A 57,671-nucleotide genomic window follows, 5' to 3' on the forward strand; every position below is an offset into this window, starting at 1 on the left:
CGATAGCCCCCCCCCCTATCACTGCATTTTCTCCTATAATTACACCTGGTAAAATTGTCGCATTAGCACCAATACTCGCGCCTTTTTTAATTATAGTTTTTAAAAATTCTTTTGGATATTGTTTTGATTTTGGATATTTATCATTGCAAAATGTTACATTTGGCCCTATAAAAACATTATCTTCTATTGTTATACCATCCCATATTTGAACCCCGCACTTAATCGTAACATCATCTCCAATCACAACATCATTTTCTATAAAGCAATGAGAACATATATTGCAATTATCTCCTATTTTAGCATTAGGTAAAACTACGCAAAATTGCCATATATTTGTATTTTTACCTATATTACTACTTTGTACATCTGACATTTTATGTATCATTAATATTCCTTAAAAATTCATCATAATTTCTTATATACTCTTTTTCATCATAAAAATCACTTGCCAAAACTAGCAATTTTGCTCCATAAGAAAAATTTTTCATTTCTCTCCACATATTTTTACCTATATAAAGACCCATATCAGGACGATTTAAACAAATTTTTTCACAATTTTTTCCATCATTTAGTATTATATCACAAGAACCACTCATCATTATAAGCACTTGCTCTAAATTTTTATGTGCATGTGCTCCTCTTGGAAAATTTGGATCTGTATCAAATATATAATACACCCTTTTTATCTCAAATGGAATTTCTTTATTGCTTTCTAAAGCTACTAATTTACCTCTATCATCTTTTATGGCATCTAACTTTAAAATTTTATAATTTTTCATGCCACTTTTAAGGCATGATTTTTATAGCATACCCCCCCCCGCCGCCCTATATTATTTTTTAATTCACAAAAATACTTATAATCATAAATATACTCTTTTTCATCATAATAAGTATTTGTTAATACCAATAAAATACAATCTTTAGAAAAATTATACATTTGTTTCCATATCATTTTATCTATATATAAGCCTTTGGTTTTATCATTTAATATTATTTTTTGTTTTGTTTGTCCATCGTCTATTAAAATTTCGCAACTTCCATTTAAAGCTATAAAAATAAATTCTGAATTTAAATTAGCATGATCACCTCTTATTGAATCATTTAAAAAATCATATATATAAAAAATTCTTTTAATTTCAAATGGACAATTTACATCTTTTTGATGGACATTTAATATTGAATTTTTACTATTTATGGTTTTGAATTTTAATATTGTATAGTTCAAATTTAACCCTTGTATTTTTTAATATACCATTGTATAGTTTTATCTAAACCGCTATTAAAATTTTCTTGTGCTTTCCAACCTATAACCCTCTGTAATTTTGTCGGATCTATGGCATATCTTCTATCATGACCTGCTCTATCCTTTACAAAAGTAATTTGCTCTTTATAAGAAGTATTTTTTGGCAATACATTATCTAAATAAGAACAAATTTTATTAGCTATGTCTATATTTTGCCATTCTTCATTTGTTCCTATATTAAATACATCAAAAAAGCTATTATTTTCTTTTATCTTTTCAAAAGCATATTTATAAATACTTTCTATAGCCACGCAATGATCTTTTACATATAGCCAATCTCTTATATTCTTACCATCTCCATATATTGGAATTTGAGCGTTATTTAATGCATTTCTTATTATGGTAGGTATAAGTTTTTCATCATGCTGAAAAGGTCCGTAATTGTTAGAACAATTAGAAATAACAGCATTTAATCCATAAGTATGATGATAACTTCTAACAAGCATATCAGCACTTGCTTTTGAAGCTGAATAAGGGGAATTTGGAGCATAAGCGTTATCTTCTGTAAATTTTCCATTTTCTCCCAAAGATCCATAAACTTCATCTGTACTTATTTGATAAAAGAAACTTTGTTTAAATTCGTCTTTTTTAAGAAAAGGTTCGAGAAACCAAGTTTTATAAGCTGAGTTTAATAAATTCCAAGTTCCGTATATATTTGTTTTTATAAAAATATCTGGATTTTTTATAGAATTATCTACATGTGATTCTGCTGCAAAATTTATAACCGCATTTATTTTATATTTGCTGAAAATTTCATTAACCAAAAAAACATCACTTATATCTCCTTGAATAAATACATAATTAGGATTATTTTTTAATTTATTTAAATTTGATATATTGCTAGCATATGTTAAAAAATCTAAATTTATAATTTTAGCATCTGGATTTTTCTCAAAAAAATATAATAAAAAATTACTACCTATAAAACCAGCTCCGCCAGTAACTAAAATATACATTATTTTCCTTGACTAAGTATTTTATATAAATATTGACCATAATTACTTTTTGAAAGTAACAATGCTCTTTTTTCTAGGGTTTCATTATCTATCCAGTTGTTATTGTAGGCTATTTCTTCTAAGCAGGCAATCTTATAACCCTGCCTTAATTCTATGGTTTGCACAAACGAACTAGCTTCTATAAGACTATCGTGAGTTCCTGTGTCAATCCAAGCAAAACCTCTTCCTAAATGTTGTGATTTTAGCTTATTTAACCTTAAATATTCTATATTTACATCTGTTATTTCAAGTTCTCCTCTTGCACTTGGTTTTATATTTTTTGCAATATCTATAGCGTCATTATTATAAAAATATAAACCAGTTGCCACATAGTTGCTTTTTGGATTTTTGGGTTTTTCTTCTAGGCTTAAAACATTTCCATTTTGATCCATTTCTACCACTCCAAATCTTTCTGGATCTTTTACATGATAAGAAAAAATACTAGCAAACCCTTTTTTTAAGTCATCTTTTGCATTTTCCAAAATATCACTAAAGCCTTGTCCGTAAAAAATATTATCTCCTAAAATTAATGCAATATCATCATTTTGAATAAAATCTTGCGCCAAAATAAGTCCTTGCGCTAAACCTTCTGGACGCTCTTGAATTTTATACTGAATTTGCATTCCAAGAAAAGAACCATCTTTGAATAGCTCTTTAAATCTATCAATATCTTTTGGAGTAGAAATAATCAAAACTTCTTTAATTTTTGCAAGCATTAAAACAGACATAGGATAATAAATCATTGGTTTATCGTATATAGGTAAAAGTTGCTTGCATAAAGTTAATGTGCTAGGATAAAGCCTAGTTCCACTACCTCCAGCTAAAATAATGCCTTTCATTGTTGCACTCCTATTTAATATATTTCCAAAAAGTATATTGTGCATAAAGCTTTGCTATGATAAAACCTCTTTTGCCTTCTAAAAAACCTAATTTTACAAAATAAAGTTTAAAAAAAGTCCAATAAGGATTTATTAAAGCTTTAAGAAGGTTATTTTTTTTAGGATTTAGACTTGAGTATTTGTTTTGTTTATCTATAAATTGCTCGATATTTTCATAAGCATAATGTAAAAAATGATGTTTTAATTTCCCTATTTTTTCTTGACAGATTATGCTTTCGTGAACTTCTCTTTCATTAAATTTGGCATATTTTTTATGAAATAGTCTTATGTTATAATCAGGATATAGCCCCATTTTTGTTATTGCTTCTCCAAAGAAAAAATTTAATCTTGCTACTTTGTATGCTTTAAATGATGGATTTTTAATTATTTGTAATACTTCCTCTTTTAATTCTTCAGTAAAAACTTCATCACTATCTAAAACAAATATCCAATCATTAGTTGCTTTTTCAACTCCAAATTGTTTTTGCTTTCCAAAACCAAGCCAATCTTGATGAAAAATTTTGATGTTTTTAAAAGCTTTTGCTATTATTAGACTATCATCTGTGCTTCCGCTATCTATTAAAATAATTTCATTGGCAAAATTAACACTTTGTAATACTTCTTGAAGATATTTTTGACTATTAAAAGTTAGTATTACTATTGAAATATTCATGAGTATATTCCTTGATTATAACTTGCAAAGCGTCTATGAAAAAAAAAGTATTCCCAAGGTCTTTTTTTAATCATTTCTTCGCAACTTTGCGCTTGATAAAGTGTCAGTTCTTCTAAGCTTGCATTTTGAGAATCTTTTGCTTTAAAAAACTCTATGCAAAATTTACCATCTTCTTTATAGGCATAAACAGGGATGATCAAAGCATTGCTTCTTTGTGCGATAAGGCTTGCTCCCATTTGATAATTCACTTCTTTGTTAAAAAATTTTAATCTTACGCTTTCGTTTTCTACGCAGTCTTGATCAGTTAAAATTCCCAAAGTTCTCCCTTTTTTTAGAGCGCTTAGCATTTGTCTTATGCCGCCTTTTTTGTCGATAAGTTCTATGTCAAATTGGGTGCGACTTTGGCTTAAAATTTCATACATAATTTCACTTTTTAACTTTTTCCCTACTATAGAAATTGCACCATATTTAGCTGCATAAGCAAGGCTTAAAATTTCCCAGTTTCCATAGTGTGCAGTTGTGAAGATAATAGGACGCTTTAAAGCTAGAGCATCTATAAGAAAATTTTCATTGATGAAATTTACTTTATTGAGAATTTTTTCTTTAGTGGTGTTTTGATTTTGCAAACAATCAATTCCAAATTGAGCAAAATTTTCATAAATTTTTAAAGACAATTTATCGCGTTCTTTTTGAGTGTATTGAGGAAAACAGATTTGCAAATTTGTATCGATGATTTTGCGGTGTTTTTTGTTAAGATGAAAAGCGATTCTTGCTACAATCAAAGCTAAAAAATGCAAGATACACTCAGGCATAAAAGTAACAAAAAATTTCAAAATATAATAAAGACTAAGATATATTTTATCACTATTTTTCATTAAGTAAGCCTTTGGCAAGTTTGAAGATATCTTCTTCTTCTATACGCGTGATACAAAAATCACTTTTATCGATATGCTTGGCATTTTGAATTTTTTTACCTGTATTAATGATTTTATTGATATGAGTTTGAAAAGCATTGCGGTAGCTTGGTGTTGCACCAAAAATCGTAATAGATGCTTTATTTAAAGCAAAAGCTAAATGTGTTGGACCGCTATCATTTCCTATGATAAGATCCATTATTTTTGTAAAAGCCATTAGCTCTTCAAGATTAAATTTTGGCGCTAATTCTATATGTGTTTCATCAATACCACTAAGATTTAAAACCTCTTTAGCAAATTCGTATTCTTTTACATTTCCCCAAGCGAGCCAAATTTTTGTTTGTTGAAATTCATTGATTAAAAGTTTGCAAAGTATAGCAAGTTTGGTTTTAGGATAGATTTTATTTTCTACACTTGAACCCACATGTATGAGTATGTTTTTTTCGTTTTTGTCGAGCTTGAGTTTATTGTTTAAGAGTTGTTTTAAATTTTCATCTACGCTAAAAATATCTTGTTTAAAGGCTAAATTTTTGACATTAAAATCAGTATTTAACATAAAGGAGGTAAGACTTAAGTATCTTACAAATACATTTTCATTGTAATCTAACTCAAGTTTTTGGTTGTAGAAATTATGAGCAAAACTTTCTTTAAGACTATTTTTATCAAAACCAAAATTATTTCTACTTAAAATTCGACTTACAATAGCAGATTTTATAAGCCCTTGTAGATCTATTACTACATTATAGTTGTTTTTTCTTGCTTTAAGAAGAATTTTTAGGCTTTTTAAAATTTTTTTGTCTTTTAAGGGCAGGGCATAGAGTTTGTCTATTAAAGGATGGTTTTTAAGTATGCCTTCAAATTTTTCATCTACAAACCAATGAATTTCTATATCTTTTTTAAAATTTTTGATAAATTGCAAAACCACGGCACTTTGGATAATATCACCAAGTGCTGACAAACGAACAATTGCTATTTTCATTAAAAGCCTAATATTTTAAAATTTTTGCTATGATTTTAGCGAAATTATTTAAAAAAAGGTTAAAAAATGGCAAAAAATGAAGGTTATATTTGTGTTTTTGATTGTGAGAGTGTGCCAGATGTTGAGCTTATCCGCAAAACTTTAGGTTTTGAAGGAAGTGATTTGGAGGTAAGTTTAAAAGCACTTCAGTGGCAAAAAGAACAAAGCGGGAGTGAGTTTTTGCCTTTGCCTTATCATAAAATCATCAGTATTTGTGCGGTTTTAAGCGATAATTTTGGAAAATTTATCAAAGTAAATAAAATTGATGGGCAAAATGAAAAAGAAATGATTGAGAATTTTTTCAATTTTATAGAAAATTATGAGCCAAAATTAGTCAGTTTTAATGGTAAAAATTTTGATATGCCTGTTCTTGTTTTAAGGGCTTTAAAATACAATTTAAAAGCAGCAACTTATTTAGATACTCAAAGTGATAAATGGAATAATTATAAAACAAGATTTTCAGAATTAAAACATTGTGATTTATTAGAATCCTTAGGATCTAATGGGCGTGGAATAAAGCTTGATACACTTTGCTCTATGGTGGGTTTGCCAGGAAAATACGATGTGCATGGTGATGAGGTGATGAAACTTTTTTATGAAGATGAACTTGAAAAAATCCACGAATATTGTGAAAGTGATGTTTTAAACACCTATATGCTTTTTTTAAAATATGAACTTATTAAAGCTAATGTTAGTGAAGAAGATTATGTTGATTTTCTTTCTTATATGAGAGATTTTTTGCGTTCAAAAAAATCAGATCGTTCTTATACAGAAGTTTTTGCAAAAGCTTGTGAGAGTGAAATTTCAAAAGTTCGATCTTAAGTATTTAAGAAAATATATTAAAATTTATTTTTGACATTTTCAAAAAAAGGAATGATGATGAAAATTCTTATTAGCGGTGGTGCAGGTTATATAGGTTCTCATACTTTAAGACAATTTTTAAAAACAGATCATGAAATTTGTGTTTTAGATAATCTTTCTAAGGGTTCTAAAATCGCAATAGAAGATTTGCAAAAAATAAGAGCTTTTAAATTTTTTGAACAAGATTTAAGTGATTTTCAAGGCGTAAAAGCATTGTTTGAGAGAGAAAAATTTGACGCTATTGTGCATTTTGCAGCGAGCATTGAAGTTTTTGAAAGTATGCAAAATCCTTTAAAATATTATATGAACAACACTGTTAATACAACAAATCTCATCGAAACTTGTTTGCAAACTGGAGTGAATAAATTTATATTTTCTTCAACGGCGGCCACTTATGGCGAACCACAAACTCCCGTTGTGAGCGAAACAAGTCCTTTAGCACCTATTAATCCTTATGGGCGTAGTAAGCTTATGAGTGAAGAAGTTTTGCGTGATGCAAGTATGGCAAATCCTGAATTTAAGCATTGTATTTTAAGATATTTTAATGTTGCAGGTGCTTGTATGGATTATACTTTAGGACAACGCTATCCAAAAGCGACTTTGCTTATAAAAGTTGCAGCTGAATGTGCCGCAGGAAAACGTGATAAACTTTTCATATTTGGCGATGATTATGATACGAAAGATGGCACTTGCATAAGAGATTTTATCCATGTGGATGATATTTCAAGTGCGCATTTAGCGGCTTTGGATTATTTACAAGAGAATGAAAGCAATGTTTTTAATGTAGGTTATGGACATGGTTTTAGCGTAAAAGAAGTGATTGAAGCGATGAAAAAAGTTAGCGGAGTGGATTTTAAAGTAGAACTTGCCCCACGCCGTGCGGGTGATCCTAGTGTATTGATTTCTGATGCAAGTAAAATCAGAAATCTTACTTCTTGGCAGCCTAAATATGATGATTTAGAGCTTATTTGTAAATCTGCTTTTGATTGGGAAAAACAGTGTTAAAAAAACTTTTTTTTATTTTAAGTAAGGAAGATAAAAATTTTTTATTTTTCTTGCTTGTTTTTTCAGTATTTATTTCTTTTATAGAAACTTTTGCAATTTCTTTGGTAATGCCTTTTATCACTTTGGCTAGTGATTTTTCTTATTTTGATCGTAATAAATATTTAATCAGCCTAAAAGAATATCTTAATATCCCTGTTTTTGAAATCATTGTTTATTTTGGAGTGGGGCTTATTGTTTTTTATGTGTTTAGAGCTTTGTTAAATGCGTATTATTTTCATCTTTTGGCAAGATTTTCTAAAGGGCGTTATCATGCGATCGCTTATAAGGTTTTTTCTAAATTTTTAAATATTAATTATGAAAAATTTACTCAAAAAAATCAATCTGAAATTTTAAAGTCCATTACAGGGGAAGTTTATAATCTAAGCACTATGATTTCATCATTTTTACTTTTGATGAGTGAAATTTTTGTAGTACTTTTGCTTTATGCTTTAATGCTTTTGATTAATTATAAAATCACTTTATTTTTAAGTATTTTTATGGTGTTAAATGCCTTTATTTTAGTGAAAATTTTAAGCCCTATCATTAAAAAAGCAGGAGTAAGACGCGAAGAAGCGATGAAAAATTTCTTTGAAATTTTAAATACAAATTTAAATAATTTCAAATTTATTAAGCTTAAAACCAAAGAAGATGGAGTATTAAGTCTTTTTAAAGCGCAAAGTGAAGCTTTTTCTAAAGCAAATATTACCAACGAAAGTGTAGCTGCGGTGCCTAGAATTTATCTTGAAGGAATAGGTTTTTGTGTACTTGTTTTTATCGTGGTATTTTTGGTGTTGAAAAATGAAAGTGATATTTCAGGTATTTTATCCACGATTTCTATTTTTGTTTTAGCACTTTATCGCTTAATGCCAAGTGCAAATCGTATTATTACAAGTTATCATGATTTGCTTTATTATCATTCTTCTTTGGATATTATTTATCAAAATTTAAGACAAGAAGAAGAAAATTTGGGCGAGGAAAAATTAAGCTTTAATCAAGAGCTTAAAATTTACAACCTTAGCTTTGGTTATGAGGGAAAAAAATATTTATTTAAAAATCTTAACTTAAACATTAAAAAAGGCGAAAAAATCGCTTTTATAGGGGAGAGTGGTTGCGGAAAAAGTACCTTAGTAGATCTTATCATAGGACTTTTAAAACCAAAAGAAGGGCAAATTTTAATTGATAAGCAAGAATTAAATGCAAATAATACAAAAAATTATCGCCAAAAAATAGGCTATATCCCGCAAAATATCTATCTTTTTAATGACAGTATAGCTAAAAATATCACTTTTGGAGATGCGGTTGATGAAGAAAAACTTAATAGGGTTATCAAACAAGCAAATTTAGAGCATTTTATAAAAAATTTATCTCAAGGAGTGCAAACAAAAGTGGGTGATGGGGGGAGTAATTTAAGCGGGGGACAAAAACAACGCATAGCTATAGCAAGAGCTTTATATTTAGAGCCTGAAATTTTAGTGCTTGATGAAGCAACTTCTGCTCTTGATACTCAAAGTGAAGCAAAAATCATGGATGAAATTTATAAAATTTCTAAAGATAAAACCATGATTATTATCGCACATCGCCTTTCTACGATAACGCAATGTGATAAGGTTTATCGTTTAGAACACGGTAAGCTTAAAGAGGAGAAATGATGAAAATAAGCTTTATTATCGCAACTTTAAATTCAGGAGGCGCTGAGCGTGTTTTAGTAACCTTAGTTAATGCACTTTGCAAAGAGCATGAAGTAAGTATTATTAAATTTCATGCAGGAGAATCTTTTTATAAGCTTGAAAATGAAGTTAAAGTTACAAGTTTAGAACAATTTAGATTTGATACGCTTTATCATAAAATCGCAAGTCGTTTTAAGAAATTTTTTGCTTTAAGAAAGGCTTTGAAAGAAAGTAAGGCTGATGTTTTTATTTCTTTTTTGGATACGACTAATATTGCTTGTATTGCTGCGAAAATAGGGTTTAAAACTCCACTCATTATAAGTGAGCATAGCAATGAAGCGTATTTAAAACCTAAAATTTGGCGTTTTTTAAGAAGGGTAAGCTATCCTTTTTGTGATGCTTTAAGTGTGCTTGGAAGCAGTGATAAGGTGTATTATGAAAGATTTGTAAAAAGGGTTAGGCTTTTATTAAACCCTTGTCATTTTAGCGATGAAATTCCTTTTGATTCTAGTTTTGAAAAGGAAAATTTGGTTCTTTTTATAGGGCGTTTAGATCACAACAAAAACCCTGCAATGTTTTTAAAAGCTATAGCGCATTTGGATAAAAATTTGCAAGAAAATTATAAATTTGTTATAGCAGGAGATGGAGAGTTAAGGCAAGAACTTGAATACAAGGTAAAATCTTTAGGAATAAAAGTTGATTTTTTAGGACGAGTTGAAAATGTCAAGACTCTTTATGAAAAAGCAAAAGTGCTTTGTCTTTGTTCTTTTGTAGAGGGTTTGCCAACGGTTTTAATTGAAAGTTTGTATTTTGAGGTTTGTAGAATTTCAAGTTCTTATTATAATGGTGCTAAGGATTTAATCAAAGATAATCATGATGGGCTTTTGATAGGTTGTGATGATGAAATAGCACTTGCTAAAAAACTTGAACTTGTTTTAAATGATGAAAATTTTAGAAAAGAACTTGTAAATAATGCCAAACAAAGGTGTAAAGACTTTGAAATTTCTCATATCAAAGAAGAATGGCTTAAGCTTATAGCTGAGGTTAAAAATGCCTAAACTTTCTGTTATAGTACCAACTTTTAATCGTCAAGTTTTGTTAGAAAAGGCTATTAAAAGCATACAAAATCAAGATTTTAAAGATTTAGAAATTATTGTAAGCGATGATAATTCTAGCGATGATACTAAAAGTGTGGTGCAAAATTTACAAAAAGATGATGATCGCATTAAGTATTTTTTAAATCAAAATTACAAACAGGGCCCAAATGGCAATAAAAATAATGGCTTAGATCAAGCAAGTGGCGAGTTTGTAACTTTTTTAGATGATGATGATGAGCTTTTATCTGGGGCTTTAAGTACCTTGATGCAAAAAGCAAATGAGGGTTATGCTCATGTTTTTGGAAATTGTTTGATAGAAAAAGAAGGAAATTTAAGCAAGGAATTTAGCGGTAAGGGCTTGGAAAAAGATAGTGAAATTTCTAAAAAAGATTTTTTAATGGCTAAATTTAGCGGAGAGTTTTTTTCTGTTTTTAAAAAATCTCTACTTGAAAACAAGCGTTTTAATGAAGAATTTTATGGCAATGAAGCCACGCTTTGGGTAAATTTATACAAGGAAAAAAGTTTTTATATCCATAAGGCTTTTAGGATTTATAGAATTTTTAGGCAAGATAGCGTGACTTTAGGGGCGAGTAAAAATGCTTATAGGGTGTATTTGGGATATTTAGAGCTTGCTAAAAATTTAGAAAATGAACTTAGAATGAGTAAGGATGAAGATTATAAAAAAACTTGTGCGAGTTATTATAAAATGGCAGCTTATTATGCAAAACTTGCAAAAAATTATAAAGCCCTTTATAAATGTTTGTTTAAAAGCCTAAGTATAAAAATCAACGCTCCTGCTTTGATATTACTCATTTTAAGTATAATTCCAAATAATATGATTGAAAAATTATCAAAAATTCGGGTGGCTTTATGCAAAAATTAGGCATTTTTATTTATTCTTTAGGAAGTGGTGGTGCTGAAAGAGTTGTGGCGACTTTATTGCCTATTTTAAGTTTGAAATTTGAAGTGCATTTGATCTTGATGAATGATAAAATTTCTTATGAAATTCCAGAGTGTCAAATTCATTTTTTAGAATGTTCAAAACCTAGTGAAAATCCTATTTTGAAATTTTTAAAACTACCTTTTTTGGCTTTAAAATACAAAAAACTTTGCAGAAATTTAGATATTGATACAGAATTTGTTTTTTTAAATCGACCTAATTATATAGCCTTAATAGCAAGAATGTTTGGAAGCAAAACTCGCCTTGTGATCAATGAATGCACTACGCCAAGTGTGATGTATATGAAAAATAATTTTAATTCTTTGGTAAATAAATTTTTAATTTCTTTGCTTTACCCAAAAGCTGATTTAATCTTGCCTAATTCTAAGGGAAATTTAGAAGATTTGGTGCAAAATTTTAGTATAAATCCAAAAAAATGTGAAATTTTATACAATGCCATCGATTTAGAAAACATAGGGCAAAAAGCCCTTGAAGACATAGCTTTAAAAGATAAATTTATTTTAAGTGTAGGCAGGCTTGATAAAGGTAAAAATCATGCTTTATTAATTCGTGCTTATGCGAGATTGAAAACAGGTTTAAAGCTTGTGATTTTAGGTGAAGGTGTGCTTAAAGATGAGCTTTTAGCTTTGATTAAAGAATTAAATTTGGAAGAAAAGGTTTTGCTTTTAGGATTTGATAATAATCCTTATAAATACATGGCTAAATGCGAATTTTTTGCTTTTGCTTCTGTGTTTGAAGGTTTTTCAAATGTTTTAATCGAAAGTTTGGCTTGTTCTTGTGCGGTGGTTTGCACTGATCATAAAAGTGGTGCAAGAGAGCTTTTTGGCGATGATGAATTTGGACTTTTAGTAGAAGTAGATAATGAAAACTCTATGTTTCAGGGTTTAAAAACTATGCTTGAAGACGATAAATTAAGAAAAGCGTATAAAAACAAAGCTAAAACTAGGGCTAAAGCCTTTGATAAAGTAAAAATTGCACGCGATGCTTTGAAATATTTATTAGGATAAAAGATGTTGAAAAAAGAGTATTTAAAAAACCCTTATTTAGTTTTGTTTGCGATGATTATATTAGCTTATGTTTTTAGTGTATTGTGTAGATTTTACTGGATTTGGTGGGCAAGTGAGTTTAATGAGTATTTTTTCAATAATCAATTAATGATCATTTCAAACGATGGCTATGCCTTTGCTGAGGGCGCAAGAGATATGATAGCAGGTTTTCATCAGCCTAATGATTTGAGTTATTATGGATCTTCTTTATCTACGCTTACTTATTGGCTTTATAAAATCACACCTTTTTCTTTTGAAAGTATCATTTTATATATGAGTACTTTTTTATCTTCTTTGGTGGTGATTCCTATTATTTTACTAGCTAATGAATACAAACGTCCTTTAATGGGCTTTGTAGCTGCTCTTTTAGCAAGTGTAGCAAACAGTTATTATAATCGCACTATGAGTGGGTATTATGATACGGATATGCTGGTAATTGTTTTACCTATGTTTATTTTATTTTTTATGGTAAGAATGATTTTAAAAAAAGACTTTTTTTCATTGATTGCCTTGCCATTATTTATAGGGATTTATCTTTGGTGGTATCCTTCAAGTTATACTTTAAATGTAGCTTTAATTGGACTTTTTTTAATTTATACACTTATTTTTCATAGAAAAGAAAAGATTTTTTATATAGCTGTGATTTTGTCTTCTCTTACTCTTTCAAATATAGCATGGTTTTATCAAAGTGCCATTATAGTAATACTTTTTGCTTTATTTGCTTTAGAGCAAAAACGCTTAAATTTTATGATTATAGGAATTTTAGGTAGTGCAACTTTGATATTTTTGATTTTAAGCGGTGGGGTTGATCCCATACTTTATCAGCTTAAATTTTATATTTTTAGAAGTGATGAAAGTGCGAATTTAACACAGGGCTTTATGTATTTTAATGTTAATCAAACCATACAAGAAGTTGAAAATGTAGATTTTAGCGAATTTATGCGAAGAATTAGTGGTAGTGAAATTGTTTTCTTGTTTTCTTTGTTTGGTTTTGTATGGCTTTTGAGAAAACATAAAAGTATGATTATGGCTTTACCTATATTGGTGCTTGGGTTTTTAGCCTTAAAAGGGGGGCTTAGATTTACCATTTATTCTGTACCTGTAATGGCTTTAGGATTTGGTTTTTTATTGAGCGAGTTTAAGGCTATATTGGTTAAAAAATATAGCCAATTAACTTCAAATGTTTGTATTGTTTTTGCAACTATTTTGACTTTAGCTCCAGTATTTATCCATATTTACAACTATAAAGCGCCAACAGTTTTTTCTCAAAATGAAGCATCATTATTAAATCAATTAAAAAATATAGCCAATAGAGAAGATTATGTGGTAACTTGGTGGGATTATGGTTATCCTGTGCGTTATTATAGCGATGTGAAAACTTTAGTAGATGGTGGAAAGCATTTAGGTAAGGATAATTTTTTCCCTTCTTTTGCTTTAAGCAAAGATGAACAAGCTGCGGCTAATATGGCAAGACTTAGTGTAGAATATACAGAAAAAAGCTTTTATGCTCCGCAAAATGATATTTTAAAATCAGACATTTTACAAGCCATGATGAAAGATTATAATCAAAGCAATGTGGATTTATTTCTAGCTTCATTATCAAAACCTGATTTTAAAATCGATACACCAAAAACTCGTGATATTTATCTTTATATGCCCGCTAGAATGTCTTTGATTTTTTCTACGGTGGCTAGTTTTTCTTTTATTAATTTAGATACAGGAGTTTTGGATAAACCTTTTACTTTTAGTACAGCTTATCCACTTGATGTTAAAAATGGAGAAATTTATCTTAGCAACGGAGTGGTTTTAAGTGATGATTTTAGAAGTTTTAAAATAGGTGATAATGTGGTTTCTGTAAATAGTATCGTAGAGATTAATTCTATTAAACAAGGTGAATACAAAATCACTCCAATCGATGATAAGGCTCAGTTTTATATTTTTTATTTAAAGGATAGTGCTATTCCTTATGCACAATTTATTTTAATGGATAAAACCATGTTTAATAGTGCTTATGTGCAAATGTTTTTTTTGGGAAATTATGATAAGAATTTATTTGACTTGGTGATTAATTCTAGAGATGCTAAGGTTTTTAAACTTAAAATTTAAGGGTTGAAAATGAGAATAGGATTTTTATCACATGCAGGAGCGAGTATTTATCATTTTAGAATGCCTATTATAAAAGCGTTAAAAGATAGAAAAGATGAAGTTTTTGTTATAGTGCCGCAAGATGAATACACGCAAAAACTTAGAGATCTTGGCTTAAAAGTAATTGTTTATGAGTTTTCAAGAGCTAGTTTAAATCCTTTTGTGGTTTTAAAGAATTTTTTTTATCTTGCTAAGGTTTTGAAAAATTTAAATCTTGATTTTATTCAAAGTGCGGCACACAAAAGCAATACTTTTGGAATTTTAGCAGCAAAATGGGCAAAAATTCCTTATCGTTTTGCTTTGGTAGAAGGCTTGGGATCTTTTTATATAGATCAAGGTTTTAAGGCAAATTTAGTGCGTTTTGTTATTAATAGTCTTTATAAATTAAGTTTTAAATTTGCACACCAATTTATTTTTGTCAATGAAAGTAATGCTGAGTTTATGCGGAATTTAGGACTTAAAGAAAATAAAATTTGCGTGATAAAATCTGTAGGGATCAATTTAAAAAAAATTTTTCCTATTTATGTAGAATCGGAAAAAAAAGAGCTTTTTTGGAAAAATTTAAACATAGATAAAAAACCCATTGTACTTATGATAGCAAGAGCTTTATGGCATAAAGGTGTAAAAGAATTTTATGAAAGTGCTACTATGCTAAAAGACAAAGCAAATTTTGTTTTAGTTGGTGGAAGAGATGAAAATCCTTCTTGTGCGAGTTTGGAGTTTTTAAACTCTGGCGTGGTGCATTATTTGGGTGCTAGAAGTGATATAGTCGAGCTTTTGCAAAATTGTGATATTTTTGTTTTGCCAAGCTATAAAGAAGGCTTTCCTGTAAGTGTTTTGGAGGCAAAAGCTTGCGGTAAGGCTATAGTGGTGAGTGATTGTGAAGGTTGTGTGGAGGCTATTTCTAATGCTTATGATGGACTTTGGGCAAAAACAAAAAATGCTAAAGATTTAAGCGAAAAAATTTCACTTTTATTAGAAGATGAAAAATTAAGATTAAATTTAGCTAAAAATGCCGCCCAAGATGCTTTACAATACGATGAAAATATAATCGCACAGCGTTATTTAAAACTTTATGATAGGGTAATTAAGAATGTATGAAAAAGTTTTTAAAAGAATTTTTGATTTTATTTTAGCTTTAGTGCTTTTAGTACTTTTTTCTCCGGTGATTTTAATCACTGCTTTACTTTTAAAAATCACTCAAGGAAGTGTGATTTTTACCCAAAATCGTCCCGGGTTAGATGAAAAAATTTTTAAAATTTATAAATTTAAAACCATGAGCGATGAAAGAGATGAAAAGGGTGAGTTATTAAGCGATGAATTGCGTTTGAAAGCTTTTGGAAAAATCGTTAGAAGCTTAAGTTTGGATGAGCTTTTGCAACTTTTTAATGTTTTAAAAGGGGATATGAGTTTTGTTGGACCTAGACCTCTTTTGGTTGAGTATTTGCCTCTTTACAATAAAGAGCAAAAATTGCGTCATAAAGTGCGTCCAGGTATAACAGGATGGGCGCAGGTAAATGGTAGAAATGCTATTTCTTGGCAGAAAAAATTCGAACTTGATGTGTATTATGTGAAAAATATTTCTTTTTTGCTTGATTTAAAAATCATGTTTTTAACAGCCTTAAAGGTTTTAAAACGAAGTGGGGTAAGCAAAGAAGGACATGTTACAACGGAGAAATTTAATGGCAAGAACTGAAAAAATTTATATTTATGGTGCTAGTGGTCATGGGCTTGTTTGTGAAGATGTGGCTAAAAATATGGGTTATAAAGAATGTATTTTTTTAGATGATTTTAAAGGAATGAAATTTGAAAGTACCTTACCTAAATATGATTTTTTTATAGCCATAGGAAACAATGAAATTCGAAAAAAGATTTATCAAAAAATTTCAGAAAATGGCTTTAAAATTGTCAATCTTATCCATAAAAGTGCACTTATAAGTCCTAGCGCAATCGTGGAAGAAAGTGCAGGAATTTTAATCATGCCTTATGTAGTGATTAACGCTAAAGCTAAAATAGAAAAAGGTGTGATTTTAAATACTTCAAGCGTAATTGAGCATGAATGTGTGATAGGGGAATTTTCTCATGTGAGTGTGGGAGCTAAATGTGCGGGTAATGTAAAAATTGGTAAAAATTGTTTTTTAGGGATTAATTCTTGTGTTTTGCCTAATTTAAGTTTGGCAGATGATAGTATTTTAGGTGGTGGAGCAACTTTAGTTAAAAATCAAGATGAAAAAGGTGTTTTTGTGGGAGTACCTGCAAAAAGAAAAATATGAAATGATTATAAAAAGATTTTTGTTTGATTCTTTGTAAATTTTTTTAGGTAAAATAGAGTCAATTTATAAAAATTTTGTTTTACACAAAGGATAAATCATGAGATTTTTTCTTTCTCCTCCGCATATGGGTGGTAATGAATTAAAATACATAGAAGAAGTTTTCAAAAGCAATTATATAGCACCTTTGGGTGAATTTGTAAATCGCTTTGAACAAAGTGTCAAGGCTTACAGTAAAAGTGAAAATGCCTTAGCTTTAAATTCAGCCACAGCGGCTTTGCATTTAGCTTTAAGGGTGGCAGGGGTAAAACAAGATGATATTGTTTTGGCTTCTTCTTTTACTTTTATCGCTTCAGTAGCACCTATTTGTTATCTTAAAGCAAAACCTGTATTTATAGATTGTGATGAAACTTATAATATCGATGTAGATTTATTAAAGCTTGCTATTAAAGAATGTGAAAAAAAACCAAAAGCATTGATTTTAACTCATCTTTATGGCAATGCGGCTAAAATGGATGAAATTGTTGAAATTTGCAAAGAAAATGAAATTGTTTTAATCGAAGATGCTGCTGAAGCTTTAGGAAGTTTTTATAAGAATAAAGCTTTAGGAACTTTTGGAGAATTTGGAGCTTATTCTTATAATGGCAATAAAATTATCACCACTTCAGGTGGAGGTATGCTTATAGGAAAAAATAAAGAAAAGATTGAAAAAGCAAGATTTTATAGCACTCAAGCTAGGGAAAATTGTTTGCATTATGAACATTTAGATTATGGTTATAATTACCGCTTAAGCAATGTTTTAGGAGCTATTGGCGTAGCACAAATGGAGGTTTTAGAACAAAGAGTGCTTAAAAAAAGAGAAATTTATGAGTGGTATAAAGAATTTTTAGGAGAGTGTTTTAGCTTTTTAGATGAATTAGAAAATTCAAGAAGCAATCGCTGGTTAAGTACAGCTTTGATTGATTTTGATAAAAATGAACTTAATTCTTGTCAAAAAGATATAAATATCAGTCAAAAAAATATTACTTTGCATCCAAAAATTTCAAAACTCATAGAAGATTTGAAAAATGAACAAATAGAAACAAGACCATTATGGAAAGCTATGCACGCTCAAGAAGTATTTAAAGGAGCTAAGGCTTATCTTAATGGCAATAGTGAGTTATTTTTCCAAAAAGGAATTTGTTTGCCAAGTGGCACGGCGATGAGTAAAGATGATGTTTATGAAATTTCAAAACTGATCTTAAAGAGCATAAAGGCTTAAAATGATTTTTTATAAAAGCAAAAGATTAGCATTTTTTTTAACTTCAGATATTGTTTTAATTTTACTTAGCGTTTATCTGGCTTTTTCTTTGAGATTTAGTGGAGATATTCCGAGTATTTTTTATCATGGTATGATGGTTTCTGCTATTATTTTGCTTGTTTTAAAACTTTCATTTTTGTTTGTTTTTAGAATTTATAAAGTAGCTTGGAGATTTTTTTCTCTCAATGAAGCAAGAAAGATTTTTATCGCTTTGCTTTTAGCTGAGTTTTGTTTTTTTCTTATTTTTTATTTTTTTAGTGATTTTTTTAATCCTTTTCCAAGAAGTGCTATTGTGATAGATTTTGTTCTTTCTTATATGTTTATAGGTACTTTAAGAATTAGCAAAAGAATGCTTGTGGATTTTAAACCTTTTAGAATGAAAGAAGAAGAAGAAACTCCTTGTATTGTAGTAGGGGCAACTTCTAAGGCTTTGCATTTGTTAAAAGGTGCAAAAGAAGGTTCTTTAGGGCTTTTTCCTGTAGGCGTAGTTGATGCGAGAAAAGAGCTTATAGGGACTTATTGTGATAAATTTATTGTAGAAGAAAAAGAAAAAATAAAATCTTATGTAGAACAAGGGGTAAAAACTGCCATTATTGCTTTAAGACTTGAGCAAGAAGAGCTTAAAAAACTTTTTGAAGAACTTGTAGCTTATGGTATTTGCGATGTAAAAATATTTTCTTTTACAAGAAACGAAGCAAGAGATATCAGTATAGAAGACTTGCTTGCTAGAAAACCAAAAGATTTAGATGATAATGCTGTGGCGGCTTTTTTAAAAGACAAGGTAGTTTTGGTAAGTGGAGCAGGTGGAACTATAGGCAGTGAACTTTGTAAGCAATGTATTAAATTTGGTGCTAAGCATCTTATTATGGTTGATCATAGTGAGTATAATCTTTATAAGATCAATGATGATTTAAATTTATATAAAGAAAAAATTACTCCTATTTTACTGAGTATTTTAGATAAGCAAAGTTTAGATGAGGTATTAAAAACTTATAAACCCGAGCTTATTTTACATGCAGCCGCTTATAAACATGTGCCTCTTTGCGAACAAAATCCACATTCAGCAGTAATCAATAATATTTTAGGAACCAAAATTTTATGCGACAGTGCTAAAGAAAATAAAGTAGCTAAATTTGTGATGATAAGTACAGATAAAGCAGTGCGACCAACAAATATTATGGGCTGTACTAAAAGAGTTTGCGAGCTTTATACTTTAAGTATGAGTGATGAAAATTTTGAAGTTGCTTGTGTGCGTTTTGGTAATGTTTTAGGTTCTAGTGGTAGTGTGATACCGAAATTTAAAGCACAAATTGCCAATAATGAGCCTTTAACTTTAACGCACCCTGATATAGTGCGTTATTTTATGCTTGTGGCTGAGGCAGTGCAACTTGTTTTACAGGCTGGAGCTATCGCAAAAGGAGGAGAGCTTTTTGTTTTGGATATGGGTAGGCCTGTGAAAATCATAGATTTAGCTAAAAAAATGCTTTTACTTTCTAATCGCAATGATTTAGAAATTAAAATCACAGGTTTAAGAAAAGGTGAGAAGCTTTATGAAGAGCTTTTGATTGATGAAAATGATGCTAAAACGCAATATGAGAGTATTTTTGTAGCAAAGAATGAGAAGGTTGATCTTGATTGGCTTAATAAAGAGATAGAAAATTTACAAATATGTGAAGATATTTCAGAGGCTTTATTAAAGATTGTACCTGAATTTAAACACAATAAAGAAGGCGTATAATGTATATAAAAGATATACAAAGATTTGAAGATAATCGCTATCGTGCTAGGGCTTATATGAGTTATATTTTAACAAGAAATCTGCCCAATAAACTTCCTGACATTCACCTTGAAACGATTAAAACAGCTTTGGATAAAATAGCTCATGAAGTTGTTGTTTTTGATGCTTTGTATATTTTAGATATTTCAGGCATGCAAATAGAAAATGCGATTTCCTTAAATAAGGCTCATGAAATAGGACAGGGTGAGGATAGAAGTACTCGTTCTTATTTTTATAGAGCTGTAAAATTAAGACGATGTGTTTTGAGCGATCCTTATCCTTCGGTTTTAAATAATGAGCTTTGCGTGACAGCTTCTATGCCAATTTACGATGATAAAAATAACTTGCTTTTTGTTGTTTGTATTGATATAAAACTTGAAGATATTTTAAAGATTATTCAAGCAGGAAAATTTGAATTTGTTTTTACTCAATTTAGTCGTTCGGTATATTTTTGCTTCGCGCTGGTTTTATTTGTGATTACTTGTTTTTTATTTCAAAAAGGTTTTTTTAGTCTTTTTGATAATCAAGCTATAGGTATAGAACATATGTTTGAAAGTACCATCGCTATAACTTTGGCTTTAGCTATTTTTGATTTGGCAAAAACTTTGATCGAACAAGAAGTATTAGGAAGGACAAAAAAAGAAGAAGGTGGAATTCAAAAAACTATGGTGAGATTTTTGGGTTCTATTATCATTGCTTTAGCTATAGAAGCTTTGATGTTGGTATTTAAACTTGCTATTGGTGATCTTTCTCAGATGATTTATGCGATTTATCTTATCGGTGGAGTGAGCTTGCTTCTTTTAGGTTTAAGTGTATATTTATTTACGGTTAAGTATAAAAATAATAATATTTGAGTAAAAATTTAAGTAAAAGATGATATAATGCTGTTTTTTAAAATTTTTTAGCTTGATTAATAAGGCTAAAAAGGGTAAAATAAAACTATAAAAACTTTGAAAGGACGAAATTGTGAAATTGTTAGTTGTTGATGACAGTTCTACTATGAGAAGGATTATTAAAAATACCCTAACAAGACTTGGACACGATGATGTTTTAGAAGCTGAGCATGGCGTTGAAGCTTGGGATTTATTAACTAAAAATGAAGATGTAAAAGTTTTAATTACAGATTGGAATATGCCAGAAATGAATGGCTTGGAGTTGGTAAAAAAAGTAAGAGCAGAGAAAAAATATGAAGATATGCCTATCATCATGGTTACAACTGAGGGCGGAAAAGCTGAAGTGATTACTGCTTTAAAAGCTGGCGTAAATAACTATATTGTAAAACCTTTTACTCCACAAGTTTTAAAGGAAAAACTTGAAGATGTTTTAGGAACAGGAAGTGGAGAAGGTGCAGCTGAGTAAAGGCTGATTTTTAAAATTCTAAATGCAAAAAAAATATTATGAATTGTTCTTTATCGTAGAAGAGCGGTATAAAAATTTATTTCTTGATTTTGCTTTTGATTTAGGTATAGAAGCCATAGAAGAGAAAGATAATGGTGTTTACATTAGATCCCATGAGAGTTTAGAAGAGTTTTCATGGGCACTTGAAATATTTGCTCAAAAACTTACAACTACTTTCAATTTAAACCATAAAATTATTTCTAATTTAAGTCTTGTAGAGAAAGAAAACAAGGACTGGATACAAGAATATAAAAAAGGCATAAAACCTATCTTAGTGGATAATGTTTACATCCATACAACTTGGCAAGAAGAAAAGAAGAATTGTATAAATATAAAGATTAATCCAGCCTTAGCCTTTGGCTCAGGACATCACGAAAGCACATATTCTTGTGTAAAATTTTTACAAAAATTTTCTAAAAGTAAATTAAGAGCTTTAGATCTTGGTTGTGGTAGTGGAATTTTGGGTATTATTATGGCAAAGTTTGGTTGTAATGTTGAAATTTGTGATACTGATGAGTTGGCTATTGATAGTTCTTTAGAAAATGCAAGATTAAATGGTGTCGATTTTCACAAGGCTTGGTGTGGATCTATAGATAAAGCAAATGGTTTATATAATCTAATTGTTGCAAATATCATTGCAGATGTGATTTTAATTTTAGAAAAAGATATTAAAAACCATTTAGAAGATAATGCTATACTTATTTTGTCAGGAATTTTAGATAAATATTCAACAAGAATTAAAGAAAAATTTCAAGATTTGGAACTCATTGATGAAATGCAAATCAATGAGTGGTGTAGTTTTGTATATAAAAATAATAAAAAAGGATAAGTAATGAATAATAATACCCAAAATAATAAGGGTAATCCGCAGGGTAATAATTTTTTTAACAAAAATCCCATTTTTATTTTTGCGATTTTTGCAATTGTAATGATAATTATTTTTAAGGGATTTTTTGATGGCAATGGTTCTTTTGGCGGGGCATTGAATGGCAATGAAGTAAATAAAAATGTCCCTTATTCTGAGTTAAAAAAGCTTATTGAAAGTGGACAAATCAATCAAGTTAGTATAGGACAAACAACAATCAAAGCGATTTCAAGCTCTCACAATACTGTTTATACAGCAAAAAAAGTTAATGATCCTGAGCTTGTGAGTTTACTAGATAGTAAAAATATCGCTTATGGTGCGTATTCTGAAACAAATTGGTTTACGGATATATTTTTTTCATGGGTTTTGCCAGTATTTATTTTCTTTGGTATTTGGATGTTTTTGGCAAGTCGTATGCAAAAAAATATGGGAAGTTCTATATTGGGTATAGGAAGTTCTAAGAAGCTTGTAAATTCAGAAAAACCTAAAGTAAAATTTAGCGATGTAGCTGGTGTTGAAGAAGCTAAAGAAGAAGTAAAAGAAATTGTAGATTTTTTAAAGTATCCTGAAAGATATATTAAATTGGGAGCTAAAATTCCAAAAGGACTTTTACTTGTTGGGCCTCCAGGTACAGGAAAAACTTTGCTTGCAAAAGCAGTTGCAGGTGAAGCTGATGTGCCGTTTTTTAGTGTTTCAGGTTCGTCTTTTATAGAAATGTTTGTGGGTGTAGGTGCTTCTCGTGTGAGAGATTTATTTGAAAATGCAAAAAAAGAAGCTCCTGCTATTGTTTTTATAGATGAAATAGATGCTATTGGTAAAAGTCGTGCAGCAAGTGGCATGATGGGTGGAAACGATGAAAGAGAGCAAACTTTAAATCAGCTTTTGGCTGAAATGGATGGCTTTGGGACAGAAAGTTCCCCAGTCATTGTTTTAGCAGCAACAAATCGCCCAGAAGTTTTAGATGCAGCGCTTTTAAGACCAGGAAGGTTTGATAGACAAGTTTTAGTTGATAAACCTGATTTTAAAGGTAGGTGTGATATTTTAAAAGTGCACATGAAAGATGTCAAAATCTCCCCAAAAGTTAAAGTAGAAGATATAGCACGCTTAACCGCAGGGCTTGCAGGAGCTGATCTTGCAAATATTATTAATGAAGCAGCGCTTTTAGCGGGTAGGGATTCTAAAAAATATGTAGAGCAAAATGATTTAGTTGAAGCTGTTGAAAGAGCTATAGCAGGGCTTGAGAAGAAATCACGTCGTATTAATGAAAAAGAAAAGAAAATTGTTACTTATCATGAATGCGGTCATGCTTTGATTGCTGAAACTACCAAAGGCGCAAAACGTGTAAGTAAGGTTTCTGTGATTCCGCGTGGTCTTGCGGCTTTAGGTTATACTTTAAATACTCCTGAGGAAAATAAATTTTTAATGCAAAAACATGAACTTATCGCTGAAGTAGATGTACTTTTGGGTGGTCGTGCAGCTGAAGAAGTGTTTATAGGTGAAATTTCAACGGGTGCAAGTAATGATTTAGAAAGAGCAACCGATATCATAAAAGCTATGATTTCTATGTATGGTATGAGTGAAATTGCAGGACTTATGGTACTTGAAAAACAAAGAAATACTTTCTTAAGTGGTGGACAAACTATCAAAGATTATTCTGAAAAGATGGCAGAATCTTTAGATGATTATGTAAAGAAAACCTTGGATGAACGCTATAAAGATGTTAAAGATACTTTAAATACTTATAAGGGAGCGATTGAGACTATGGTTGCAGCCCTTTATGAAGAAGAAACTATTGAAGGTAATAAAGTGCGCGAGATTATTAAAGAGTTTGAGGATCAAAATAGTCTACCAACTCGTTTACAAGAACTTGAAGAAGTTAAAACTGAAGTTAAAGTAGAAGAATGAAAGATTTTATTGCAAAAGATGGATATTTAAGTCTTATTATTTTAAGCTTAATTTTTATTTTTGTGTGGATTTTTTATTCTTTTTCCATCTTGCTATTAGCATTAATTGTAATTTGTATTTTTCTTTTTAGAGCGCCCAAAAGAGAACTTGTTTGTAGTGATGAAAAAGCTATTTTTGCACCTATGGATGGTAGGGTTACTAAAATAGAAAATATTCATCATAAAGATTTGGGTGAATGTGTTGAAATTACTATTAAAAATGCTCTTTATGATGCTGGGAATTTTAATACACCTTTTGCAATGTCTATAATAGATATTCGTTTACGACATGGGCTTTTTTTGTGCAGTGAATTAAAATCTGCAAAAATGATGAATGAAAGAGCTTTTATTTTGGCAAAAGTTAAAGAGAGTAAAATGATAGCCTTGCGAATCTATGCAGGTTCTTTTGATAGAAAATTAAAGCTTGATAATATTTCTCATGATTTAAAAGCAGGAGATAGAATAGGTTTTTTAATTAATGGCTCTATAAGTTTACTTTTACCAAAAGATACTAGAATTCATATAGGCTTAAATGATGAAATTAAAGCAGGTTCATTGCTAGGCTATTTTGCGTAAGGAAAAATAATGAATAACAGACCGCAACTAATTTATATTTTACCCAATCTTTTTACAGCTGCTTCAGCTTTTTTAGGGGTTATTTCTATTATAGCTTCAATACATGGAAATTATTATACAGCTTTGATTTATATTATTTTATCTTTGATTTGCGATGGGCTTGATGGCCGTGTTGCAAGACTTACAAATTCTACTTCAAAATTTGGGGTAGAATTTGATTCTTTGGCTGATCTAGTAGCTTTTGGAGTTGCTCCAGCGGTTCTTTTTTATATGGCTATAGGTTATGATTTTGGAAAACTTGGATCTTTGATTACAGCTTTTTTTGTGGTTTTTGGAGCTATTCGTTTGGCGAGATTTAATGTTACCACAGGCACTTATGAACCCTCCGTTTTTATAGGTCTTCCTATACCTACTGCAGCAGTTGTGAGTGCTATATGGACTTATGCGTTTATCAGTTATGATTTTTTAAAGCCTTATGGCGTAGTTTTTTTGGTGCTTCAAGCAATTTTAGGGCTTTTAATGGTAAGTAATATACGTTATCCTAGTTTTAAAAAGCTTGATTTTAATCGTTCTAGTGTTTTAAAAGTTTTAATTATTTTAATTATAATATTTTCATTTTTATATCTTTACCCTCTTGAAAGTTTAGTAATTTTAGCAAGCTTGTATGTGCTTTATGGAATTATTCGGGTTTTATATACCATTATCGTTTCAAAATTTAAGATAAGAAATCAAGAGTAAAATTTTTCAATGACTTCGCATTCTTCTTGAGTGAAGCCAGCTTTGATTCTTGCTTGAATGTTAAGTTTTTTTCCCGCAAGAGAGAATTGTTTAAACATTTTGCAAAGCTCAATAAAATCATACCTGTTTTGATTTGCAAATTTCCACCAAGTATCTCCTTTTTTAACGTGTTTTATTTCATCATTAAGTATAATTTCAAGATATTCCATTAGAAGATTTTTAATGGAATGATTGGAACTTTGAAGTTTTTGAACAACAAAGGGGTTGGCATCAAGCCCTTTAGCTTCTAAACCTCTATGAACTACTCCCATTCTAAAGCTTAAAGAGTCTTTTGTAGCTTCTAGAGCAGATTCTAAATTATCATGCACTGGAAAATTTCCATATTTGTAACCAAGTTCTTTAAGTGCTGAATTTAAAAGTTTGAAATGTTTAATTTCCTCATCTGCTACCTCCAGCCAATCGTAATAAAATTGCAAAGGTAGATTTTTAAAGCGATAACTCGCATCTAAAGCCAGGTTAATTGCATTAAATTCTATATGAGTGACTGAATGAATTATTTTAGCAAGCGCATGAGTTGAATTGACAAATTTAGGCCTTCTTATACGCGTAGGATGAAGCAAGGTAATTTGTTGTGATGTATTTTTTTTGAAAATGCTTTGATGCTCGTGATTAAAAATCAATTTGTGGCTTTTAAAGTCTTCATAAAAATTTTGAAAAGAGTGAAATTTTATAGTTATATTTTTTTCATATAAAATATCTTGAAGTTCTTGAAAAAATTCTTTTTGCATTTAAAACTTTCTTGAAAATTATAAAAATTTATCATTTAAAATTGAAAATTTAATTATATAATATAAAAATTATTTTACAAGGGTAGATCATGAAAGAATTAAATGAAGAAGAAAAAAAAGTAATTTTAAATAAAGGAACAGAAGCTCCTTTTAGTGGGAAATATAATGATTTTTATGAAAAAGGAATCTATCAATGCAAGCAATGTGGAGCTTCGCTTTATAAATCCGAAGATAAATTTAAATCAGGTTGTGGATGGCCTAGCTTTGATGATGAAATAAAAGGGGCTGTTAAAAGAATTCCTGATAAAGATGGGATTAGAACCGAGATTGTATGTGCAAATTGCAATGGACATTTAGGTCATGTTTTTGAAGGAGAAGGATTTTCTGCTAAAAATGTAAGACATTGTGTAAATTCTATTTCTTTGGAATTTGTAAAAACTAAGGATTGATAGTGTTTTCTAGTATGGGTTCTGAGCTTTATTTGATGTTTTTTGCTGCAATTACTTTACTTGCTATATTAAATCCTTTTGGTAATTTAACTCAATTTTTGGCTATGAGTGATGGATTGCCTTTAATGCTTCGAAAAAAACTTTTTAGAACTATTCTCTATACAGCTTTTACTATAGTTTTGGTGTTTTTATTATCAGGACCTTTATTTATGAACTATATTTTTAGAGTTTCATTGGATGATTTAAGGGTTTCTGGTGGTTTGGTTCTTATTATAATGGCTATTAAAAATTTACTTTTTTCAACAAAAATTGCAACTAAGGATTTTAGTTCTTATCAAGATATGGATGATAAGGAAATTTTAAGACAGAGTTTAATACCTATGGCATTTCCTATGCTTGTTGGGCCTGGAACTTTAGCTAGCGTTATTGTTATAGCCGAAGATGGTGGGCTTGATGTTGCTCTTGGCGGAGTAATGATAGCTTTTATTTTTATGTTTATACTTTTTCATTTTGCAGCTACTATAGAAAAAATAGTTGGAAAATTGATTTTACATGTTTTTTCTCGTATAGCACAAGTATTTATTGTTGCTATGGGGTTTAAGATGATTATTGTAGGTTTAAAGGATATATTTAACTTATAAATTAATATAATTTTAAGTAAATAATACTATATAAATATGATATAATTTTAAAATAATTTATTATTAAAAAGGTGAGTTTTATGTTTGGTGCTAAGAAAAATAATACTAAAATAATTGAACAACTTGAAAAAAAATGTAATGGTTTAGGAGATATTTTAAGATCTATTGGGAATACCATGGCGGTAATTGAATTTACTACTGATGGCGTTATTTTAGAGGCAAATCAAAATTTTTTAACAACTATGAAATACTCCCTTTCAGAGATCAAGGGTAAGCATCATAGTATGTTTTGTTTGCCTGAAGTTGTTAATTCTTCAGCATATAGTGATTTTTGGAAAGATTTAAGAGATGGAAAAGCTAGAAGTGGTCTTTTTAGACGTATAGCTAAGGGAGGGATAGATGTTTATTTAGAAGCAAATTATCTTCCAATTAGTGATAATAATGGTTATGTTTATAAAATTATTAAATTTGCCAATGATATAACTCAAAGACATTATGAAATGCTTGATCTTAGAAATACTATTGCTGCTGCTAATCGTTCTATGGCTATTATTGAATTTAAACCTGATGGGACTATTATTACGGCTAATGAAAATTTTTTAAGAACTATGGATTTTAATATTGATGAGATTAAAGGAAAGCATCATAGTATGTTCTGTGATTCTAATTATAGACACTCTAAGGACTATGTTCAATTTTGGGAAGATTTAAGAGAGGGTAAATTTCAATCAGGTAAATATATAAGATACGGAAGAAATAATAAAAAAGTATACCTTGAAGCAAGTTATAATCCGGTTAAAAATGATGATGGAAAAATTTACAAGGTTATTAAATTTGCTACAGATATAAGCGAACAAGTTAAAAAAGATCAAGAAAAACTTCGTCTCATAAGCGAACTTGCAGAAAAAAATGATAATCTTACTCAAGATGGAGATCGTGTAATTGAAAACACTGTTTCAAATGTTCAGAATATTGCTGATATGATGTCTCAAAGTTCAAATCTTGTTTCCTCTTTAAATCAACAATCAGATGAAATTAAATCTATTATTCAAACTATTAGTGATATTGCTGATCAGACTAATCTGCTTGCTTTAAATGCTGCTATTGAGGCAGCACGTGCTGGTGAACATGGTAGAGGTTTTGCTGTTGTTGCTGATGAAGTAAGAAATTTAGCTGAAAGAACAGGGCATTCGGTTAATGAAATTACCACTACGATTAATTCTATTCGTAATGTTACATCACAAGTGGTTGAGAGTATTAAAAGCGGTTTAGAGGATGTTAATCAGAGTGTTGAACTTGCAAAAGAAGCAAGAGAGTGTATGGAGAAAATTCGTGAAAGCTCTGCTGAAGTTGCTAAAGCGATGTCATAAGCGTGATTTTCACGCTTATTTTTAAGTAATTAAATCTTTAAAATTTTTAAAACCACTTTCTTGATTGCATTTTTCTTTTAAAATATTTAAAAATTCTTTCCTAGAAATATTATGAGCACCCATAAATTCTAAATGTTGGTTATAAACTTGACAATCTATGATAAAATCATAAGGTTTTAATAAATCACAAAGTTTAATCATGGCAACTTTAGATGCATTTTTTTTAATGCTTACCATGCTTTCACCAAAGAAAACCTTGCCTAAAATTAAACCATAAATTCCACCTATAAGTTCATTATTTTCATAAAGTTCAAGGCTATGCGCATAGCCTTGGGTAAATAACTTATAATAAGTGGTAATAAATTCATCATCTATCCAGCTTTGAGAGCGTGTATCGCGACATAATGTAATTAATTTTAAAAAATCATAATCAAGTTTAATTTGATAGAGATTAATAAATTTTTTCATATTTTTTTGGATGTGAATTTGATTTGGAATTAAAATGCATCTAGGATCTGGACACCACCAAGTTACAGGTTTACTTGTCCATGGGAATAGACCAAAAGTATAAGCTTTTACAATAAAATCAGCTTCTAAATTTTGACTTAAAAATACAGGAGCATTTTTAGGCGCATTGAGTAATTTAGAATATAAATTCGAGCTTTCCATTTTTACCAAGTTTGATTTTAGCTATACCACCTTTTTTAAGCTTTCCAAATAAAATTTCATCACTGATTTTTTCTCCTATTTCCTCAGAAATTATGCGTTTTAAAAGCCTTACTCCAAATTCTTTATTATAGGCTTTTTTAGCTAAATAAATTTTAGCTTTATCATCCACTGATAATTTTATATTATTTAAATTTTTAGAAATTTCGTCAAGTTCTTTTTCGATAATTTTAACAAGTATAGCATCGTTTAAATCATTAAAATGTAAAATTTTATCAATGCGATTAATAAATTCTGGAGCAAAAAAGTCTTTGATAGCACGATTACTTTTTTCTTCATTTTTACTTAAAAAACCAAGCTCATTGCTTTCTTTAAGTCCTAGATTAGATGTCATAATAATGATTGTATTTTTAAAATCTACTTTAAGACCGCTATTGTCGGTGAGTTCAGCATTGTCAAAAATCTGTAAAAAGGTATTGCTTAAATCAGGATGAGCCTTTTCTATTTCGTCAAAAAGAACAAGACTGAAAGGATTTTTGCGAATAGCATTGCTTAAAAGTCCACCCTCTTCAAAACCTATATATCCAGCTGGAGATCCTATTAGTTTACTTATAGCATGTTTTTCTGCATATTCACTCATATCAAAGCGTTCTAAATTTAAACCTAAAAATTCAGCTAAAGCTTTGCAAAGTTCTGTTTTTCCAACTCCACTTGATCCAGTAAACAAAAACACTCCGCGTGGTGCATTGGAATTTTTAAATCCTGCGAAACTTTGCTTAAGTGATGAAACAAGGCTATCTATAACTTCATCTTGGCCAAAAATTTTTGCTTTTAAATTTGTTTTTAAGTTCATTAAAGCTTTATTTTGATCGAATTCAAACATTTTGTGATGGTGGGTCATTTTTGCTAAAACATTTTCTAAATCTTTTAAATTGGCATTTTTTTTAGCTCTTGGATTTAAAGCAAAAGAAGCGCCAAGTTCATCGATCAGATCTATAGCGCTATCAGGTAAAAATTTATCATTAAAAAATTTTTTACCCCAAATTACAGCATATTGAAGAATTTCATCGTTTAATTTGATATGATGAAATTCTTCATATTTGTTTTTTAATCCTTTAAGAATTTGCAAGCTTTCTTCTTGGCTTGGTTCATCTACATTTATTTTAGCAAAACGGCGACTTAGGGGTTTATTTTTATCAAAAGTATTTTTATATTCCATAAAAGTTGTTGCACCTATGCATTTTAAAGTTCCATTGCTTAGAGCTGGTTTTAAAAGATTGGAAAAATCAGTATGAGATTCTCCTGTGCTTCCAGCTCCTACTATAGTGTGAATTTCGTCAATAAATAAAATAGCATTGGGTATTTTCTCAAGTTCACTTAAAATTTCTTTAATTCTTTTCTCAAAATCTCCACGGTATTTTGTTCCCGCAAGTATACTAGCCATATCAAGACTAAAAATTTTTGCATTTTGTAAGTTTTTAGGCACCTTTTTTTCCGCAATAGCCAATGCTAATCCCTCTACAATGGCTGTTTTTCCAACTCCTGCTTCTCCTACTAAAATAGGATTATTTTTCTTGCGACGTGAAAGAATTTGCATCATTCTTTCAAGTTCAAATTTTCTTCCTATTAAAGGATCAATTTTGCCATTTTGAGCTAAAAGTGTTAAATCACTTGTGTGGTTGTTTAAATTTTGTATATTTTCATGATTTTGAAGTTCTTGAATTTTGTTAAGATTTATGTTGTGTTTTTTTAAGAGATAGCTAGAATAACTTCTTGAATCCTGTATGAGCTTTTCTAAAAAATCTATAATTTTAATTTCATTATTTTTATTTTTAGATGAAAGTAAGATTTCATCTAAAACAACAGATATTGTAGGTTCTATTTCTTGTTTAATAACTTGATTGTTTTGAGAAATGTAATTTTTTAATTCAGTTTCTAGAAGTTCAAGATCTCCATCTGAAAATTCTTCAAATATATCCTTAAAATCAGTGCTTAGTTTTAGTAATGCAAACAGTACATGCTCACAGGTAACAAATTCATGGTGATTTATTAAGCTTAGATTTTTGGCATTATCAAGATATTTTTGTAAATTTTCTTGGTATTTCATTCTTCTTCCACCTTTGCTTGTAGTGGAAAATTAGCAAGTTTAGCCGCATCCATAACTTTTTTTTGTTTTGAAAGAGCTATTTCCTGGGTGTAAATGCCACAAATTCCAGAACCATTGTGATGAATTTCTAACATTGTTTGACTTGCTTTCTCAAGGTTTTGATGAAAAATATTCATCAAAATTTCTATAACAAAATCCATGGTTGTTACATCATCATTTAAGAGTATAACTTTATACATTTTTGGTTCACTAAGTTTTGTTTGCTCTAGAGTTTGGGTTTTTGGCATTATTTTCCTTTGTAGATTTTATTTAAATCTTCTTGCATGAGTTCTGTTGGAATTTTACCAAGATAAAAATTTGTTGGAGTATTATTATTCCAGTAATCGCTTATTTTTTGATAAATTCCATTTTTTAAAACAACTTTAAAAGGAAGTTGCTCCATATTTTGATAGTCTATATCTTTTAAAATTTGAGCAATAATACGATCATTAGAGCTGCCATTGCTTAGAAAATAGTAAGCACCATAATCATCCGCGAATTTTTTAACTGTTTCATCGCTAACATCTTCAAAATGTGTAAGTCCTATAATGATAAATTTGCTAGAATTATTTTTCCAAAGTTTGCTAAGATCTAAAGCTTCTTCTTTACATGGGGTGCAAAAAGTGCCAAAAAAATCAAACATTAGAACTTTTCCTTCCTCTCCTTCCACCACAAAACCTTTATCTGTTCTTATTAAAGTTTTGCTTCCACCATTTACACTATTTAAGACTATTTTATCTCCTTTGTGATACTCTTCAAACATGAAATCATTTTGAATTTCTTCTTCTTTGGAGCAAGCATTAAGAAAAAATGCTAAACTTATTAAAAATAGGGTTAAAATTTTTTTCATTTAATTTCCTTTATTTATAATTTTTCATAGCAACTCTAGCTTCTAAATCGGCTTGCTTTTTCTTTAAAGTTTCACGCTTGTCGTGCAAATTTTTCCCTTTAGCTAAAGCAAGGGTAGCTTTTACTTTATTTTTTGTGTTAAAATAAAGATCTAATGCAACGATAGTATATCCTTCTATACTTACTTTACCTAATAATTTATCAATTTGCTTTCTATGCATTAAAAGCTTTCTAGCACCTCTTTCTTCGTGTTTATAGAAAGAATGTGTAGTATGAAGCAATGAAATATGAGAATTAAGTAAAAAAATCTCATTTTTTATAATGCGAACAAAAGAGTCTTTAAGATTTGCTCTTCCTGCTCTTAAGGCTACAACTTCACTTCCTTTAAGGACAATTCCGGCTTCAAAGCGTTCTATGATGCTATAATCAAATAAAGCTTTTTTATTTCTCGCAATAATTTTCATCGATCAACCTTAAAAACACTACTACCGCTACCGCTTAGAAAAAAATCTTCTTGCAAGTAAGACTTCATTTTAGGATATAAAGTTGCACAAGGAGTAAATAAATCATTTAATTCTTTGTTTTTAAAGTTTTGTAACAACTCTTTTGTGCTGAGTTTTTTGTAGATTTGCGCTTGATTATTGTTTTTTTGAAAGTCAAATATTTCTCTATCAAATTCATCATAAACAGCTTTAGTTTGGCAAGATATTTGTGGAAAAGTCCATTTTAAATTAGGTATGTCATCTTCAAATTCTTCTATAATTTCGCCACAGCCACTTACATTAGCAGAGTGAAAGCCACTTAAAAAAAAGGCAATATCACTTCCTAGTTGCATGCTTAAATTTATAAGTTCTTGCAGGTTTAATTTTAAATTTAGGGTTTCATTCATTAGTAGTAAAAAACTCGCACAATCGCTACTTCCACCGCCAAGTCCAGCACATACTGGGATATTTTTTGTGAGTTTTAGGCTTTTTTTGCTAAATAATTCTTTTAATTCGTTATTATATCTTTTAGAAAGTAGCAAATAAGCCTTTTGAATAATATTATTTTCGCATTTAAAATTACTGATGATTTCAAATTCTTTTTTAGAATCTGATTCTTTATCAACAAGCTCAAGCTCATCAAAAAGATCTTTTAAAAGTATAAATCGTGATTCTAAAAGATGATATTTTCTTGAGTCAAAACCGGTAAGTTTTAAAAAAATATTTGCTTTAGCGTAAGCTTTCATTTGATTAGTTTTTTGCTTAAGTCATCAAGTTTAATATCATTCTGAACAACAGAATGCAAATTTTCATCCTTTACTTGTTGAACAAGTTCTTTTCTAAGTATCATAAGGGATTTTGGAGCTTCTATGCCTATTTTGGCATATCCTTTCCCTGTTTGAACGACTTTGATTTCTATACCTTCTCCGATAATTATACTTTCATTTTCTTTTCTTGATAATATTAACATTTTTCAACCTTATTTAGAAGATATTTTACTGTATTTTCTTTAATATTAATTATGCTAAAATATTTTTCTGTTTCAATATAATAATCTCCTTCATCATGAAATTCTAATTCTTCGACAAAAATTTTAGCACCATTTTCGAGCTTATTTAAATCCTTGATAAAATTTGGCTTTAGGTTAATGTATTTTAACACATTTAAGCTTTTCTCATTATTATAAACAAATTTGCCTTCTTTAATGCGCTCTAAAGAGCTTAAAGTCGCATTAATACCTAGTTTTCTAGCAAAAAGTTCACAATAAGATCTTATGTAAGCACCTTCACTGACTGTGATTTCAATATTTAAAAAAGGATGATTATAGCTTAAGATCTTACAATCAAATACTTCCATTTGACAAGGTTTTAAATTTGCTTCTATACCTTTTTTTGCAAGTTCATAGGCGCGAGTTCCATTGATTCTTTTGGCGCTAAATTGAGGTGGTGTATAGGAGATAATTCCTTGCATTTGATCAATGATTTGTTTTAAATTTGCAAGATCAAATTCTTTTATATTTTGAATTTCTTTTATATTTTGATCATCAAGACTTAAGGAGTAAACTCCAAGCCATAAAGTAGCTTTATAGGTTTTTGGGGTTTTTTTTAAAAAACGGAAAAGTTTTGTGTATTGTCCAAATGCAACGATTAAAACCCCTTTGGCGAAAGGATCAAGAGTGCCAGAATATCCTGCTTTTTTATTTTTATATTTTTTCTTTAAAGTACTTAAAAAGGCATTAGAACTCAAACCCTTTGGTTTAAAGGCTGCAAAGATCTTGTTCATACTGCTTTTTCCACAAAGCTTGCCATGATTACACGCATTATACCACCAAAATTAATATTAAGCTTTTCCTCTTTTCCGCTTTTATTAACTTCAACAACCCTGCCAATGCCAAAAATTTTATGTTTAACTAGATCTCCTTTGCAAAAACTAGTTTTTTGTATATTTTGATTTTTTGATTTTTCATTGATTAATTTACTTTCTTCTAAGAAGCGACTAGGATTGATATTTGCTCTTGAACCATGATAAAAACGAGAATTTGCAACACTTATTGTGAGAAATTTCTTGGCGCGAGTGATGCCAACATAAGCAAGACGGCGTTCTTCTTCGAGATTTTCTTCGCTATTTAAAGGAAAAAATCCTTCGTCAAAGCCTATTATAAAAACATAATCAAATTCCAAACCTTTGCTAGCATGAATGCTCATCAAGCAAACACATTCTTCATCTAAATTATCTTGATCGCTTAATAAAGAAATTTCACTAAGTAGATCTTCTAAAGAAGCTTTGGGATCTTCTTTGAGTTTTTCTCTTAGATTAGCATAAAACTCATCAAGATTTCTGATTCTTTCATCTCCATCATCTTGCTCTGAAAAATAATCTTTAATTTTAAATAATTCTTCTATATTGTCAAAAACCTTTTTTGCATTATCGTAGCTTTTTAGAGTGTGAATATTTTGTATAAAAATATTTGCTTCATTTTGTGCTTTTTTTGTTGTTAAAATTCCTACACCACCATCGCTTTCGCATAGGGCATCAAAAAGTGAAATTTGACGTTTTTTTGCATATTCTTCTAAATTTTTTAGGGCTTTTTCTCCTATGGATCTTTTGGGGCGATTAATAATACGTTTAAACGACAAATCATCGCTTGGATTTAAGATAAGTCTAAGATACGAGATTAAATCTTTTATTTCTAATCTCTCATAAAAACGCATACCACTAAGTAGTTTATAAGAAATTTGTTTCTTCATAAATGCTTCTTCTATTGCTCTTGATAGTGCATTAACTCGAAATAAAATGGCGATCTCTTTAGCTTCTACTCCAGAATTTAGCAATTTTTTCACTTCTTGAGCGATATATAAACCTTCATCTTTTTCGTTTTCGTTTTTTAATATTTTAATATTTTCCCCAGTATCTTTAGTGCAGATTAAAGTTTTTCCAAGTCGTTGCTCATTGTGAGATATGAGATTATTTGCTGCTTGTAAAATAGTCCCTACTGAACGATAGTTTTGTTCAAGTTTTACAAGTTTAACATTTTTAAAATCATTTTGAAAATTTAAAATATTTTCAATTTTTGCTCCACGCCAACTATAAATACTTTGATCATCATCACCAACAACTGTGATATTTTCATGCATACAACATAGATTTTTTAGAATTTTATATTGCAAGGTATTAGTATCTTGATACTCATCAACTGTAATGTAATTATAAAGTAAGCTTTGTTCTTTGGCAAAATTTATATCATTTTCTAAAATGAGATTGCTTAGTAATAAAAGATCATCAAAATCTACAAAATTTTGTTTTAATAAGTATTCTTCATAAGCACGGTAATAGTTGGCAAATTTGTATTCATTTTGATATTTTTCAAAATTATGTTCTTTTAGTAAATTTAAATCTTCAAAGACATTGCTTACTCTTTTGTCTTCATTTTTGCAATAAGATATGTATTTGATAATATCATAGACATTATCTTTGTTTTTATCATGGATTAAGTCTTTAATTATTTTTTTTGTATCATCTGTATCGATAACAATAAAACTATTTTTACGCTCCAATCTTTCAAAATGGAGTTTTAAAAATAAAAGTCCAAATTTATGAAAGGTACAAAGCAAAGGATTGTGATTGCCTTGCAGAAAATTTAATGCTCTATGACGCATAACACTAGCTGCTTTATTTGTAAAAGTAAGAGTAAGAGTGTTATGCGAGGGGATGCCTACTTCACCGATAAGATAAGCAAGACGAGTGGTAATAGTTTTGGTTTTTCCACTACCTGCACCCGCTAGGATAAGCATAGCTCCATCAATGTGACTTACCGCTTGTTTTTGACTATCATTTAAATCTTCAAATAGATTCATTTTTTGAAAATATCTTTATTTTTTGGATTATTTAAAAATATATTTTTAGATTTTTGTAAATTTTTACTATCTTCGCGTTTATAAAGGCTAAAATTAACAAATAAAATGCTATTTTCTATTTGAATTTGCGTGATAGCTCCTAAATCAACCTTTACAAAACTATCAAAATCATCATTTCCAAAACCTGCGTGAAATTGAATGAAATCTTTATTTAGTTGTATGGATTCAAAGGTGTATCCTCCAAGAGCAAAAAGAGCATAAGGATTTTGTTTAATATCAAGCTCTTTGGGAAGTTCAGGGTTAAAATCTATGAAATTTGTATTTGCAACTATGGAAAATTCTATATTTTCTTCCATAAGGTGTGAAATAACTTCATAACAATGCTTTTGCATGGTATGGATAAAATTTTCATTTTTTAAGATTGTTTCTAGCATGATTGTAACTCCATGAATTCATTGATGAGTTTTTGAATTTCTTTTATGCCTATTTCCCAAAAATTTTCATCTTCTATATCAAATCCAAACATTCCTACTAGTTCTTTTGGACTCACGCTTCCACCTAAAGAAAGCATTTTGATATAAAGTTCTTTAAAATTTTCACATTTTTTACTTTTGTAAAGTCCATAAAGAGCTAAAACTAAAAGTTGTGCATAGGCATAAGCATAGCAGTAAAAAGGAGAATGGATAAAATGAGGAATATAACTCCACCAAGAAGCATAATTTTTTGTAAGTTTTACGCTGTCTTGAAACATCCTTTGAGATTCTTCCATCCAAATTTTATTGATTTCTTCGGTGCTAAGTTCATTTTCTTGAGCATGTAAGCGTCTTTCAAAACAAGTAAAATTAATTTGTCTATAAAAAGTTGCAAAAATATCTTCGATTTTATTTGCATATAAAGATAGGAGTTCTTCTTTTTTTAACTTATCTTTAATAAAATCAAATACGAGCATTTCAGCAAAAACTGAAGCTGTTTCTGCGGTGGTTAAAGGCGTGTTTTGATTTAAATAGCTTACATTATAAGAAAGTTTTTGATGGATGGTGTGTCCTAATTCATGTGCAAGTGTAAAAAGATCGCGTCTTTTATCGGTGTAGTTTAATAAAACAAAAGGATGTGCATCAGAAGTTGCAGAATGTGAAAAAGCACCCCCTTGTTTATTTTCTTGTGGATAAACATCAATCCAGCCTTGATTAAAAGCATTTTTTGCTATATTATAAAATTGCGGAGAAAAAGCTTGAAATGCCTCTAAAACAATATTTTTACTTGTTTTAAAATCAAAACTTGCTTCTTTTCCTATGGGTGCATATCTATCATAGTCTTTAAGCTCATCATAGCCTAAAATTTGTTTTTTTCTTTTGTAAAATTGCGATACTAAGTTAAAATGTTTTTGCGCACTTGCTATCAAAGAATCAACGCTTTTTTGTGAAATTTGATTGCTGATATGTCTTGAAATTTCAGCATTTTCATAACCTCTTAATAAGCTTATATTTTTTCTTTCTGTTTTTATCATATTGATAATAAAACTTAAAAGTCTGCTATTTTTTTGCAAAACTTTACTGAATTTTTTAGCAGCTTTTTTGCGTATCTTTCTATCTTCATCATACATTTTGCTTAGAATTTCTTCTTCGCTAAGTTTTTTACCTTCAAAAGGGATTTTTAAAGCACTCATACTTTCATCAAAAAGTCTACTAAAAGCATTTGCACCTGTATTTGAAAGATAAAGCATAATGCGTTCTTCGTTTTTGCTAAGATTATAGCGTTTGTTTTGCAATAAATTAGAAAGATAAAAATCATAATCTTTGCAAAAAGTTGTAAATTCTCGACTTTTCTCAGGAGCTAACTCGCAAAATTCAAGCTCGAAAAAGAGTAAATTTTCTTCTATTTTTTTGCATTCTTCTTCGTATTGTGCGTAAAAAGAACCATTTTGAGTGTTTTTAGCAAAAAGCAAATAAGCATAAGTCATGATTTTACCAAGAGCTTGATTTAAATTTTCATAATCTTTTAAAGCTTGCAAAAACTCATTAGCATTTAATGTATAAAGTTTATTTTCATAGTTTTTTTTGAAATTTAAACTTTGTTGGATTTGATCTTGTGTAAAATTTTGCAATGATTCTTTATCGTGAAATAAAGCACTTAAATCCCATTCTAACATTTTTTATCCTTCATTTTCTAGTATGAGTTTTTTAAGAACAGCCATTCTAATAGCCACTCCATTTTTAACTTGTTTTAAAACTAAAGTCCTTTCATCGCTCATCATTTCATCGCTTATGTCAATATTGCGATTAACAGGGCCTGGATGTAGTAAAATAAGCTTTTTATCCTTTACTAAGCTTTTTTGAATGCAAAAATCATTTGCATAGTCTTTAAGTGAAGCATAAACGGTTTTATTATGTCTTTCTGTTTGTGTTCTAAGACTCATGATAATATCTGAATTTGCTATGATATTCTCATCAAGCTTATAATGTTTTTTAAGATGGGTATTAGGCATAAAATGTGGTGGAGCTACTAGGGTAATATCAAGATTAAACCTGCTTAAAAGTTCTATATTGGACGCTGCAACGCGGGAATTTTTAATATCACCTACGATGCAAATTTTTTTACCTTCGACATCGCCTTGAAAATGATTATAAATAGTAAATAAATCTAGCAAAGCTTGGGTAGGATGGGCGTGTTTTCCATCTCCTCCATTAACAACTGGACAATGCATATGCTTTGCTAATATCAAAGGAACTCCTGAGTTTGCGTGTCTTACAACAATAGCATTAGGACTCATGGCATCTAAATTAGCAGCAGTATCATAAAGAGTTTCTCCTTTGCTAGAGCTTGATCTTGAAACATCAAGGCGTAAAACCCTAGCACCTAATCTTCTTGCAGCGCTTTCAAAAGATGAAAGGGTGCGTGTAGAGTTTTCAAAAAAAATTGTCGTGATACTTTTTCCTTTAAGAAAAGTTCTAGGTTTTTCATCTAAGAAATCACTTGTTTCTTTAAAAAGCTCCATAATTTCGACTTTATTAAAATCCTTTGTAGTGATGAGATGACGCATGTTTTTACCTTATTTGATATTGTAATTTAATTCATTTTTAGAACAAATTGCTGTAAAAAGAACATCTGTAGAACTATTTAAAGCAGTTTCAACACTATCTTGAATAACCCCTATAATAAAACCTATGGCAACTACCTTCATAGCAATATCATAGTCTATATTAAATAAAGAACAAGCCAAAGGTATAAGCAGTAAAGATCCGCCCGCAACTCCGCTAGCCCCACAAGCTGCAAAGGTGGCAATAATGCTTAATAAAAAGGCTTGTAAAAGACTGATTTCTATACCAACGGTATTGGCTGCAGTAAGACTTAAAATAGCTATAGTAACTGCTGCTCCTGCCATGTTGATAGTAGCTCCTAAAGGTATAGAAATGCCATAAAATTCTTTATCTATGCCAAGTTTAGCGCAAAGTGCCATATTTACAGGAATATTTGCCGCTGAACTTCTTGTAAAAAAGGCAAAAAATGCACTGTGCCTTAAGCAGATAAAAATTAAAGGAAAAGGATTTTTTCTTGTATAAAAAAAGACTATTAAGGCATTGATAACAAAAGTAACAAAAAGCATAGTAGCTACAAGTAAAATTAAAAGTTTTACATAACTTAGCAAACCTTGTGCTCCTGTTTGTGCTACAGAATTAGCCACAAGTCCAAAAATTCCAAAAGGGGCAAGTTTTACTATAAATTTAACGATTTTTAAAACCCCTTCATTGATATCTATAAAAACTTGTTTTGCTTCGTTAGAACAGTGTTTTAATGCTATACCTCCAGCTATTGCCCAAGTTAAAATTCCTAAATAATTTCCGCTTGAAAGAGCATTTATGGGATTATCGACAATTTTAAATAAAAGATCTTTGAAAATATCACTCATGTGGGTTGGAGATGAGTTTGTAGCGGTTTGAACTCCATCTAAAACAAGCTTTACAGGGAAGAAAAAATTAGCAAGAACCGCACAAGCTGAAGCAAGAAAGGTGCCTACTATATACAAAATAATAATATTTTTGATCTTAGCACCACTTTGAGAAAAATCTTTAGTGCAAATTGAGGTTAAAATTAAAATAAAAACAAGCATAGGAGCGATAGCTTTTAAGGCACTTGTAAAAAGTATTCCAAGTAAATTTGCAATTTCAGATATTTCTTTAGAGCTAATGCCTATAAGTATTCCTAGTGCTATACCTATGCAAATTTGAACTATGAGGTTGCCTTTAGCGTAGCTTTGAATGATTTTAGAAAACATAAAAACCTTTTAAATATTTTTTATATCAAAAGTTGATTTTAACTAACTTTTGCTTAATTTTAGAGAATTTTTAATTTATCAAGCTTTGATAAGTTTATTTGGATACAATTGTGGTTCATTTTAAATGAAAGGACTTTTTATGTATCTATTCACTTCAGAAGTCGTAAGTGCAGGTCATCCAGACAAGTGCGCTGATATAATCGCTGATACGATAGTGGATATACTCTTGAAAAATGACAAAAATTCAAGGGTGGCGAGTGAGGTTTTTGTCGCAGGAAATAAGGTTGTGATAGGAGGCGAAGTTAAGTCAAATCACAAACTTAGTAAAGCTGATTACGATAATTTAGTTAAAGATGTTTTAAAAAACATTGGTTATGACGGAGCAGGCCATTTTAGCAAAGAGCAGTGTTTACATCCTGATGAGGTTGATGTTATGGTGTTTTTAAATGAACAAAGCCCTGATATCAACCAAGGTGTCGATCAAGAAGATGGCGAAACAGGAGCAGGTGATCAAGGCATTATGTTTGGTTTTGCAAGTTGTGAAGCTGAGGAATATATGCCAGCAGCTATTAGTTATGCAAGAATGCTATGTGATAGAGTTTATGCTTATGCAAAAGCAAATCCACATGAACTTGGAGTGGATATTAAAACTCAAGTGACTATAGATTATGGCACTAAGGCGAATTTTGAAAATTGCAAACCGCAAAGTATTCATACTATAGTAGTTTCTGCACCTTGTGTTGAAAGTATGAAAATAGAAGATTTAAGATCTTTAGTGATGAAACTTATCTTAGATAGTAATTTACCAAAAGAACTTTTTGATCCTAATAAGACTAGAATTTTAATCAATCCAACTGGTAAATATGTTAATCATTCTTCTTTACATGATAGTGGTTTAACAGGAAGAAAACTTATAGTAGATAGTTTTGGAGGTTATTCTCCAATAGGTGGTGGTGCGCAATCGAGCAAAGATTATACTAAAGTTGATAGAAGTGGACTTTATGCAGGTAGATGGTTAGCTAAAAACATAGTTGCAGCAGGGCTTGCTAAAAAATGTATAGTTCAACTTAGTTATGCTATAGGTGTTGCAAAACCTACTTCGGTAAGCGTGGATTGTATGGGCACAAATACCAGTGTAAATGACGATGTTTTAAGTGATTTTGTAATGCAAAATTTCTCTTTAACGCCAAATTGGATCCGTGATAAATTTCATCTGGATAAACCAAGTAAAGAAACTTTTCTTTATGCGGATGTAGCAGCTCGTGGGCAAGTAGGACAAAAGGACTATCCTTGGGAAAAACTTGATGCTCTAGAACAGTTTAAAAAGCTACTTTAAAAAATTAACAATATTATACAAGCTTAAACAAGGCTTGTATAATTATAAAGAATTAATAAAGTTATATTAATTTTTGACTTAGAGGGATATTTTTCAATATCCCTCATAAATATAAAAGTTAGGAAGGAAGCTAAATTAATTTAGCTTTGGGGTAAAAACCCCTCTAAGTCAAAATATTGTTTGACAGAATTATAATATAAAATAACTTAAATTACTTTAAAATTAAAATTTTAATATTATTTTTTATCATTAAATATTTCTTTGGATAAATTTTTCCAATCTTTGCTTAAAAGCTTTTTAGGGAGTATAACTATATTCTCTTTGCCATTTGTAGCATGATAAACACTAACCCCATATTTACTTGCATAAAATTTCATTAAGAGTTGCTGGAGTTTGTATTCGCTACTATTATTAAACCAAGCATTGTTGCTTAGGGCTATAATAATTTGTGAATTTTGATAGTTTTGTTCTTTGGTAGCTTCATAACAAATTGCATTTGTGATAATTTGATTATCTAATTTATATTTGCTTTGTATAGGACCTTTGGAAAATTCTTCAATATTTTTGAGAAAATATTTTTTTGTTAAGTCTTTAAAAAATGGAATTTCTTCACCAAAGGGAACTAAAAAATGCTTATTTAAAATATAGACATTGCCTTTTTTAAAGATATAAGTGCTATTGTAAGTATGTTCTTTTTCAACATGAAATGCTCCTGTAATAATGGTGATTTTATAAGATAATTCTTTAAGCATGAGCTCATATTTGGTATTTTTTAAATCAAAAGCAAAAGCGGTTTCAGGCAAGATTACAAGTTCTTTTTTTTCATTTATAGCTTGAAGTATATCTTGAATTAAGATATCAGAATTTGATTTTAAATTTTCTTGTAAAAATTTTTGATTTTGAGAGATATTAGTATTGATGAGTTTGTAGTTTAAATTAAGAGTTTGAGCTTGTTTTTCATTATATTGAAATCCACTAAAGAATAAAATAAGAACAATCGCTATTTTATAATATCTTGATATATAACCCTCATAGATGAAATATGCTATTAAAAATATGCAAATAATACCACGATAACTTGGGTCAAAAAAACCATAAACTGTAAAAATTCCCCAATTAAGCCAATCAAATCCTAAAGGATGGATAAAACTTATGCAAAAAATTCCACAAAGCCTTAAAAAATCAAATTTTAATAAATAACATAATCTAAAAAGTAGTCCATAAATAAAACCAATGATAATTGGTATAATTGGTACTAAATAGTTTAGATTAAAATAAATTGAAGATAAACCAATCCACCAAAACCAAAGAATCCCTACAAAAAAACCTATCCAAAAATATTGTTTAGAATTTTTACTTTTTAGAAGTAAAACTAACCCCCAAATAGCTAAAAATGGGCTAATGGTTTGTGTAAAAATATTTTCAAAAAATGATAGATAAATAGAATTTGAAAGTAAAATTGCAATAAAAAAGACTTTTATTATTTTAAAAATGATAGAATTAGTGTTTAATTTTTTTGGAATAAAGGAAAAATATGGCAGAAAATTCAATTTTAACTTCATTGTTACCTCTTGTAGTGTTATTTGCAATTTTTTATTTCTTGGTAATTAGACCACAACAAAAACAAGCAAAAGCACATAAACAAATGCTTGAGTCTTTGCAAAAAGGAGATAAAATCATCACTAATGGCGGACTTATTTGTGAAGTCGTAAAACCAGAGGAGGATTTTATCAAAGTTAAGCTTAATGAAGACAATGTTACTGCAAAAATTTCAAGAGAATTTATAGCAAAGAAAATTGATGCGTAATTCTAAAATCAATTATCGCTTGATTATTTTTATGGCGGTATTTATTTTTGGAGTGGCTTTTTCACTCCCTTCTTTTTTGCAGTCAGAACGTGGTGCGAAGATTAATTTAGGGCTTGATTTGCAAGGTGGGCTTTATATGCTCTTAGGTGTAGATAATGAAGAAGCTGTAAAATCTAAAATAAAATCAATTGCATCTTCATTGAGTTATTCTTTTAATAAAGAAAATATTTTAAATGATGGCTTAAATACCCATGATGATATTTTAGAATTTACTTTGCTTGATAATGCAGATATTGCAAAAGTTGAAAATTTGCTTAAAGAAATAAAAGGAATTAATATACAAAGTGAAAATATGCACTATAAAATTTCTTTTACCTCAGAAGAAGTAAAAAATATAGAAAATTTTGCACTTTTGCAAGCAGTTGAAACCATAAGAAATAGGCTTGATCAATTTGGTTTAGCAGAGCCAACAGTTGCTAAACAAGGTGATGATAAGATTTTGGTTGAACTTGCAGGGATTAAAACCAAAGAAGATGAACTAAGAGCAAAAGAACGCATCACAAAAGCAGCACATTTGCAACTTATGGAAGTTGATGATTCTAAAATGGGTCAAGCTTCTACAATGAGTGATGCTGAGGCTGCGAGTTATGGACTGATTTTAGTGCCTGATTCTAGAAATCCAAATTTAAAATATACCTTAAAAAGTATACCTATTTTAGATGGATCTATGCTTACTGATGCTAGAGTAGGACTTAGCGATAAGAGTAATTATCCTGTGATTAATTTTACTTTAAATGCCGAGGGTTCTAAAAAATTTGCTGATTATACAGGAGCAAATGTTGGAAAGCGTCTTGCTATTGTACTTGATAATAAAGTATATTCTGCTCCATCTATCAATGAACGCATAGGCGGAGGTAGTGGGCAAATCAGTGGAGCTTTTACTCAAGAAGAAGCACGCGATGTGGCGGTAGCTTTAAGAAGTGGAGCTTTGCTTGCGCCTGTAAAATTACTTGAACAAAGAAGCATAGGACCATCTTTAGGTGCTGATAGTATTAAAATGAGTATGATAGCCTTAATCGGTGCATCGGTTTTTATTGTAGTATTTATGATGATGTATTACGGTGTGGCAGGAATTTTTGCAAATATTGCAATGCTAGTTAATGTTTTGGTAGTAGTTGCCGTTATGGCTATGTTTGGAGCAACTTTAACTTTACCAGGGATGGCAGGACTTGTTTTAACTGTGGGTATGGCAGTAGATGCAAATGTGATTATCAATGAGCGTATACGAGAACTCTTGCGAGATGGAGTAAATATAAGAGTTAGTATAGAACAAGGTTATAAAAATGCTATGAGTGCGATTATAGATTCAAATATCACTTCTTTGGTTACTTCGGTAGCACTTTATGCTTATGGAACAGGAGCAGTTAAAGGTTTTGCTGTGACTTTGGGAATTGGTATCGTTGTTTCTATGATTACAGCTATTTTGGGAACTCATGGAATGTTTGATTATTTTATGCAACGCATAGAAAAAAGCAATAATGCAAGATTTTGGTTTGGCTATAGGAGAAGATAATGCAGTTTTTTAGCGAAAAGAAAATTTATGATTTTATGAGAATGCGTTTTGCTGCTATTTCTCTTTCTTTTATTTTGTTTTTTGGTTCTATTTATTTGCTTTGGGATAGGGGTTTGCAATATGGCATTGATTTTAGCGGAGGAACTTTAGTTCAGCTTAAATATGAAAATGCAGCTCCTATAACACAAATTCGAGAAATTTTAGAAAAACAAGGAACTTTTCAAAATTTATCTGTAACTGAATTTGGAAGTAATGAAGAAGTAACCATACGCTTTTTAGGAAGTAATGATAATGTAAGCAATGATATAGGCGAGCATATAAGCACTCTTTTAAAGGATACGGGAAAATTTGAAGTGCGTCGTGCTGATGTGGTAGGTCCAAAAGTAGGTGATGAACTTAGAAATAAAGGACTTATGGCTATAGCTGTATCTTTGATAGCAATTTTAATTTATATAGCGTTGCGTTTTGAGTGGCGTTTTGCTCTTGCGGCTATAATCAGTGAAATTCATGATGTTGTGATTACTTTAGGGGCAATTTCTTTATTTAAAATTGATGTCAATCTAGATACCTTGGCTGCTGTTTTAACTGTGCTTGGGTACTCTTTGAATGATACAATTATTATTTTTGATAGAATCAGAGAAGGCATTAAAACAAGTAAAAAAACCGAACTTGCACCTATTATCAATGAAAGTGTTTCAGCAACTTTATCAAGAACGGTTTTAACTTCAGGGTTGACTTTAGCAACCGTTGTGATACTTTATTTCTTTGGCGGGGAAATGATACAAGGATTTTCTTTGGCTTTAATTGTAGGTATTATAGCGGGAACTTTAAGCTCTATCTTTGTTGCAAGTCCGACATTATTATGGTTTAAATTTAGTGTGCTTGAGTTTAGAAATAAAGAAATTGAAAAAGCAAAAAGAAAACAAGATAAAGAACGCAATCGTGCAATGTATGAAAAAGGAACAGTGTAAGGAGAATTTATGGCTTATGAAGCAAGTTTAATAGAAAAAAAATGGCAAAAAATTTGGGATGAAAATGAATATTTTGAGCCAAAAGATGATTTAAATTTGCCTAAAAAATATATTTTATCGATGTTTCCTTATCCTAGCGGACGCATTCACATGGGGCATGTAAGAAATTATACTATAGGTGATGTTTTAGCAAGATATTATCGCAAGATAGGTTTTAATGTTTTACATCCTATAGGTTTTGATAGTTTTGGTATGCCTGCTGAAAATGCAGCTATTAAACATAAAATTCATCCTAAGTCATGGACTTATGAAAATATAGCTTATATGAAAAAAGAACTTTTTTCTTTAGGTTTTTCTTTTTCTAAAAAAAGAATGCTTGCTACTTCAGATCCACTTTATACAAAATTTGAGCAAGAATTTTTTATTAAGATGTTTGAAAAAGGTTTGATTTACACTAAAGAAGCAAATGTAAATTGGTGTGAACAAGATCAAACGGTTTTGGCTAATGAGCAAGTTGAAGACGGAAAATGTTGGCGTTGTGGTCATGAAGTAGTGCAGAAAAAAATGCCAGGTTATTATGTAAAAATCACTGCTTATGCTGAGGAACTTTTAAAAGATTTAGAAGAATTAAAAGATAAATGGCCTAATCAAGTTTTAACTATGCAAGAAAATTGGATTGGTAAAAGCGAAGGTTTGGAATTTTCTTTAAATTTAGACGAAGAAAGCAAGCAAAAAACCAAAGAAAGTTCTTTAGAAGTTTTTACTACAAGAGCAGATACAATTTATGGAGTTTCGTATATCGCTTTAGCTCCAGAACATAAGATTGTTCAAAATTTGCTTTCACAAAATTTATTAAATCAAGATGTATTAAATAAAATCAAAGTTATTCAAAATCAAAGCCCAAGAGAAAGACAAAGTTCTGAAAAAGAAGGTTATTTTTTAGGAATTTATGCCATTCATCCTTTAAGCGGAGAAAAAATTCCTTTATGGGTGGCTAATTTTGTCTTGGCTGATTATGGTAGCGGAGCGGTTATGGCTGTTCCAGCTCATGATGAAAGAGATTTTGAATTTGCAACAAAATATAATCTTGCTATCAAACAAGTTATTCAAACTCAAGAAAATTTACCTTATACGCAAAAATCAGGAAAGTTAATCCATAGTCAAGAATTTGATAATCTTGATTGTAATGAGGCAAGATTAAAAATTATTTCTCAGTTTGAAGCTAAAAATATAGGAAAAAGGGTTGTAAATTTTAAAATTCGTGATTGGGGTGTTTCACGCCAAAGATATTGGGGTGCGCCTATTCCTATGATTAAATGTCAAATTTGTGGTATAGTGCCTCAAAAACTAGAAAATTTACCTATTACCCTACCTGAAGATGTGCAAATTACAGGTGAGGGTAATCCACTTGATAAACATCCAACTTGGAAAAATTGTATTTGTCCCAAATGTGGCAAAGAGGCTCAAAAAGAAAGTGATACTTTAGATACTTTTTTTGAAAGTTCTTGGTATTTTGCACGTTTTGCAAGTGATGAGAAAACTTGGCAGGAAAAAGCTTTAGATGAAAAAAGTGTAAAGTATTGGATGAGTGTGGATCAATATATAGGTGGTATTGAACATGCAATCTTGCATTTACTTTATGCGAGATTTTTCCAAAAAGCTTTAAGAGACTTGGGTTATTTAACACAAAATGAACCTTTTGATAGACTTTTAACTCAGGGTATGGTGTTAAAAGATGGTGCTAAAATGTCAAAATCAAAAGGCAATGTTGTAGATCCTGATGAGATTATAGAAAAATACGGTGCTGATACCGCAAGACTTTTTATACTTTTTGCTGCGCCTCCTGCTAAAGAGCTTGAATGGAATGATGATGCGGTTGAAGGGGCTTATAGATTTATTTGTAAACTCTATGATAGGGCGCAAAATGTTAAAAAAGGTGAGCTTGTAGAATTAAAACAAGAAAATTTAAATAAAGAAGAAAAATATGCAAGATTAAAGGTATATGAAGCTTTGAAAAAATCTTTTGAAGTTTATCATCAAAGTTTTGCTTTTAATACTTTAATTGCAGCTTGCATGGAAGCTTTAAATGCTTTAGCGCTTTGTAAAAATGAAGCTTTGGAGCAAGAGGCTTTTTATATTATTTTAAATATTTTAGAGCCTATTATTCCTCATGTTTGTTTTGAGCTTAGCGAGGAGCTTTTTAAATGTAAAAATTTCAAAAAATTAGAACTTAAGGAAGAGGTTTTTGTAAAAGATACTTTAAATTTAGCTGTAAGTATTAATGGTAAAAAAAGGGCTGAATTTGAAATTTCAAGTAGTGCGAGTAAAGAAGAAATTTTAGCTTTTGCAAAAGAAAATACTGCTAAATGGCTTGAAGGTAAGAGTATAGTTAAAGAAATTTATGTGGAAGGAAAGCTAGTTAATCTAGTGATTAAATGAAAAAGATTTTAATTTTTTGTATAGGTTTATTTTTAGGTGCTTGTGGATATGTTCCTACATCAAAAATCGCTAATAATATTTTCGATGAGAAGGTTTATGTTAATGTTGAATTAAGTCAACAAGACCCAAAAAATAGTATCTATGTTGCCGATACTTTAAAAGAAATGGTAATTTCAAAATTAGGGCGTAAACTTGCTTTAAAACATGAAGCTGATGATGTAATCAATGTTAAAATGAATAATTTAGAATTTATTCCTTTAGCTTATGATAAAAATGGCTATGTTATTAGTTATAAAGCTAAATTAAATTTAGATTTTAATGTTGTCTTTAAAGATGGTTCAAGCCAGGCTTTTAGTACAAGTGGAAGTTATAATTTTGAAATTTCTCCAAATAGTATTATTAGTGATTCTGCAAGGTATGAGGCTATTCGAGCAGCTTCAAGCGAGGCATTTGATGAGTTTATTTCCGTAATTGCTATTAAAGGGCAAAAACGTGATTCCAAATACTAATGAAATAGCAAAGCAAACTTTAATTGCATTAAAAGAAAGAAAACTAAAACCAACTCCTGAAAATTATACGGAAATTTTTGAAGAATTATCTTTAAAATATGGTATTACAAGTTCAAATAAGGCTAAACTTGATAAATACAAAACCTTGCTTTTACCGATTTATCAACAAGAATTAAATTCTAAAACTATAAGAAGTTTAGAAGAACTAATTAGTTTTTTAATTTCTGTTTTAAATAGACAAAGCGGAAAACAATTTAGTGAATTTTTTGATTTTTTATATACCATATCTAAAACTTTGCAAATAAGTAAGGATAAAAAGATAAGAGATTTGGCTAAGGTGACTTCGATTAGAATTTCTAAAACTATGGATAGTGAAAGTATTTACTTGCTTACTAAAAAATGGAAAGAGCTTGAAAGAAATTACGATGAAAATGACTTAGAAGAACAAGCTCGCAAATATGGTATTAGTAAATATGATGATTATGATAGCGTGATTAAAAAACTCTTAGTTAAACTTGAAGAGCGTAGTTATGAGCACTTTAGTGAATTATTATGCTTGGGTTTAAATCCTTCATTGGTAGAAGATTTAAAAATTCAAGGTTTTATACAAAATTTAACACAAAAGCCTTTTGTAATAGGCGAAGAAAATTTTAAAAATGAACTAATGGAATTTATAAATCATCGTATAATGGTTGATAATATGTATGTCCAAAAAAATTTAAATTTTTTTAATGATAATCTAAAAAAAATCTATGAATTGCTTGTCTTACTTAATAAATCGAATGAAAAAAATATGGATTTTATCAATACTTTAAAACCAGATGAAAATGGGGAAGTAAAACTTAGTTTTGAGGATTTAAAACTAAAATTTAAACAACTTGGAGAAAAAATTACATCTTTAAATAATCAAATTGAATTCACGCAAAGCTTAGAAGAGAGAGAGGCTTGGAGTGTTCTTAAAGAGCTTGATAAAATGGATGAAAATTTTAATAAGTATAAAGTTAATTATTCTTTAGCTTTATTTTCTATAGTAAATTACCGTTTCATTATGGAAAAATATGGTATGGGAAGTTTGAATGAAATTTTTGTTCGATTTAAAAAAATTTTAAAAGATTCTTGTAGCGAATTTGATGAACTGTGGATGATAGATGAAAAGAGTTATTTGATTGTTTCGCCAGGAAAAAGCAAAGATGAAATTACACAGCTTGTAAATACAAATCTTAAAACTATAGAAAATTTTAGATTTATTTATAAGCAAGATATTATAACTCCTAAAATTCACGTGGCTTATCTTGATAAGCAAAGTAAGCCAAGTATTAATATTTTAGATGAGTTAATAAAGCAAATTGCAGCGGTTAATGAACAATATAATGAAAGTTGAGAATTTTTTAGCTCAAAAAAGTATAAATTACGATAAAATTGATCGTTTTTTGATGTTTAGAATGTATGAAAAATATAAGAAATATTTTAAAAATATTCCCATAATCCAACTTATAGGCACAAATGGTAAAGGTAGCACGGGTAGATATTTAACCCAACTTTTAGAAAATTTAAATTATAAAATAGGGCATTATACTAGTCCGCACATTTTCAGTTTTAATGAAAGATTTTATCTTGATGGTAAGATTGCAAATGATGAAGAATTAGAACAAGCTCATATAAGACTTGAAGAAATTTTTAAACAAGACTTGCAAAAATTAAGTTATTTCGAATATGCTACTTTTTTAGCTATGATTTTATTTCAAAAATGTGATTTTATTGTTTTAGAAGCAGGAGTGGGTGGAGAATATGATGCTACTTCTGTTTTTGAAAGAAGAATGAATATTTTTACAAGAATTGGATTTGACCATATTCAAATTTTGGGCAATTCTTTAGAAGATATTGCAAGAACCAAGCTTAAAGTTATGGCGCCTATAGCACTTATAAGTGATGAGCAAGAGCAAAATGTTTTAAATTTAGCAAAAAAAATTGCTTTTTTAAAAAAAGCTAATTTGCAAGTTTCTTCCTTAAATCCTTTTTTGAAAGAAAAATTTGAGATTTATTGTGAAAAGTTTGTTTTACCTTGTTTTTTAAAGCATAATTTAAAGCTTGCATTAAAGGCTTGTGAAATTTTAACTTCGCAAGAAAAAACCTTAGAAGCTTTAAAAAAGTTACAAGAGTTAAATTTACAAGGAAGATGCCAAGAAATTTCTCCAAATTTTTTTGTTGATGTGGGTCATAATCCCATGGCTGCTAAGGCTATGCTTGATAAATTTCAAGGAGAAAAAATAAATCTTATTTATAATGCTTATTTGGATAAGGATATTTTTCAAATTTTAAATACATTAAAGCCTATTATTGATACAATACAAATATATAAATATAAAAGTGCAGAACGAAAGCTGGCCGATGATGAAATTTATAGTATTGCATCAAAGCTAGGTATACAATGCAAAGAATTTGTAAAATTAGAAGAGAATAAAAAAAATCTAGTTTTTGGTTCTTTTATGCTGGTAGAAAATTTTTTAAAGGAGTGGTGTGGTAAAAAATAAATTCACTATTACCATTACAGATATTAACGGTTCAAGACATTTTTATTTAAATCAAATAATCAAAAAAATAGTTTTTTATACTATTGCTTTTATTGTTTTATTTTTAGTTTTTAGTGGTTTTTATATCAAATATCTCGATAGCAAACTTAGCGATATCAGTGAAAAGCGTGAGGAGCTTTTGAAAAAAAGCAAAGAATTGGAATTATCTAATTCGCAAATGCAAAAAAGCATAGAAGAAAAAACTCAGCAGTATGCAGCTATAGAAGATAAAATAGCTTCTTTTGAAGAGGCTTTGGGCTTAGAAGTAGAAAATAATCTTACAATTAGTGCAAGACTTGATAATCTTCAGCTTACCAATGAGCAGCAACTTGGAATTTTGGGACAAATTCCTAATGGATGGCCTATTGAAAATAAAGGCATTACAGGAAATTTTGGCTGGAGAGAGCATCCGCTTTTAAAAAGAAGGGAATTTCATCCTGGTATTGATTTAAGAGCAGAAATTGGTACCCCTATTTATGCACCAGCAAGTGGAGTAGTGGAATTTTCAGGTTATAGTGATAATGGCTATGGCTATAATGTAATTTTATTGCATAATTTTGGTTTTAAAACAGTATTTGCTCATATGATGCGCAAAGAAGTGGTCAAAGCAGGTCAATTTGTTAATAAAGGGCAGTTGATAGGTTATAGTGGTAATACAGGTCTTTCTACGGGGCCGCATTTGCACTATGAGGTAAGGTTTATTAATAAAACTTTAGAACCTTTGTATTTTTTAAATTTGCAAAGAAAAAATATGAATGATTTTTTTAATCAAGAAAGGAGAGTTCCATGGCAATCTTTAATAAAGGCGGTATCAGCCCAACATCCAGCTCTAGCTCAGAAACAACAGTAATTTCTTCAGGTGCGAGAATTGAGGGTAAATTTTATTTTGCTTCTATGCTCCATGTTGATGGAGAGTTAAGTGGTATTATTCATTCTGAAAGCATTGTGGTTATCGGAAAAAATGGAAATTTAAAAGGTGAATTACAAGCAGATAAAATTGTAGTAAATGGGTGTTTTGAAGGGCAACTTGAGGCTAATAGTTTAGAAATTTTAGCGGGCGGAGTTGTTAATGGTGATATTTCAACGCAAAAAATTTCTATAGAAAATGGCGGTCGCTTTAATGGAACTAGTAAAATTAAAGAAGATACTATCAAACTTATTGAAAATAACAACGAAGAATAATGCAAGCTTCATTTTATGAATACTTACAAAATCCAAAAATTTGTGAACTTTTTCTTTGTAAAGATGAAAAACAAGCAGATTTACTCGCTCAAGTTTCACGATTTAAGGGTTTAAAAACCTTTGTTTTACCTGATTTTAGAGCGCAGTTTGGAGATGATTTAAGGGCTTTTTCTAAAGAACTTTTTGATCTTTGTAAGATTTTAAATGCTTATCATAAAGAAGAAGAAAAAAAAATCCTTATTTCTCCTTTAAATACTGTTTTAAAAAAACTTCCTTCAAAAAAACATTTACAAAATTATCATATCGATAAAAAACAAAATTTTGATTTGAAATGTTTTGAAGATGAAATTTCAAGATTGGGATACGAATTTGTAGATATAGTTCAGGATAAAGGTGAAATTTCAATTCGTGCGGATATTATTGATATTTTTTGTATCAATGAAGAAAATCCTATTAGAATTTTACTTTTTGGCGAAGAGATTGAAAGTATAAGATATTTTGATTTGCAAAGTCAAAAGTCTATTCCTAACGAACTAGAACATTTTGAAATTTGTCCTTTTTTAAAATATTTTGACAAAGAAAATTATGAAATTTTTAAGGACAAATTAGAAGATTTTCAAAGCGATACTTTAATACATGATATCAATTCTTTAGGCTTTTGGTGTATTGATGATTTTTTTGATTATTTGGAGCTTGATTTTTTAGCTTGTGAAAAGTTTGATATTTTTGATATTAATGAATATGAAAAAGATATAAGTTTTGTGAATGCAAAAATTTTACCTCAAGCTAAAAAATTTAAAGAATTGCAAAGTTCTTACAATAAAGATTTTTTTGAATTTCATAAAAATAAAAAAATCACACTTTTAGCTAAAAACGAAGCTTTATTTAAAGCTTTAGAGCTTGAAGATACTCAAAATATCCATTTTGTAAAAAGTGATTTAAGGCTTAATCTTATTAGTCCTGAAGAGCTAATTATTTCTTTAAATCAAAAAGAAAAACAAAAAACAAGAAAAAAAGCTAGTTTGATTATAGATGAGCTTAAAAATGGGGATTATATAGTACACGAAGATTATGGGATAGGTAAATTTTTAGGTCTTGAGATGATAGTGATAAGCGGAGCAAAAAAAGAGTTTGTTGCTATAGAGTATCAAAATTCTGATAAGCTTTTATTACCAGTGGAAAATCTTTATTTGATTGATAAATATTTGGGCGTGAGTGGATCTATTCCAAGCTTAGATAAACTAGGTAAAACAAGCTTTATTAAACTTAAAGAAAAATTAAAGACTAAACTTTTAGCCATAGCTTCTGAAATTGTTATTATGGCGGCTAAAAGATCTTTGGTGCAAGCAAAAAAAATTACAGTGGATTTAAATAGACAGACTGATTTTATAGCTAGTGCGGGTTTTATTTATACAAGCGATCAAGATAAAGCCTGTCATGAAATTTTGCAAGATTTTCAAAGTGGAAAAGTCATGGATAGGCTTTTAAGCGGTGATGTGGGTTTTGGAAAAACAGAAGTCGCTATGAATGCTATTTATCCAGTAGTTAAAAGTGGATTTTGCGCATTTTTATTTGCGCCTACGACTTTGCTTTCTCATCAGCATTATAAAACCTTAAAAAAGCGTTTTGATCCTTTTGATATAAAGGTTTTTAAACTGGATCGCTTTACAAGTAGTGCAGAAAAAAAACAAGTTTTACAAAATTTAAAAGAAAATAAAGCTTGTGTAGTTGTAGGAACTCATGCACTTTTAAGTGTAGAATGTGAAAATTTAGCCCTTGTTATTATTGATGAAGAGCATAAATTTGGAGTGAAGCAAAAAGAAAAGCTTAAAGAAATCACTCAAAATTCACATATTTTATCCATGTCAGCAACCCCTATACCAAGAAGCTTAAATCAAGCTTTAAGTTCTATAAAATCTTATAGTGTTTTGCAAACTCCACCAGAAGATAGAATGGATGTAAGAACTTTTGTCAAAGAAAATGATGACGCACTTTTAAAAGAAGCTATAGCAAGAGAGTTAAGACGCGGTGGGCAAATTTTTTATATTCATAATCATATTGCAAGTATAGAGCAATGTAAAAAGCATTTATTAGAACTTTTTTCTACTTTGCGTATTTTGATTTTACATTCTAAAATCGATGCCAAGATGCAAGAAGAAGAAATGTTGAAATTTGAAAACAAAGAATATGATTTGCTTTTAAGTACCTCTATCGTAGAAAGTGGGATTGATTTACCAAATGCAAATACTATCATAGTAGAAAAAAGCGATCGTTTTGGCATGGCTGATTTGCATCAATTGCGTGGGCGTGTAGGAAGAAGTGATAAGCAAGGTTATTGTTATTTTTTAATTGAAGATAAAAATGTTATTACAAAAGATGCTTTAAAGCGTCTAGTTTCCTTAGAAAGTAATTCTTTTTTAGGCGCAGGTTCTATTTTGGCTTATCATGATCTTGAAATTCGTGGCGGTGGAAATTTATTAGGCGTAGATCAAAGTGGACATATTGAGCAAATTGGATATAGTTTATATCTTAAAATGTTAGAAGATGAACTTAATGCTTTAAGTAAAAATGAAGTGGATCAAAAAGAAAATAAACTTGATTTAAAACTCAATGTTAATGCCTTTTTAAACAGCGAACTTATCAGCGAAGATCGCTTAAGATTAGAACTTTATAGAAGACTTAGCAAGTGTGAGCAAGTTCATGAGGTTTATGAGATCGAAGGTGAAATTGAAGATCGCTTTGGAAAACTTGACATTTATACTAAGCAATTTTTATCTTTGATTATTATTAAAATTTTAGCTTTAAATAAATTTAAAAGTATTAGCAATTATGAACAAAATATTCAATTTACTGCTTTAAATGATGAAAAAGAACTCATCAAGGCAAAAAGCAAAGACGATGATGATATTTTAGAGGCAATTTTGACGCATTTAAGAAAGGCTTAAAATGGATTGGAATAAAACTTATGCAGCAATTTATAGAGCAAGAAAAGACTATTTAAAGCCTATTTTTGAAATCGATCCTATCACTTTAAAAGATTTAGTAGGTATGGAAAGTCAAAAAAAAGCACTTTATGAAAATACTTTAAATTTCATTCAAGATAAGGGAGCAAATCACGCACTTTTATGGGGATCTAAGGGCACTGGAAAATCAAGTTTAATTAAAGCCATATTTAACGAATTTAAAGATCAGGGCTTAAGACTTGTCGAATTAAATAAAGAAGATTTATTTGCCTTAGTAGATATCATCGATGAAATCAGATTAGAAAATTTTAAATTTATACTTTTTTGTGATGATTTTTCTTTTGAGAAAGGAGATGATAGTTATAAATTTTTAAAACCTTTACTTGAGGGAAGCATAGAAAAAGCCCCAAATAATGTAATTATTTATGCGAGTTCAAATCGTAGGCATTTATTAAGTGAAAGTATTGCTGATAATCTTGATACGCAAATTGCACATACAGAACTTCATTTAAGCGATGCTGCCGAAGAAAGATTAAGCTTGAGTGATAGATTTGGTTTGTGGTTAAGTTTTTATCAGGGAAATTTAGAAGAGTATTTAAAGATGATAGATTTTTATTTTAAAGATTATTCTTGCGATAAAGAGCTTTTACACGCTAAAGCTAAAGAATTCGCTACTCTAAGAGCAAGTAGAAGTGGTCGTACCGCAAAGCAATTTTATTTAGCTTTTAAGGAGAATTTTAAATGACTGGAGCACAAATTTTTACCAAGCTTTTAAATTTGGATTTAAATTATCATGATTTTGATTGGCTTGAAAATCAAGGATTGAGTGAATTTGAGCTTTTAATTTCTGTCGTTTTAACTCAAAATACAAATTGGAAAAATGTCTTAAAAGCTTTAGAAAATTTAAAAAAAGAAAATATTGCAAGCTTAGAACAAATCAATACTTTATCCAATTTAGAACTTGCAACTTTAATTAAGCCTAGCGGATTTTATAATACCAAAACTAAGCGTTTAAAAGGTTTGGTAGAAAGTATCATAAACACTTATGAAAATTTAGAAAATTTTAAAACAAATGCAAGCAGAGAATGGCTTTTAAATATCAAAGGTTTAGGTTTTGAAAGCGTTGATAGTATTTTAAACTATCTTTGCAAAAGAGAGATTTTGGTTGTAGATAATTATAGTTTGCGTTTGGCTTTTTACTTAGGTTATGAGTTTGAAAATTATGAAGAATTAAGAGAATTTTTTCAAAGTGACATAGAGAGTGAGCAAGAAAATTTGTATAAAATTTTAGGAAAAAAATGCGAACTTTACGAACTTTATCAAATTTTTCATGC

General features: G+C 29.6%; 57 protein-coding genes (2 of these 57 only partly in view). 34 read left to right on the top strand and 23 right to left on the bottom strand.

What is annotated here, in order from left to right:
- The 8 genes in view from FBF10_RS04710 to waaC are tightly spaced (at most 10 nt apart) and all read right to left on the bottom strand, a layout consistent with a single transcriptional unit that may run on beyond the window.
- Positions 1-385: the 5' portion of an acyltransferase gene (locus FBF10_RS04710; RefSeq protein WP_020247173.1), read on the bottom strand. Its footprint begins 59 nt before the window's first position; 385 of the gene's 444 nt are visible here — the first part of the coding sequence; the start codon lies at positions 383-385; the stop codon falls past the left edge of the window.
- On the bottom strand, positions 375-779 hold the full coding sequence (gene wlaRB, locus FBF10_RS04715; protein WP_002860228.1) for a class E lipooligosaccharide biosynthesis 3,4-ketoisomerase WlaRB: 405 nt from the start codon (positions 777-779) through the stop codon (positions 375-377). Before wlaRB ends, FBF10_RS04710 begins: the two co-directional genes overlap by 11 nt.
- Positions 776-1,225, bottom strand: a complete 450-nt coding sequence (gene wlaRA, locus FBF10_RS04720) for a class E lipooligosaccharide biosynthesis 3,4-ketoisomerase WlaRA (RefSeq protein WP_002912325.1) — start codon at positions 1,223-1,225, stop codon at positions 776-778. Before wlaRA ends, wlaRB begins: the two co-directional genes overlap by 4 nt.
- 2 nt (positions 1,226-1,227) lie before the next feature.
- Complete coding sequence (gene rfbB / locus FBF10_RS04725; protein ID WP_002860226.1) at positions 1,228-2,259, bottom strand: dTDP-glucose 4,6-dehydratase; 1,032 nt, start codon at positions 2,257-2,259, stop codon at positions 1,228-1,230.
- Positions 2,259-3,137, bottom strand: coding sequence for a glucose-1-phosphate thymidylyltransferase RfbA (rfbA, locus tag FBF10_RS04730; RefSeq protein WP_002869595.1), 879 nt, complete (start codon positions 3,135-3,137; stop codon positions 2,259-2,261). Before rfbA ends, rfbB begins: the two co-directional genes overlap by 1 nt.
- Positions 3,138-3,147: 10 nt before the next feature.
- Positions 3,148-3,849 carry a glycosyltransferase family 2 protein gene (locus FBF10_RS04735; RefSeq protein WP_002869594.1) on the bottom strand — a complete coding sequence of 234 codons (702 nt, stop codon included), beginning with the start codon at positions 3,847-3,849 and terminating at the stop codon, positions 3,148-3,150.
- On the bottom strand, positions 3,846-4,724 hold the full coding sequence (gene htrB, locus FBF10_RS04740; RefSeq protein WP_052789826.1) for a lipid A biosynthesis lauroyl acyltransferase HtrB: 879 nt from the start codon (positions 4,722-4,724) through the stop codon (positions 3,846-3,848). Before htrB ends, FBF10_RS04735 begins: the two co-directional genes overlap by 4 nt.
- Positions 4,714-5,742: a lipopolysaccharide heptosyltransferase I gene (gene waaC / locus FBF10_RS04745; protein WP_020247040.1), complete on the bottom strand. Its 1,029-nt coding sequence runs from the start codon at positions 5,740-5,742 to the stop codon at positions 4,714-4,716. Before waaC ends, htrB begins: the two co-directional genes overlap by 11 nt.
- A 66-nt stretch (positions 5,743-5,808) precedes the next feature.
- On the opposite strand from waaC, the gene FBF10_RS04750 reads away from it, so the two are divergent.
- The 18 genes from FBF10_RS04750 to pssA all read left to right on the top strand — a co-directional run bounded on the left by FBF10_RS04750 (position 5,809) and on the right by pssA (position 25,469).
- Positions 5,809-6,603: a 3'-5' exonuclease gene (locus FBF10_RS04750; protein WP_020247039.1), complete on the top strand. Its 795-nt coding sequence runs from the start codon at positions 5,809-5,811 to the stop codon at positions 6,601-6,603.
- A gap of 57 nt (positions 6,604-6,660) precedes the next feature.
- Complete coding sequence (gene galE, locus FBF10_RS04755; RefSeq protein ID WP_002874249.1) at positions 6,661-7,647, top strand: UDP-glucose 4-epimerase GalE; 987 nt, start codon at positions 6,661-6,663, stop codon at positions 7,645-7,647.
- Positions 7,641-9,335, top strand: coding sequence for an ABC-type lipopolysaccharide transporter PglK (pglK, locus tag FBF10_RS04760; RefSeq protein ID WP_052789827.1), 1,695 nt, complete (start codon positions 7,641-7,643; stop codon positions 9,333-9,335). The genes galE and pglK overlap by 7 nt, the downstream gene beginning before the upstream one ends.
- A complete protein-coding gene (pglH, locus tag FBF10_RS04765; RefSeq protein WP_079268903.1) occupies positions 9,332-10,411 on the top strand; it encodes a GalNAc-alpha-(1->4)-GalNAc-alpha-(1->3)-diNAcBac-PP-undecaprenol alpha-1,4-N-acetyl-D-galactosaminyltransferase in 1,080 nt (359 codons plus the stop codon). Before pglK ends, pglH begins: the two co-directional genes overlap by 4 nt.
- Positions 10,404-11,333, top strand: a complete 930-nt coding sequence (pglI, locus tag FBF10_RS04770; protein ID WP_002860218.1) for a GalNAc(5)-diNAcBac-PP-undecaprenol beta-1,3-glucosyltransferase — start codon at positions 10,404-10,406, stop codon at positions 11,331-11,333. The genes pglH and pglI overlap by 8 nt, the downstream gene beginning before the upstream one ends.
- On the top strand, positions 11,321-12,418 hold the full coding sequence (gene pglJ, locus FBF10_RS04775; protein WP_004308592.1) for an N-acetylgalactosamine-N,N'-diacetylbacillosaminyl-diphospho-undecaprenol 4-alpha-N-acetylgalactosaminyltransferase: 1,098 nt from the start codon (positions 11,321-11,323) through the stop codon (positions 12,416-12,418). The genes pglI and pglJ overlap by 13 nt, the downstream gene beginning before the upstream one ends.
- Positions 12,419-12,421: 3 nt before the next feature.
- Positions 12,422-14,563 carry an undecaprenyl-diphosphooligosaccharide--protein glycotransferase gene (pglB, locus tag FBF10_RS04780; protein WP_002860216.1) on the top strand — a complete coding sequence of 714 codons (2,142 nt, stop codon included), beginning with the start codon at positions 12,422-12,424 and terminating at the stop codon, positions 14,561-14,563.
- 9 nt (positions 14,564-14,572) lie between these two features.
- The gene (gene pglA, locus FBF10_RS04785) at positions 14,573-15,703 is read left to right on the top strand and encodes a N,N'-diacetylbacillosaminyl-diphospho-undecaprenol alpha-1,3-N-acetylgalactosaminyltransferase (RefSeq protein ID WP_004308596.1); all 1,131 of its coding nucleotides are present in this window, start codon (positions 14,573-14,575) and stop codon (positions 15,701-15,703) included.
- The gene (pglC, locus tag FBF10_RS04790) at positions 15,696-16,298 is read left to right on the top strand and encodes an undecaprenyl phosphate N,N'-diacetylbacillosamine 1-phosphate transferase (RefSeq protein WP_002852766.1); all 603 of its coding nucleotides are present in this window, start codon (positions 15,696-15,698) and stop codon (positions 16,296-16,298) included. Before pglA ends, pglC begins: the two co-directional genes overlap by 8 nt.
- Positions 16,285-16,875, top strand: coding sequence for a UDP-N-acetylbacillosamine N-acetyltransferase (pglD, locus tag FBF10_RS04795; RefSeq protein ID WP_004308598.1), 591 nt, complete (start codon positions 16,285-16,287; stop codon positions 16,873-16,875). The genes pglC and pglD overlap by 14 nt, the downstream gene beginning before the upstream one ends.
- Positions 16,876-16,972: 97 nt before the next feature.
- A complete protein-coding gene (pglE, locus tag FBF10_RS04800) occupies positions 16,973-18,133 on the top strand; it encodes a UDP-N-acetylbacillosamine transaminase (protein ID WP_002852877.1) in 1,161 nt (386 codons plus the stop codon).
- A gap of 1 nt (position 18,134) precedes the next feature.
- Positions 18,135-19,910: a UDP-N-acetylglucosamine 4,6-dehydratase (configuration-retaining) gene (gene pglF / locus FBF10_RS04805; RefSeq protein WP_004308601.1), complete on the top strand. Its 1,776-nt coding sequence runs from the start codon at positions 18,135-18,137 to the stop codon at positions 19,908-19,910.
- Positions 19,910-20,803 carry a PDC sensor domain-containing protein gene (locus tag FBF10_RS04810; protein ID WP_002856519.1) on the top strand — a complete coding sequence of 298 codons (894 nt, stop codon included), beginning with the start codon at positions 19,910-19,912 and terminating at the stop codon, positions 20,801-20,803. Before pglF ends, FBF10_RS04810 begins: the two co-directional genes overlap by 1 nt.
- A gap of 112 nt (positions 20,804-20,915) precedes the next feature.
- Positions 20,916-21,308 (top strand): chemotaxis response regulator CheY, encoded by a 393-nt coding sequence (locus tag FBF10_RS04815; protein ID WP_002866134.1) that lies wholly within the window; start codon positions 20,916-20,918, stop codon positions 21,306-21,308.
- Between the two features lie 22 nt (positions 21,309-21,330).
- Positions 21,331-22,176 (top strand): 50S ribosomal protein L11 methyltransferase, encoded by an 846-nt coding sequence (locus FBF10_RS04820; protein WP_002856135.1) that lies wholly within the window; start codon positions 21,331-21,333, stop codon positions 22,174-22,176.
- 3 nt (positions 22,177-22,179) lie between these two features.
- On the top strand, positions 22,180-24,117 hold the full coding sequence (ftsH, locus tag FBF10_RS04825) for an ATP-dependent zinc metalloprotease FtsH (protein WP_052789828.1): 1,938 nt from the start codon (positions 22,180-22,182) through the stop codon (positions 24,115-24,117).
- Positions 24,114-24,731, top strand: a complete 618-nt coding sequence (locus FBF10_RS04830; protein WP_004308607.1) for a phosphatidylserine decarboxylase — start codon at positions 24,114-24,116, stop codon at positions 24,729-24,731. Before ftsH ends, FBF10_RS04830 begins: the two co-directional genes overlap by 4 nt.
- Before the next feature lie 9 nt (positions 24,732-24,740).
- Positions 24,741-25,469 (top strand): CDP-diacylglycerol--serine O-phosphatidyltransferase, encoded by a 729-nt coding sequence (gene pssA / locus FBF10_RS04835; protein WP_002859122.1) that lies wholly within the window; start codon positions 24,741-24,743, stop codon positions 25,467-25,469.
- Here the strand turns inward: pssA and FBF10_RS04840 are convergent.
- On the bottom strand, positions 25,460-26,257 hold the full coding sequence (locus FBF10_RS04840; protein WP_004308609.1) for a ferritin-like domain-containing protein: 798 nt from the start codon (positions 26,255-26,257) through the stop codon (positions 25,460-25,462). The genes pssA and FBF10_RS04840 overlap by 10 nt on opposite strands.
- 89 nt (positions 26,258-26,346) lie before the next feature.
- Between FBF10_RS04840 and FBF10_RS04845 the strand changes: the two genes are divergently transcribed.
- The 3 genes from FBF10_RS04845 to cetZ all read left to right on the top strand — a co-directional run bounded on the left by FBF10_RS04845 (position 26,347) and on the right by cetZ (position 28,717).
- Positions 26,347-26,706 (top strand): methionine-R-sulfoxide reductase, encoded by a 360-nt coding sequence (locus FBF10_RS04845; protein ID WP_002826104.1) that lies wholly within the window; start codon positions 26,347-26,349, stop codon positions 26,704-26,706.
- A gap of 14 nt (positions 26,707-26,720) precedes the next feature.
- Positions 26,721-27,347 (top strand): MarC family protein, encoded by a 627-nt coding sequence (locus tag FBF10_RS04850; RefSeq protein WP_002860212.1) that lies wholly within the window; start codon positions 26,721-26,723, stop codon positions 27,345-27,347.
- An 80-nt stretch (positions 27,348-27,427) separates the two neighbouring features.
- Positions 27,428-28,717 carry an energy taxis response protein CetZ gene (gene cetZ / locus FBF10_RS04855; RefSeq protein WP_002860211.1) on the top strand — a complete coding sequence of 430 codons (1,290 nt, stop codon included), beginning with the start codon at positions 27,428-27,430 and terminating at the stop codon, positions 28,715-28,717.
- Positions 28,718-28,738: 21 nt separating this feature from the next.
- Here the strand turns inward: cetZ and aat are convergent, their stop codons facing one another.
- Genes aat through sstT form a run of 13 tightly spaced genes read right to left on the bottom strand, consistent with a single transcriptional unit; the run spans position 28,739 to position 40,987 of the window.
- The gene (gene aat / locus FBF10_RS04860) at positions 28,739-29,386 is read right to left on the bottom strand and encodes a leucyl/phenylalanyl-tRNA--protein transferase (protein WP_002826100.1); all 648 of its coding nucleotides are present in this window, start codon (positions 29,384-29,386) and stop codon (positions 28,739-28,741) included.
- A complete protein-coding gene (locus tag FBF10_RS04865; protein ID WP_020247032.1) occupies positions 29,361-31,490 on the bottom strand; it encodes an AAA family ATPase in 2,130 nt (709 codons plus the stop codon). Before FBF10_RS04865 ends, aat begins: the two co-directional genes overlap by 26 nt.
- The gene (locus FBF10_RS04870; RefSeq protein WP_002852892.1) at positions 31,487-31,777 is read right to left on the bottom strand and encodes an ATP-dependent Clp protease adaptor ClpS; all 291 of its coding nucleotides are present in this window, start codon (positions 31,775-31,777) and stop codon (positions 31,487-31,489) included. Before FBF10_RS04870 ends, FBF10_RS04865 begins: the two co-directional genes overlap by 4 nt.
- Positions 31,777-32,379 (bottom strand): TlpA disulfide reductase family protein, encoded by a 603-nt coding sequence (locus tag FBF10_RS04875; RefSeq protein ID WP_002888338.1) that lies wholly within the window; start codon positions 32,377-32,379, stop codon positions 31,777-31,779. Before FBF10_RS04875 ends, FBF10_RS04870 begins: the two co-directional genes overlap by 1 nt.
- 10 nt (positions 32,380-32,389) lie before the next feature.
- A complete protein-coding gene (gene smpB, locus FBF10_RS04880) occupies positions 32,390-32,842 on the bottom strand; it encodes an SsrA-binding protein SmpB (protein WP_002853449.1) in 453 nt (150 codons plus the stop codon).
- Positions 32,839-33,606, bottom strand: coding sequence for a 4-(cytidine 5'-diphospho)-2-C-methyl-D-erythritol kinase (locus tag FBF10_RS04885; RefSeq protein WP_002888335.1), 768 nt, complete (start codon positions 33,604-33,606; stop codon positions 32,839-32,841). Before FBF10_RS04885 ends, smpB begins: the two co-directional genes overlap by 4 nt.
- On the bottom strand, positions 33,603-33,830 hold the full coding sequence (gene csrA, locus FBF10_RS04890; protein WP_002852854.1) for a carbon storage regulator CsrA: 228 nt from the start codon (positions 33,828-33,830) through the stop codon (positions 33,603-33,605). Before csrA ends, FBF10_RS04885 begins: the two co-directional genes overlap by 4 nt.
- A complete protein-coding gene (gene truB / locus FBF10_RS04895) occupies positions 33,824-34,642 on the bottom strand; it encodes a tRNA pseudouridine(55) synthase TruB (protein ID WP_002852653.1) in 819 nt (272 codons plus the stop codon). Before truB ends, csrA begins: the two co-directional genes overlap by 7 nt.
- A complete protein-coding gene (locus FBF10_RS04900; protein WP_002888333.1) occupies positions 34,639-36,714 on the bottom strand; it encodes a 3'-5' exonuclease in 2,076 nt (691 codons plus the stop codon). The genes truB and FBF10_RS04900 overlap by 4 nt, the downstream gene beginning before the upstream one ends.
- A complete protein-coding gene (locus FBF10_RS04905) occupies positions 36,711-37,148 on the bottom strand; it encodes a hypothetical protein (RefSeq protein ID WP_002888330.1) in 438 nt (145 codons plus the stop codon). The genes FBF10_RS04900 and FBF10_RS04905 overlap by 4 nt, the downstream gene beginning before the upstream one ends.
- Entirely contained in the window at positions 37,142-38,863 is a 1,722-nt protein-coding gene (locus tag FBF10_RS04910; RefSeq protein ID WP_002888328.1) for a M3 family oligoendopeptidase, read from the bottom strand. Before FBF10_RS04910 ends, FBF10_RS04905 begins: the two co-directional genes overlap by 7 nt.
- 3 nt (positions 38,864-38,866) lie before the next feature.
- Positions 38,867-39,754 carry an aspartate carbamoyltransferase catalytic subunit gene (locus FBF10_RS04915; protein ID WP_002888326.1) on the bottom strand — a complete coding sequence of 296 codons (888 nt, stop codon included), beginning with the start codon at positions 39,752-39,754 and terminating at the stop codon, positions 38,867-38,869.
- Positions 39,755-39,763: 9 nt separating this feature from the next.
- Positions 39,764-40,987 (bottom strand): serine/threonine transporter SstT, encoded by a 1,224-nt coding sequence (gene sstT, locus FBF10_RS04920; RefSeq protein ID WP_002888325.1) that lies wholly within the window; start codon positions 40,985-40,987, stop codon positions 39,764-39,766.
- Between the two features lie 139 nt (positions 40,988-41,126).
- Between sstT and metK the strand changes: the two genes are divergently transcribed.
- Positions 41,127-42,323 (top strand): methionine adenosyltransferase, encoded by a 1,197-nt coding sequence (gene metK / locus FBF10_RS04925; RefSeq protein ID WP_002852836.1) that lies wholly within the window; start codon positions 41,127-41,129, stop codon positions 42,321-42,323.
- Positions 42,324-42,559: 236 nt separating this feature from the next.
- Here metK and FBF10_RS04930 read toward each other — a convergent pair whose 3' ends face one another.
- Complete coding sequence (locus FBF10_RS04930) at positions 42,560-43,885, bottom strand: apolipoprotein N-acyltransferase (protein WP_002853913.1); 1,326 nt, start codon at positions 43,883-43,885, stop codon at positions 42,560-42,562.
- Between FBF10_RS04930 and yajC the strand changes: the two genes are divergently transcribed.
- The 12 genes in view from yajC to FBF10_RS04990 are tightly spaced (at most 9 nt apart) and all read left to right on the top strand, a layout consistent with a single transcriptional unit that may run on beyond the window.
- Positions 43,858-44,130, top strand: coding sequence for a preprotein translocase subunit YajC (gene yajC, locus FBF10_RS04935; protein ID WP_002786346.1), 273 nt, complete (start codon positions 43,858-43,860; stop codon positions 44,128-44,130). The two genes, FBF10_RS04930 and yajC, sit on opposite strands and share 28 nt — an antisense overlap.
- Positions 44,123-45,703 (top strand): protein translocase subunit SecD, encoded by a 1,581-nt coding sequence (gene secD / locus FBF10_RS04940; RefSeq protein WP_002888322.1) that lies wholly within the window; start codon positions 44,123-44,125, stop codon positions 45,701-45,703. Before yajC ends, secD begins: the two co-directional genes overlap by 8 nt.
- Positions 45,703-46,674, top strand: a complete 972-nt coding sequence (secF, locus tag FBF10_RS04945; protein ID WP_002853635.1) for a protein translocase subunit SecF — start codon at positions 45,703-45,705, stop codon at positions 46,672-46,674. The genes secD and secF overlap by 1 nt, the downstream gene beginning before the upstream one ends.
- 9 nt (positions 46,675-46,683) lie before the next feature.
- The gene (leuS, locus tag FBF10_RS04950) at positions 46,684-49,113 is read left to right on the top strand and encodes a leucine--tRNA ligase (protein WP_002867194.1); all 2,430 of its coding nucleotides are present in this window, start codon (positions 46,684-46,686) and stop codon (positions 49,111-49,113) included.
- On the top strand, positions 49,110-49,622 hold the full coding sequence (gene lptE, locus FBF10_RS04955) for an LPS assembly lipoprotein LptE (RefSeq protein ID WP_002860199.1): 513 nt from the start codon (positions 49,110-49,112) through the stop codon (positions 49,620-49,622). Before leuS ends, lptE begins: the two co-directional genes overlap by 4 nt.
- Positions 49,606-51,003 carry a hypothetical protein gene (locus FBF10_RS04960; protein WP_002856019.1) on the top strand — a complete coding sequence of 466 codons (1,398 nt, stop codon included), beginning with the start codon at positions 49,606-49,608 and terminating at the stop codon, positions 51,001-51,003. Before lptE ends, FBF10_RS04960 begins: the two co-directional genes overlap by 17 nt.
- Positions 50,969-52,153, top strand: coding sequence for a folylpolyglutamate synthase/dihydrofolate synthase family protein (locus tag FBF10_RS04965; protein WP_074468975.1), 1,185 nt, complete (start codon positions 50,969-50,971; stop codon positions 52,151-52,153). Before FBF10_RS04960 ends, FBF10_RS04965 begins: the two co-directional genes overlap by 35 nt.
- Positions 52,140-53,042, top strand: a complete 903-nt coding sequence (locus FBF10_RS04970) for a M23 family metallopeptidase (RefSeq protein WP_002853442.1) — start codon at positions 52,140-52,142, stop codon at positions 53,040-53,042. Before FBF10_RS04965 ends, FBF10_RS04970 begins: the two co-directional genes overlap by 14 nt.
- Positions 52,979-53,374, top strand: coding sequence for a polymer-forming cytoskeletal protein (locus FBF10_RS04975; protein WP_002859143.1), 396 nt, complete (start codon positions 52,979-52,981; stop codon positions 53,372-53,374). The genes FBF10_RS04970 and FBF10_RS04975 overlap by 64 nt, the downstream gene beginning before the upstream one ends.
- Complete coding sequence (locus FBF10_RS04980; protein WP_165433899.1) at positions 53,374-56,319, top strand: DEAD/DEAH box helicase; 2,946 nt, start codon at positions 53,374-53,376, stop codon at positions 56,317-56,319. The genes FBF10_RS04975 and FBF10_RS04980 overlap by 1 nt, the downstream gene beginning before the upstream one ends.
- A gap of 1 nt (position 56,320) precedes the next feature.
- The gene (locus tag FBF10_RS04985; RefSeq protein ID WP_002856328.1) at positions 56,321-57,082 is read left to right on the top strand and encodes an ATP-binding protein; all 762 of its coding nucleotides are present in this window, start codon (positions 56,321-56,323) and stop codon (positions 57,080-57,082) included.
- On the top strand, positions 57,079-57,671 hold the 5' portion of the coding sequence (locus FBF10_RS04990; RefSeq protein ID WP_002852847.1) for an endonuclease III domain-containing protein. Its footprint extends 94 nt past the window's final position; the window shows 593 of its 687 coding nt (coding positions 1-593); its start codon is at positions 57,079-57,081; its stop codon lies off the right edge, out of view. Before FBF10_RS04985 ends, FBF10_RS04990 begins: the two co-directional genes overlap by 4 nt.

This window comes from Campylobacter sp. CFSAN093249, from assembly GCF_011067895.1.
GTDB lineage: Bacteria > Campylobacterota > Campylobacteria > Campylobacterales > Campylobacteraceae > Campylobacter_D > Campylobacter_D jejuni.

What these genes read in the sequence shown, in the direction of transcription:
- FBF10_RS04915 (WP_002888326.1), bottom strand. Translation starts at nt 39,754, where the DNA reads ATGCGTCATCTCATCACTACAAAGGATTTTAATAAAGTCGAAATTATG.
- FBF10_RS04870 (WP_002852892.1), bottom strand. Translation starts at nt 31,777, where the DNA reads ATGCCAAAAACCCAAACTCTAGAGCAAACAAAACTTAGTGAACCAAAA.
- pglE (WP_002852877.1), top strand. Translation starts at nt 16,973, where the DNA reads ATGAGATTTTTTCTTTCTCCTCCGCATATGGGTGGTAATGAATTAAAA.
- FBF10_RS04810 (WP_002856519.1), top strand. Translation starts at nt 19,910, where the DNA reads ATGTATATAAAAGATATACAAAGATTTGAAGATAATCGCTATCGTGCT.
- pglB (WP_002860216.1), top strand. Translation starts at nt 12,422, where the DNA reads ATGTTGAAAAAAGAGTATTTAAAAAACCCTTATTTAGTTTTGTTTGCG.
- pssA (WP_002859122.1), top strand. Translation starts at nt 24,741, where the DNA reads ATGAATAACAGACCGCAACTAATTTATATTTTACCCAATCTTTTTACA.
- waaC (WP_020247040.1), bottom strand. Translation starts at nt 5,742, where the DNA reads ATGAAAATAGCAATTGTTCGTTTGTCAGCACTTGGTGATATTATCCAA.
- FBF10_RS04905 (WP_002888330.1), bottom strand. Translation starts at nt 37,148, where the DNA reads ATGCTAGAAACAATCTTAAAAAATGAAAATTTTATCCATACCATGCAA.
- FBF10_RS04840 (WP_004308609.1), bottom strand. Translation starts at nt 26,257, where the DNA reads ATGCAAAAAGAATTTTTTCAAGAACTTCAAGATATTTTATATGAAAAA.
- FBF10_RS04910 (WP_002888328.1), bottom strand. Translation starts at nt 38,863, where the DNA reads ATGTTAGAATGGGATTTAAGTGCTTTATTTCACGATAAAGAATCATTG.
- pglA (WP_004308596.1), top strand. Translation starts at nt 14,573, where the DNA reads ATGAGAATAGGATTTTTATCACATGCAGGAGCGAGTATTTATCATTTT.
- leuS (WP_002867194.1), top strand. Translation starts at nt 46,684, where the DNA reads ATGGCTTATGAAGCAAGTTTAATAGAAAAAAAATGGCAAAAAATTTGG.
- pglC (WP_002852766.1), top strand. Translation starts at nt 15,696, where the DNA reads ATGTATGAAAAAGTTTTTAAAAGAATTTTTGATTTTATTTTAGCTTTA.
- rfbA (WP_002869595.1), bottom strand. Translation starts at nt 3,137, where the DNA reads ATGAAAGGCATTATTTTAGCTGGAGGTAGTGGAACTAGGCTTTATCCT.
- FBF10_RS04980 (WP_165433899.1), top strand. Translation starts at nt 53,374, where the DNA reads ATGCAAGCTTCATTTTATGAATACTTACAAAATCCAAAAATTTGTGAA.
- pglD (WP_004308598.1), top strand. Translation starts at nt 16,285, where the DNA reads ATGGCAAGAACTGAAAAAATTTATATTTATGGTGCTAGTGGTCATGGG.
- htrB (WP_052789826.1), bottom strand. Translation starts at nt 4,724, where the DNA reads ATGAAAAATAGTGATAAAATATATCTTAGTCTTTATTATATTTTGAAA.
- secD (WP_002888322.1), top strand. Translation starts at nt 44,123, where the DNA reads ATGCGTAATTCTAAAATCAATTATCGCTTGATTATTTTTATGGCGGTA.
- sstT (WP_002888325.1), bottom strand. Translation starts at nt 40,987, where the DNA reads ATGTTTTCTAAAATCATTCAAAGCTACGCTAAAGGCAACCTCATAGTT.
- lptE (WP_002860199.1), top strand. Translation starts at nt 49,110, where the DNA reads ATGAAAAAGATTTTAATTTTTTGTATAGGTTTATTTTTAGGTGCTTGT.
- FBF10_RS04900 (WP_002888333.1), bottom strand. Translation starts at nt 36,714, where the DNA reads ATGAATCTATTTGAAGATTTAAATGATAGTCAAAAACAAGCGGTAAGT.
- FBF10_RS04850 (WP_002860212.1), top strand. Translation starts at nt 26,721, where the DNA reads ATGGGTTCTGAGCTTTATTTGATGTTTTTTGCTGCAATTACTTTACTT.
- FBF10_RS04845 (WP_002826104.1), top strand. Translation starts at nt 26,347, where the DNA reads ATGAAAGAATTAAATGAAGAAGAAAAAAAAGTAATTTTAAATAAAGGA.
- metK (WP_002852836.1), top strand. Translation starts at nt 41,127, where the DNA reads ATGTATCTATTCACTTCAGAAGTCGTAAGTGCAGGTCATCCAGACAAG.
- secF (WP_002853635.1), top strand. Translation starts at nt 45,703, where the DNA reads ATGCAGTTTTTTAGCGAAAAGAAAATTTATGATTTTATGAGAATGCGT.
- pglH (WP_079268903.1), top strand. Translation starts at nt 9,332, where the DNA reads ATGATGAAAATAAGCTTTATTATCGCAACTTTAAATTCAGGAGGCGCT.
- aat (WP_002826100.1), bottom strand. Translation starts at nt 29,386, where the DNA reads ATGGAAAGCTCGAATTTATATTCTAAATTACTCAATGCGCCTAAAAAT.
- FBF10_RS04975 (WP_002859143.1), top strand. Translation starts at nt 52,979, where the DNA reads ATGGCAATCTTTAATAAAGGCGGTATCAGCCCAACATCCAGCTCTAGC.
- FBF10_RS04735 (WP_002869594.1), bottom strand. Translation starts at nt 3,849, where the DNA reads ATGAATATTTCAATAGTAATACTAACTTTTAATAGTCAAAAATATCTT.
- FBF10_RS04930 (WP_002853913.1), bottom strand. Translation starts at nt 43,885, where the DNA reads ATGAAGTTAAAATTGAATTTTCTGCCATATTTTTCCTTTATTCCAAAA.
- truB (WP_002852653.1), bottom strand. Translation starts at nt 34,642, where the DNA reads ATGAACAAGATCTTTGCAGCCTTTAAACCAAAGGGTTTGAGTTCTAAT.
- FBF10_RS04985 (WP_002856328.1), top strand. Translation starts at nt 56,321, where the DNA reads ATGGATTGGAATAAAACTTATGCAGCAATTTATAGAGCAAGAAAAGAC.
- galE (WP_002874249.1), top strand. Translation starts at nt 6,661, where the DNA reads ATGAAAATTCTTATTAGCGGTGGTGCAGGTTATATAGGTTCTCATACT.
- FBF10_RS04885 (WP_002888335.1), bottom strand. Translation starts at nt 33,606, where the DNA reads ATGAAAGCTTACGCTAAAGCAAATATTTTTTTAAAACTTACCGGTTTT.
- FBF10_RS04830 (WP_004308607.1), top strand. Translation starts at nt 24,114, where the DNA reads ATGAAAGATTTTATTGCAAAAGATGGATATTTAAGTCTTATTATTTTA.
- FBF10_RS04750 (WP_020247039.1), top strand. Translation starts at nt 5,809, where the DNA reads ATGGCAAAAAATGAAGGTTATATTTGTGTTTTTGATTGTGAGAGTGTG.
- FBF10_RS04875 (WP_002888338.1), bottom strand. Translation starts at nt 32,379, where the DNA reads ATGAAAAAAATTTTAACCCTATTTTTAATAAGTTTAGCATTTTTTCTT.
- pglJ (WP_004308592.1), top strand. Translation starts at nt 11,321, where the DNA reads ATGCAAAAATTAGGCATTTTTATTTATTCTTTAGGAAGTGGTGGTGCT.
- ftsH (WP_052789828.1), top strand. Translation starts at nt 22,180, where the DNA reads ATGAATAATAATACCCAAAATAATAAGGGTAATCCGCAGGGTAATAAT.
- yajC (WP_002786346.1), top strand. Translation starts at nt 43,858, where the DNA reads ATGGCAGAAAATTCAATTTTAACTTCATTGTTACCTCTTGTAGTGTTA.
- wlaRB (WP_002860228.1), bottom strand. Translation starts at nt 779, where the DNA reads ATGAAAAATTATAAAATTTTAAAGTTAGATGCCATAAAAGATGATAGA.
- FBF10_RS04820 (WP_002856135.1), top strand. Translation starts at nt 21,331, where the DNA reads ATGCAAAAAAAATATTATGAATTGTTCTTTATCGTAGAAGAGCGGTAT.
- csrA (WP_002852854.1), bottom strand. Translation starts at nt 33,830, where the DNA reads ATGTTAATATTATCAAGAAAAGAAAATGAAAGTATAATTATCGGAGAA.
- pglF (WP_004308601.1), top strand. Translation starts at nt 18,135, where the DNA reads ATGATTTTTTATAAAAGCAAAAGATTAGCATTTTTTTTAACTTCAGAT.
- cetZ (WP_002860211.1), top strand. Translation starts at nt 27,428, where the DNA reads ATGTTTGGTGCTAAGAAAAATAATACTAAAATAATTGAACAACTTGAA.
- rfbB (WP_002860226.1), bottom strand. Translation starts at nt 2,259, where the DNA reads ATGTATATTTTAGTTACTGGCGGAGCTGGTTTTATAGGTAGTAATTTT.
- pglI (WP_002860218.1), top strand. Translation starts at nt 10,404, where the DNA reads ATGCCTAAACTTTCTGTTATAGTACCAACTTTTAATCGTCAAGTTTTG.
- smpB (WP_002853449.1), bottom strand. Translation starts at nt 32,842, where the DNA reads ATGAAAATTATTGCGAGAAATAAAAAAGCTTTATTTGATTATAGCATC.
- FBF10_RS04865 (WP_020247032.1), bottom strand. Translation starts at nt 31,490, where the DNA reads ATGAAATACCAAGAAAATTTACAAAAATATCTTGATAATGCCAAAAAT.